Origin of the sequence: Vibrio sp. Hep-1b-8 (genome assembly GCF_006124995.1) — a bacterium.
Taxonomy (GTDB): Bacteria; Pseudomonadota; Gammaproteobacteria; order Enterobacterales; family Vibrionaceae; genus Vibrio.
In genome coordinates this window covers 1-57,671 of the sequence record NZ_QEWN01000100.1, presented here as the reverse complement: position 1 = coordinate 57,671, position 57,671 = coordinate 1, and the positions used below count along the sequence as shown (strand labels likewise).

Here is a 57,671-nt window from a genome sequence, read left to right as displayed (position 1 = left end):
GATGTGATGAAATTGGACAGGTAGTGGGAGGCCATAACAACCAGTAAGATTGCCGTTAACATTGCGAAAATAAACACAGTTTCAAGTTGATGAATGCGAGCAAAGGCAACACTTTCTGGTACTTCAACGACCAGTGCCCAGTCGATACCTTTAACCGAAATCGGGGCGTAGGCGGCAATGATGGCCTCTTTCTCTGAGTTAGAGTAGGTTCCAAAGCTGGTTAATCCAGACAAGGCGAGCTCCACCACTTGTCGACTTTTATCAATATCTTCCTGCTCGTATGCGAGAGTACGGGATTTATGATCGGCACCAACCAAAAGGGTCTTCATCGAAGGGATGTTTTTGGTATCAGCTATCAGCTTGGTTATGCCGTTATTCGGCAGACGAAACATGGCATAGCTGTGCAGATAACCTTGCTGCACAATGGGTGCGCCTAGCCATGCAACTGACTTGCCTTGCTCTTGGGCAAAATCTGAAATAATAACCGGCGTAAAGTCTTCGTTCGTTTTACGTTTTTCAATGACCAGATTTCTTAGTTTGGTAAAAGTGTGTCCTAAGTTGGCATCTTTATATTTGCCAGTTAGCAAGTTAGTGCCGAAATTGTCATATTTAAACGTCGAGTAAGTGACGTTTCCTTCTCGATCGACCAATAAGATATCATCGAAATCAGAGCGTTTGAGAAGTTCCAGATAAGCCCAGTGATAGCGTTTATGAAGCAAGCGGTAGCGTTCTGTACCATTAAAGAGGCTAGACTGAGGCAAAATAGAGGTTTTGATTTGATCGCCCGAACCTTGGATATAACGCTTTTGTGCGTACTCGCGTGCCTGCTCAATATCAAGGCCTAAGCTGCCAAATGCGTTGACCAAGCCGTAGAATCGACCACCACTCGCATACGCTAACTCTGAGCGTACAAACCCCATGACTTCCGACTCTTTCGCGTATAGGTAGTCAACGACTTGCTGCTGCTTGCTATCGCGAACAGAAACCAAATGCAATGTGCTCTGCTCTTGTAAGTCAGTGGTGTGTGACTGCAAAAAGAAGATAGCGATAACGGTAAGAGGTGTGATACTTAAGACCAGAAATGCCAGCATCAGAGTGCTTTGAAGACGCTTAAATTTCTGTTTCCGATACAACTTAAACATGATCTAACTAGAGTTTCCAAGAGTTCGGCTTAAAGATTGGGGCCTAAAAACCTGTAAGCGGGATAAAACGTTATTTTCCTATAGTGACAAAATTAACGAGTTTTTTTACTTTGACAAGTAAGTTGCAAGGAAAGCGTGGAGAAAAGCGCAGTTTTTACTTTGGCAGGGGAGATGTTGCCCAATCCTTGGCAAGAATTGGGCAAGTCGACTACTTCTTAGCGTGATAAATCGCGAATTTATTGGTCTTATTTAGCGTCTCGCAATTAATGAAGGCTTGCTCAATAATCGGCTGATATTTAAGAAAACTATTAGCAACGATAAATAGTTGTCCCTGTGGGTTTAGATATTGTGGTGCTTTTGCCAACAGCGTCTCCGTTGCGCTGTAGCTAGTATCGAGACCAGCATGGAAAGGAGGATTACTGATAATGAAGTTGTAATCCTTGCTGGTATCTGAATAAACATCAGAGGCAAATACACGACCAGTCAAACCGTTAGCTTCGAGTGTGGCTTGGCTAGACGCGACCGCGAGTGCGCTGATATCACACATTTCTAGCTCTATGTCTGGATTAAGGAGCGCCATCACGCTGCCGATGACGCCCGCTCCACAGCCAAAGTCTAAAACCTTGCCAGTCAGATCGGGTAGGGTATCGAGCAGCAGTTTACTGCCAATATCAAACTCTCCGTGACTGAACACGCCCGGTAAGCTTTTAATGGTCAGAGTGCGCTCTTTGTAGCTAACCTGATAGGTTTTATACCATTCATCTAGCTGGAAAGCTGCAGGTGTCTGAGTACATTGCCCCCAGTAGAAAGAACAACGGCGTGCGGAGTCGTATTTGGTAATCGGGCCATAGTCCTTAAACATTTTCTCAATGCTTTTAATACCAGAGCGATTCTCACCCACAACCACGATTTCAGTTCCGGTTCCTAGTTTGGACATCAACATGGCCAGCAGATACTCGGCTTCAGCTTTCGCTTTTGGCCAGTAGAGCAGGACCAAATCTGCCTGAGTTTGCTGTGTGAACTCTGCACCAAAGACACGGGTAATTTGCGAATAGGATTCAAGCTGACGATGATAACCATAGTTGGTGGTAAATACTGTTACAGACTGACAGTGTTTCACCAGTTCAACAGGAAATAGGTCTTCAGATTCACCAGCAACAAGAACGTGTTTACCTTCGAAGTAAGCAAGTTGTCGCTCGGCAATTTGACTTGGCGCGATATAGGCAGACATAGAGCACTCAGTAGAAAAAAATGAGGGGGGATTTTCGCACAATCCTCCCTCATCTTGAAGTATTAAACCGTTTTGCTGTTTAGCTGTGATCTTGTTGATCTAAGAAGCCTTGAAACTCCTCTTCATAGATATTGAACAATACCATGGTCACAGCAAAGATGATCGGGCCGTAGATTAGGCCAATTAAGCCAAATAAGTGTAGACCACCTAACAAAGAGAAGAAGATCATTAGCGTGTTCATTCCAGCGCTACCTTGCATTAGGAATGGACGGAGCAAGTTGTCTATCGAACCTACCACAGCTACGCTCCAAACGGTCAGGAAGATAGCCCACGTAGTATCCCCTATGAGGAAGAGGTAGATTGCTGCTGGGATCCAAATGAGCGCAGTACCAACAACCGGAATAAATGAAGCAAAGCCCATCATGGTTCCCCAGAATAGACCTGGGAATCCGGCGAGCCACATACCGAGTCCACCCGCGATACCTTGCGCAATAGCAGTCAGGAATGAACCCATGACGGCAGACTTCGCCACCTGCTCAACTTCATCTAGTAGTTTATCTTCTTGGCTGCGTGACAAAGGAAGGATATGGCGGATAGCACTGATGATCTTATCGTGATCTCGAAGTAAGAAAAATAGCACGAATAACATCAGGAAAAAGTCCATTAGGAAGTTAGTCGCATCACCTAAAATCTTCGCGCTGATACCGACCAGATTACTGCCAAAACTCGTGGCAAACTGAGCGACTTTCTGAGCAATCTCTTGAGGCTCTACCTTATCGAAAGGTAAGTAAGTGTTGGCTAAAGACAAACCTTTCACAACCCAAGGGTGTTCGAAGAGTGTTTGGATGCCCCCTTGAGTGACCCATTGATAAACGTTTTGAGAAAATGCAGAGCCTTGCTGAACGATAGCAGCAAAGACAAACAACAGTGGGACGACAATGATAAAGGTCAACACAATACAGGAGAGCAGAGAAACAACATTTTTATGATTTGGCAGTTTGCTCTCAATCCAATCATGAATAGGGAACATCAACAGCGAAATGATAAACGCCATTACGATCGAATTGATGTAAGGCTCTACCAATAAAAAACACGCGAACGCTGCAGCCAACAGGGCTATCACTAGTACCCAGTGACTGGAGGTGATTTTAATTTTATCTGACACAATCTTGTCCAATTGTTTGACGATGTATCAGTATAATGGCTTTAAAACAGGCAGTTATCAATCAAGAATCAGATTTGCATCAGAGGTGAGTCAAAACATGGGATGCTGTAATAATGACAAAGGCTGCAAGTCAGCATCAAAAAGCAAACCTTCTATACCTTGGTTTGCCTTGGTAATGGCAGGATTGGTTTTGTTAGTCTTGTTTAACTGGCAATAAAAAAAGGCTGCTCAATGCAGCCTTTTCCATATGCAGTAGAGGTTAAGCTTGTTGTGCGATGATAGCAAAACAGCGATCTGCCGCTTCCAGCGTTGCTTCAATTTCTTTGCTGCCGTGTGCCAGAGAAGTAAAGCTCGCTTCGAAAGCCGATGGCGCAAGATAAACGCCGTGATCCAGCATTAGGTGGAAGAAACGTTTGAAGCGCTCGATGTCGCACTTAGTCACGTCTTCGTAGCTGGTGATGCTTTCTTGATCGGTAAAGAAGAAACCGAACATTCCGCCAACTTGATTGACGACAAGAGGGATACCGTGGTTGTCTGCTAGTTGCTTAAAGCCATCTGCTAGCTGTTTAGTTTTAGAAGCAAGGCGCTTTTCGTTACCTTCTTGTTTGAGTAAGTTCAGACAAGCGAAACCTGCCGCCATCGCTACAGGGTTACCTGATAAAGTACCCGCTTGGTAAACAGGGCCTGTAGGTGCAATGTACTGCATCACTTCTTTGCGACCACCGAACGCACCCACTGGCATACCACCACCAATAACTTTACCTAATGTTGTTAGGTCTGGTTTGATGTTGTAGTAAGCCTGAGCACCACCTAGAGCCACGCGGAAACCTGTCATTACTTCATCAAAAATCAGCAGCGCGCCTTCTTCATCACAGATTTGGCGTAGCCCCTCATGGAAACCTTCCACTGGCGGAATACAGTTCATGTTGCCAGCAACAGGTTCAACGATAATACATGCGATTTCATCTTTGTTTGCCGCAAAGAGTTCGCGCACTGAGTCTAGATCGTTAAATGTTGCCGTTAGTGTGTGCTTGGCGAAATCCGCTGGAACACCTGGTGAACTTGGTTGACCAAGCGTCAGAGCACCCGACCCCGCTTTAACTAGCAGGCTGTCTGCATGACCATGGTAACAACCTTCAAATTTCATGATTTTGTCACGACCTGTGTAATCACGAGCAAGACGAATTGCGCTCATGGTTGCTTCAGTGCCTGAACTCACCATACGAATCTGTTCCATCGATGGGACAAGTTCTGAAACCAGTTCAGCCATCGCAATTTCCATTTCGGTTGGTGCGCCAAAGCTCAAGCCGCGCTGCGCTGCGTCAATAACCGCTTCACGAATTACCGCGTGGTTGTGACCAAGAATCATCGGACCCCAAGAACCCACATAATCAATGTACGCTTTGCCGTCAGCATCAAAAATCAACGGGCCGTCAGCTCGTTCAACGAAAATCGGTGCGCCACCAACGCCGTTAAATGCACGTACAGGAGAGTTCACACCACCAGGAATGGTTTGCTGTGCTTTCTCAAATAGATCTGCGGATTTGGTCATGGGATATCCTCTTTTGATTGCTCGGACCAATTTGGCACGCATTGTACCTGTCGATTCCCATACAATAAAACGCTTTGCTGCACATTCTGCGTACTTTCACAGCAAATAAAGAAGAATTGGTATAAAAAGTTGCTTCAAAAGTGGTGAATACTTGAACGCTTCACTCAGGTATTAGATAATCCCCCTAATATTAAAAGATGAAGTTCCAGAAAGTTCAGTCATTCTGGAGCCAAACGACTGAGAGAGATCATCGTGAGCGAAGTAAATATTCCACTAACATTTTCAGATGCAGCGGCTCAGCGAGTAGGTGCATTGATTGCTGAAGAAGAGAACCCGAACCTGAAACTGCGAGTTTACATTACTGGTGGTGGTTGCAGTGGTTTCCAATATGGTTTCACTTTTGACGAGAACGTGAATGAAGGAGACACAACCATTGTCAACAGTGGTGTGACTTTGGTGGTTGACCCTATGAGCCTTCAATATTTAGTGGGTGGCCAAGTGGATTACACTGAAGGGCTTGAGGGCTCGCGTTTCTTTGTGAATAACCCAAATGCGACCACAACATGTGGCTGCGGTGCTTCATTCAGCGTTTAAATATCTCTTTCTAGGCTGCGGTCCCTCTGCAGCCTATTGCCTATCTACTACTGGCTTTTCCTTCCTTATTTATCCAGAAACTGAGACCCCAGATAAATAGTTATCAATGTCATTTTATTTTTAGATGGTTAATTTATATCCTAATTGATACATTCGCAGTAGAACACTGTGAATTGCTATATCCACAACGTGTAGCCGTAAATCGCTGCTGTTGTTTGTTTTGGATGTGATATAGAAATAATAAGGATAGTTATGGCGAGTATTTCTCCTCTGCGTTTTCTTGCGGTTAGACCTTATCTTGTGTCACTGATATTGGTATTACTCCTCTCTCTTTGGTTAGGGGTAGGAATGTTGAAAGCACAAGACACCGCGCCTCACCAAGAGACGGAAGACATTCCACTAGCCAAAGTTCAGTTCACCTCCTTTGTCGCCGAATCCACACACAAAACCATTGAGCTTTACGGACGGACTGCGCCGAATAAAAAGGCCAGACTCGGGGCAGAAATTGCCGGCAAAATTGTCCAGTTAAAGGTAAACAAGGGTGAAAGTGTTAAGCAGGGGCAGGTGATTGCGCTGATTGATAAGGGCGATTTAGAGAGTCAGTTGCAGCGTGCCGAAGCCATGCTCAAAGTGAAAGAGAAGGAATATAAAGCCGCCCAGTCTCTCAAAAGTAAAGGCTTGCAAGGTGAGGTCGCATTTACTACTGCTCAGGCCGGTTTAGTCGAAGCGAAAGCGATGGTGAACAATGCTCAAATCGCTTTGCGTAATACCTCGGTAAAAGCCCCGTTTACAGGCGTAGTGGATCACCTGTTTATTGAAACGGGTGATTTTGTTGGAGTAGGTGATCCTGTCGCGACATTACTCGATTTAAGCAAGATAGTGATTGAAGCAGACGTGAGTGAGCGACACATTCAAGCGTTAGAGCTTAATCAGCAAGCGAGTGTTCGTTTTATTAATGGTGACCAAACCATGGGGGCGGTGCGTTACATATCACGAGTCTCCTCTCCTGCAACCAATACTTTCCCAATTGAAATTGAACTGGCAAACCCTGGGCAGAAAATCCCTGCGGGTGTCAGTGCTGAAGTGAAACTCAACCTTCAAGACCAGCTGGCAATTAAAATTACCCCTGCAATGCTGGCTTTGGATGAAATGGGCAACTTAGGTGTCAAAACACTGGTCGCTAATCAGGTTAAATTTGTGCCAATAAAGCTGGTTAAAGCGGAACAGGATGGGGTTTGGCTAACGGGACTCGGTGAGCAAGTCGATATCATCACTACCGGGCAGGGATTTGTGCGCGATGGTGATAGTGTCATTGCGATTGAGCAAAGCAGATAGGAGCCGACACTATGTATGCATTGATTGATGCGGCTCTATCTCGTACTAGAACCATGATGGTGCTTCTGGTTTTTATTCTATTCGCCGGTGCGGGAACGTATATCACCATTCCTAAAGAATCTAGCCCTGACATTACAATTCCGATTATTTATGTGTCGGTAGGCCATCAGGGTATATCGCCATCAGACGCCGAACGATTGCTTGTTCGCCCGATTGAGCAAGAATTGAGAACCATTGAAGGGGTCAAAGAGATGACCTCTACCGCTTCTGAAGGTCATGCCTCAGTCATGCTTGAGTTCAGTGTTGGTGTCGACCTGAACAAAGCGATGGCTGATGTGCGTGAAGCGGTTGATTTGGCAAAACCCAAATTACCCAGCGACAGCGATGAACCGACGGTCAATGAAGTGACTTTAGCGTCGGAGGAACCTGCGCTTTCAATCGTACTTTACGGTACGGTACCTGAGCGGACCATTGTGCAGATAGCGCGTCAGTTAAGAGATAAGCTGGAAAGTTACCGCCAAATCCTAGAAGTGGATATTGCAGGTGATCGCGAGGATATTGTTGAGATCATTGTTGATCCACTACTGATGGAAAGTTATGGCTTAGATCAGGGGGATATCTACAACCTGATCGCACTAAATAACAGAGTGGTTGCCGCAGGTTTCGTTGATACCGGGTATGGGCGCTTTTCGGTTAAGGTTCCTTCGGTCTTCGATTCGCTGAAAGATGTGCTTGAATTACCTGTAAAGGTTGATGGTAAGCAGGTCATTACCTTTGGTGATGTGGCAACCGTTAGACGGGCATTCCGAGATCCAGAAAGCTACGCACGGCTAGATGGAAAATCTGCCGTTGTACTGGATGCGAAAAAACGCGCTGGCGAGAATATCATCGAGACTGTTGCGTTAATAAAAGCGGTGTTGGCAGAAGCTCAAACGCGTCCAGATTGGCCGAATAACCTGATGGTCAAATACACTTGGGATCAGTCTAAAGATGTTGAGATGATGCTCAGCGATCTACAGAACAATATCTTGTCAGCGATCATTCTGGTTGTGATTGTCATCATTGCCATTCTTGGTGTTCGTACTGCCTTGTTGGTGGGCATTTCGATTCCAGGCTCATTCTTAACCGGTTTGCTGGTTCTGTCTGTTTTTGGTCTAACCATCAATATTGTCGTGCTCTTTTCACTGATTATGGCGGTAGGTATGTTGGTTGACGGCGCTATCGTTGTGACTGAATTTGCCGATCGACGTATGCAAGAAGGCACGCCAAGAAGGGAAGCTTATCGTGATGCCGCCAAGCGAATGGCATGGCCGATTACCGCCTCCACGGCGACCACACTAGCGGCTTTTGCTCCTTTGCTTTTCTGGCCAGATGTCACGGGCGAATTTATGAAGTATTTGCCGCTGACTCTCATTGCTACGTTGAGCGCATCTCTAGCGATGGCACTACTATTGGTGCCTGTTTTAGGCAGTTTAATAGGACGACCTCAGCATGTTACTAAGGCGCAACGAGAGAAAATGGTTGCGCTACATGATGGCGATTTTTCTAAGGCAACGGGGATCACTAAGCTCTACTTCCATACCTTAGACATTGCGATAAAGCACCCATTCAAAATCCTCATTAGCGCTATTTTGCTTGCGATTGGCGTTGGTTTTACCTACGCCAAAGCAGGTTTGGGGGCGGAGTTTTTCCCCGAGGTAGATCCACCATTTTTCACGGTTAAAGTTCGATCTTATGGTGATCTTTCCTTGGATGAGAAAGACGTGATTATTCGTGATATTGAAGCGGTAATGCTCAATCATGATGAGTTTGAGAGTGTTTACACTCGCACTGGTGGTGATGATGAAATTGGTCAGATTCAGATTACTCCTGTTGATTGGCAGTATCGCCGTAAGGTCAAAGAGATAATTGAGGAACTCAAGCTCCAAACGGATGGTTATGCGGGTGTCGAAATTGAGTATAAATTCCCTGATGCTGGTCCACCGGTTGAACATGATCTGGTGATAGAATTATCGGCTCGGATCCCTACTGAATTGGACGCGGCGGCTAAAAAAGTTAGGCAGTGGGCTGACAATTATCCGGCTTTTACCAATCTCAGTGATACGTCAAGTAAAGACGGCATAGATTGGCAGATCGACATTCGTCGTGATGACGCATCTCGTTTTGCTGCCGATGCGACTTTAGTTGGCAATACCGTCCAGTTTGTGACGAATGGTCTGAAAATCGGTGATTATCTGCCTGATGATGCCAATGAAGAAGTCGACATTTTAGTTCGTTATCCGCAGGACAAGCGCGACATAGGTCGTTTTGATCAGCTTCGAGTCAAAACTCAAGCTGGCTTAGTTCCTATCACTAACTTTGCGACTATCGTACCTGAGCACAAACAAGACACGATACGACGCATTGATGGGCATCGGGTCACCAATATTATGGCGGATATGAAAGAGGGTTATAACTTGGCTCTCGAGTTGCCCAAAATAAATCAAGCGGTCGCTGATCTTGGTTTACCTGATGGTGTTGAGTTTAAAATTCGTGGGCAGAATGAAGAGCAAGAAAACTCTTCTGCGTTTCTACAAAATGCCTTTCTTGTGGCATTGGTGGTGATGGCGCTTATTCTGATTACTCAGTTCAATAGTTTCTATCAGGCATTGTTAATTTTAAGTGCGGTACTATTTTCAACCGTTGGGGTGTTTGTTGGCTTGCTAATATTCCAGAAGCCATTCGGTATCATTATGTCTGGGATAGGGGTTATTGCGTTGGCTGGCATTGTGGTCAACAACAATATTGTTTTAATCGATACCTATAACCAACTGCGTCATCGTGGCTTAGATAAGCGAGAAGCAATACTGCGAACTGGAGTTCAACGTCTGCGACCGGTGATGCTGACGACGGTAACGACGATTCTTGGCTTACTGCCGATGGTACTCGAAATGAACATCGACCTGATCAACCAAAAAATTGAATTTGGTGCACCCAGTACCCAGTGGTGGTCGCAACTCGCCACGGCGGTTGCTGGTGGCCTAGCGTTTGCCACTGTGCTTACTCTAGTATTGACTCCGTGTCTATTAATGCTGGGCAAAGAGCATAAAGTGGAAGAGCAGGGTAATAGAGTTATTGAAGCCGATTAATGACAAAGGCCCGGATTATCCGAGCCTTTGACTTATGGTGTAGCAAGTAAATCACCGTAGCGATTCAGTTTATCTAATCTGATCTTGGCGTTGGCAATGAAGGTCGCCTTGTCTGAACCTGTGAGTGATTTAGACTGTGGCAATTTGACCGTTCTGGCGTTTTTGTGGACGCCATTAACTAGAAACTCATAGTGTAGGTGTGGACCAGTGACACGACCTGTGCCTCCAAGGGTGCCGATTGTCTGGCCTTGCTTAACCCTCTGGCCGGTTTTCACGGTACGTTTTGTTAAGTGGAGATACTTAGTGATGTAAGTATTGCTGTGCTTAATAAAGACGTAGTTGCCGTTGAACTGGTTGTAGCTAGATTTTTGCACAATACCGTCACCCGCAGCCCAAATAGGCGTTCCGACAGGTGCCGCATAGTCTGTTCCTCGGTGGGCAACGACTTTGCCCGTCACTGGATGGCGTCGAGTCGGGTTAAAGTTAGATGTCACACGACGGAAATCTAGGGGAGAGCGCAAGAATGCCTTCTTCATTGCGCGGCCATTTTCGTCATAGTAGTTGCCCGTTTTATCATCCAAAATGGCTTTGAATGTATCCCCTTGGTTGGTAAACACCGCTGCAATGATCTTTCCTCTTCCGACGACTTCTCCTTCAACCACCTTCTCTTGATAGAGAATCTTAAAGTTGTCACCACTACGAATATCCAACGCAAAGTCGATATCCCAGCCAAAAATACCGGCTAACTCCATAATTTGGTTTGCGGTTAAACCAGCATTGACGCCTGCATTCCAGAAGTTTGAGGTGATATTCGCTTCAGCGTAGTTGTATTGGTAAAACAGTTCTTTTTTGTCGAATGACGATCGATAACCTGCTTCGGATTTAGTCACTAGAAAGCTCTCATAAGGGCTGAGAGTTCGTTTAATCTGTATCAACTCATTGTCAGCGTCAAAGCCCAGCTCGAAGGTGTCTCCCGGTCTCACTCGAGTCAGTTGCGTCTCAATGTCCTTATTGGTCGAGGTCAGTTGATAAAGCAAACGAGATGATAGCCCAGCACGTTGAAACAGCAGAGCCATACTGTCACCAGATCCAATGGTGTGTTTTTCCCAACGTAAAACGGCAAGTGGGGAAATGGACTCTTGCTGAGTAAGTTGATCGATATTCAGCGTTAAAGGGTAAGCTTTACCCACTTGATAGTTGCTCTCTTCCTGGCGGAGATCGTTAGGGGTAGGCAGAAATAGCGCGATGACAATAAAGGCGCTGAAAAAGGCGATAAGGGCTCGATGAATCCAAGGTAGTCGAGCAAAAAGAGACAACATCGTATGTCCGTTCTAAAAAATTCAGTAAAAAAGCTCAGCTGTTTAGTCTAACTGGTTTCAAAAAGCATCGCTATTCAAGTAAGATGGCAAACTAACAAATTTTTGCCAAATCTGTGGGAGTGAACAAGAATGGCGAGCATTGAAGCTGCACTAGCGGAGATTAAGCGCGGTGTTGATGAACTGATTCCAGAAGAAGAACTGATTGCTAAGTTGAAAGAGGGGCGTCCTCTTCGCATCAAACTGGGTGCCGATCCAACGGCTCCTGATATCCACCTAGGCCACACAGTTATTTTGAACAAGCTACGTGCGTTCCAAGAACTTGGCCATGATGTGACGTTCTTAATCGGTGATTTCACTGGTATGGTTGGTGACCCAACAGGTAAGAACACAACTCGCCCACCTCTAACTCGCGAAGACGTACTGCGTAACGCAGAAACGTATAAAGAGCAGGTGTTTAAGATTCTTGATCCAGCGAAAACTAAGATTCAATTTAACTCTGAATGGCTTTCTGAGCTAGGTGCAGAGGGTATGATTCGCCTTGCTGCAAATCAAACGGTTGCTCGTATGCTGGAACGTGATGATTTTAAAAAGCGTTACACTGGTGGTCAGCCAATTGCTATTCATGAGTTTATGTATCCACTCCTACAAGGTTATGACTCAGTAGCAATGGAAACAGACGTTGAACTTGGTGGTACTGACCAGAAGTTCAACTTGCTGATGGGTCGTGAGCTGCAAAAAGCACACGGTCAGAAGCCGCAGGTTGTTTTAACTATGCCTCTTCTTGTTGGTCTAGACGGCGAGAAGAAAATGTCTAAGTCTGCGCACAACTACATCGGTATTAGCGAAGCACCAAGTGAGATGTTCGGTAAGATCATGTCGATTTCTGATGAATTGATGTGGAACTACTACGAGCTGCTCTCTTTCCGTCCGCTTGAAGAAATCAACGAACTGAAAGCGGGTGTTGAAGCGGGTAAAAACCCACGTGATGTGAAAGTTGCTCTGGCAAAAGAGATCATCGCTCGCTTCCATAGCCAAGAAGATGCAGATGCGGCTGAGCAAGAGTTCGTTAACCGTTTTGCGAAAAACCAAATTCCTGATGAGATGCCAGAGTTTGAGTTTGAAGCTGGCCTGCCAGTGAGCAACTTACTGAAAGAAGCTGCATTGTGCGCTTCAACTTCAGAAGCAATGCGTATGGTTAAGCAAGGTGCGGCTAAGATGGATGGCGAAAAAGTGGCAGACGCTAAGTTTACACCTGAAGCAGGAACTTACGTGTTCCAAGTTGGTAAGCGTAAGTTCGCTCGCGTGACAATTAAATAGTCACTGCCTGAAATTATCGTGAATTAAAGCGCCTTATTAGGCGCTTTTTTTATGTTTGTTATCAAACTTATAGCCTGCTCAAATGTTATGCGTTTTTGTTTAAAAATGACTGATTTTCTTTGATGACTCTGGTACTATGCGCACGCTGCCAGTATGGCAGCTTATTCGGAGACTTTTATGAACAATATCGACCATCCTCCTAGTATGAGAGGGGAAAAATAAACCGCTTCGGTATTGTCGTCTCACGCCTCTACCTAAGTGGTAGAGCATCCTTTCTATTGAACTGTATCCTCACGTTTTTCTCCTCTAAATTCTAGAATCAACACAGTATCTCTCTAGCTTCTTTGGGCTGGCGAGACGGCGTTTTGTGCTTGTACACCACTGTGTTTGATGGTCGTTACCTACTGCCAATCGGGAGATTCGCCATGACGGTAATGAGCAATACTTACATTGAAAATACACCGCACTTTTCTCGTGAAGAGATCGGTGCAGCTCGCAATGCATTTCTGCAATACGAGCAACAGCAGCAGGTGCGCCTATTGACGGTGATGCCTGTTGAAGAAGCGGTCGCTATCTTGCATCACTGTTCTATCGGTTATGTACAGGGATTGATATCGGCTTTAGAGGTTGGAGGACATGACAAGTTGGCACGTCATTATGCGCATCAACTTGGTTTTATCCATTCAGAAGTTGAAACATCAAGCAGTTACCTTGATACCTCCGTCGCTGGGCATGTAAAGCAGCGTATCGGTTGGATTATTGCTCTGGCTTTGCTAGGAATCGTTTCAGGGTTAATTATCGCCCAGTACGAAGATACCTTAAGTCAGTTGGTATTACTGGCTATTTATATGCCAGTCATAGCAGCGGCTGGAGGTAATACTGGGACACAGGCTGCAACGTTAGTGATTCGTGCGTTAGCCACGGGAGAACTAAGAAAGCGTCAGTGGTTAGCGGTGTTTTGGAAAGAAAGCCGAGTAGCACTCTGTTTAGCATTAGCGATCTCGCTGGTAATTGTCGGTCGAATTGTTCTTTTCAGTGACCCTATGAGTGCCGGTGGGTTCGAGATCAATACCATTGCGTTGGCGATTGCTGTCGCACTGTTTATTCAAGTGACACTATCAACGACTTTAGGTGGTTTATTACCGATCCTTGCCAGAGCATTTAAACTGGACCCAGCGGTCTTGGTGAGTCCAGTTCTTGCCTCAATTGTTGATATCTCGGGGATGTGGATCTACTTCACTGTCGTGAACTACTTTTTGGGCATTGCCTGACTAAATTTCACCACATCTTGATAGAACAATGTTTCAAACTTAGTGATAGGAGCGACGGTCGGTTGAGCGTCGCTCTTCGTTTTTGGTGGATGATAGTCAGCGACAAACTGAACAAACAAGGTGCTAGGTTTACCGTTATTATCTAAACCGTAACCCGCCATATTGTAGCTTCCGTAAAGGGAGCCACTCTTGGCAATCAACTCTCCTTTGATCGGTTCCTGGCGCATACTTCGGCGATATTTTAGCGTGCCGTTAGTTCCTGCCTTTGGCATTAAGTCGATCAGTCCCAGTTGATCATCATGTTTCCAGATATAACGTAAAACGGCGGCCATATTTTGGCTGGTAAAGCGATTGTTACGTGATAAGCCTGAGCCGTCTGCCATTGGCGTTTGTTGTAAGTCGATGCCGGTTTTAGCGAAGAGGATCTGTTTGATTGCTTCAGTCCCATTACCAAAACTGCCTGACTGAACAAAGAACTTGCTACCAAGAGTCTTCGTTAGGTTGTCGGCAATCAGGTTATCTGACTGTTTGAGCATTGTTTCGAGCAATTGAGGGAGTGGAGAAGATTGATGGCTTGCTAATGCTTGACCTTGTCGCTGAGGTACGCCCACTTTGATGTTGCCAATAAGTTCAATGTTTAGCTGACTGAGCAATGTATGGAGTATACGCTGCGTGTAAAGAGCAGGATCTTGAACGGCGAATTTGAGCGGTAGAGGTTGGCTACGGCTTTGTAGGCACCCTTGTAACTGATAGTGGTTGTCTGGTGATGAGAGCAGCTCTAAATTGCACTGAGTGCTCTCTTGTTCAGCTTTAGAAACGGTTTTTGCTTGTGTGGTGACATAAATAGGTTGATGCTCGGGTACATAGACGCGAGTTTTGCCGTCTTGCTGAGTGTATATAGAAGCCTGAACACAATTTCCGTCAAGTGAGATGGCGCTCGCTGGTGCGCTATAGCAAACGCCAAGAATGTCCCAGGGCCAGCCAACCGCACGTTCGTAACCTGTAAAAGCACTATTATCTAACCACAGGTCACCTTCGATTCGCTTTATGCCTTTGCTACGAGCCTGAGATAAGAGTTGTTTTAGATTATCTGTGGTAAAGGTTGGATCGCCACTAAAACGAATCACAACATCCTGACCCGCCTGTTCTATCGCGGTGTGGTAGCGAAACTGATCACCTAACTCTAGTTTTGCAGCAAGAGCGGTCACTATTTTTAATGTGCTGGCTGGTGGAAACAGTTGATCTTGGTTTGCTGAACCTTGGTAGCTCTCTTGACTCTGTAAGCTCTCGACACGCAATGCCGCTCGGCTACCTGAAGGTAATTCGTTTAATGGCGCATAAGCCGATACTTGCGAAGAAAATAGACCTAAACCCCATAGTAGGGATGAGAAAAAAATTGAGCGTTGCATAGTAATGGGTATCGCAAGTCGTGAGCCAGAAGAAGAGTATAGCGAGTAAAAAAAACGCCCGCTATAGAGCGAGCGTCTTAGATTCTTGACTTGAGGTCAGGAAATTAGAAGTCGTAACGTAGACCTAGAGCGATCTCGTCTTCAGCGTCTGCTTTAGTGATGTTTTTAGCAGCATCAACATCTAGCAGGTTGAAGTTGTACGATACGTAACCACGGAAGTTAGGCTTGAAGTAGTAAGTTGCATCAATTGCAACGTTGTCTGCTTCGTCAGCTTTAACTCCAGCGTCTTTAGACTCTAGGTAGTTGTATGTTGTTGTGAATACAGTTTGGCCCATAGTGTAAGCCGCCGCGAATTCATAACCAGTTAGGTCGGTTTTGTTGCCAGTTGCTTTGTCTTTGTCTTGACCGTCAACGAAAGTACCTGCGAAGTATAGGTCGTTGATCGCGTAAGATGCAGCAAGCATGTACTGGTTACGCTCAGTAAGTTGGTTGAACTGACCTTCCGTAACAGTGTCAAGGTACTGGTTACCGTCTGCGTAACCTGCACCTAGTTTAACGCCAGTTTCGCCGATTGCGTAGATTGCAGATAGAGAGTAGCCGTCAGCGTTGTTATCATCATAGCCATTTACACCGTTGTCTTTTGCGTCAGCAAAACGGTAGCTCGCTTTAACGCCTAGGTCAGCAAATTGGCCTTTGTAAGAGATCATATTGTCTGTACGGTCAGCGACAGCGATTTTGTATGCAGCTGAGTTACCGTGGTAAGCCATGATATCAGTAAAGTCTGTGATTACACCTAGTGCGCCCTCGTTTTTACCGTAAGCGATTTCACCAAATGCGCCACCTAGACCAGCGTATGCGTAACGGGTAGTTAGGTCACTATCACCTTTATCTGTAGTTTTGCCATTTTCTGCAGTAGTGAATTCACCTTCGTAGAAACCTACGCCGTATAGGCCGTCAGTGATTTGCGCTTTACCTAGGAAGCTTAGACGTACACGTGAGTTGTCTTCTGCTTTGCCATCTTTAAGAGCTAGACGCGCTTCAGCACGGCCGCCCATTTCAATAGAGTTACCGTCTTGGCTGTAGATTTCTGCCGCGTTTGCGCCAGTTGCCACTGCTGCAGCTGAAACTGCTAGAGCAATCAGAGTTTTGTTCATCTTATTAGTCCTAATTTACTGTCCATAAATAGTTGTTATGCGAGTGATGACTCACTTGAGTCAATCCTCTTACTATTACCGCAATGAATCAATGCTCATATGTAAGACTTCTGTCAGAAATACTTTGCACTTGGTATTCACCGAGCGAGTAATTGGTGAGCATTGTTGTACCGCTAAAGTTCCGTCTATTGGTAGTAAAACGATATAAAACAGATTTTTGAACACTGTTTTATTTTGGATTGAAAAATATCAAAATCATGATTATTAAGGTTTTTTTCTTGTTGTTGAATTTGTTGTCATTAAGAAAAATTTTAGTTTTTTTTATTAACTTGCGGGGTTTTTGAGTGTTTTTAGGTAACGAAAAATAATGAGTAAATCGCTGTGTAAGCACTGTTTTTTTTGAGCGATGGATTTAAGATGATTTAGTCCCCAAGTTTGTTTACACTAAGAGAAATTGATTAGTTAGCTCACTACCTAGTCCAGTGTGGATTAGGTAGTTTTGTTTTGTCCAAAGATTGCTTTGGAATGAGGTACATAATGGAAAAAGTCCCAATGACGTTGCGTGGCGAACAGAAGCTGCGTGAAGAATTAGAAAGACTATTGAAGCTTCGCCCAAAGATTTCTGAAGCGATTGCTGAAGCTCGTGAGCTTGGAGATCTTAAAGAAAACGCTGAGTACCATGCTGCACGTGAAGAGCAGGGTATCTGTGAGGCTCAGATTCGTGATATCGAATACAAACTGTCGGTCGCACAGGTAATCGATGTGACTAAGATGGACAATACTGGCAAGGTTATCTTCGGTTCGACGGTGACTTTGATCGATTGTGATACTGAAGCAGAGAAAACTTACCAAATCGTCGGTGAAGACGAAGCGGATATTAAAGCTGGTCGTATCTCTGTAAGTTCACCGATTGCACGCGGTTTGATTGGTAAGATGGAAGGTGACGAAGTCGTTATTTCTACACCAGGCGGCGACCGTGATTTCGAAATCGATAAAGTTGAATATATCTAAGTTCAGTGATGTGAGAGCATTTCTTTAGAACAGAGATAGCAAAAAGGTCGCAGTCGCGACCTTTTTTGATGTTGCTATTGGTTAGCCATTATTTACGTGGAAGCTCGATTTTGCGATCTTCAGTTTGACGGTACAGGATAAGAGTTTTACCAATTACTTGTACTTTTTCAGCGCCAGTTTCACGTACAATAGCATCTATGATAAGACCTTTAGTCTCACGGTCTTCAGAGGCTACTTTGATTTTGATTAGCTCATGATGATTTAGAGCAATTTCAATTTCCGCCAGAACAGCTTCAGTAAGTCCATTTGCGCCCATAAGCACAACAGGTTTTAGACTGTGCGCTAGGCCTTTGAGATGCTGCTTTTGTTTAGTGCTTAGGTTCATTACGCGGCCAATTTTCTTTACTATAAGGGTTGAAAAATACCATTTTAACGCCATCTAACCGTGAAGACTATAATTTATTGGGTTAGTTGCTCCCTCTATCTGTTAGGTATCGAATGAGTAAACAAAAACATTCGGCCAGCTCGGGTCGCTGGTTGAAAGAACATTTTGACGATAAGTACGCCAACGAAGCGCGAAAAAAAGGCTATCGTTCACGCGCTTATTTCAAAATGGAAGAGATCCAAACCAAAGATAAATTACTAAAACCTGGTATGACTGTGGTCGATTTAGGTGCAGCACCCGGTGGGTGGTCCCAATATGCTGCTAAGATTGTAGGTGAGGAGGGACAAATTATTGCTTGTGACCTGTTACCTATGGATCCTATTGCAGGGGTAAGCTTCCTCCAAGGTGACTTCCGTGAAGAAGCCGTACTAGAAGCTCTGCTGGACAGAATCCAACCATCAATGGTTGACGTTGTGATGTCTGACATGGCTCCGAATATTGCTGGTAATAACTCTGTGGACCAGCCAAGAGCAATGTATTTAGTTGAATTGGCTTTAGATATGTGTCGACAAGTTCTAGCCCCTAATGGTAGCTTTGTTGTAAAGGTTTTCCAGGGGGAAGGCTTCGATCAGTTTGTTAAAGAAGTCCGCGATACTTTTAAAGTCGTCAAAGTCAGAAAACCAGACTCATCGCGAGCTCGCTCACGAGAAGTCTTTGTTGTAGCCACTGGTTACAAAGGTTAACTATTTTGCCCCTTGCTGGGCAGGTTAACACTATAGCTACAGGTTATAAACTGTAGTACCCTACCTTTAATTACAATTAGTTATCGAGAGGCTTACACCTTGAGTGACATGGCAAAAAATTTAATTCTGTGGCTTGTTATCGCCGTCGTCTTGATGTCGGTTTTCCAGAGCTTTGGCCCTGGAGAAAGCAATGGCAGAGCGGTGGATTACACCACATTTGTACAGGAAGTTGGCCAAGGCCAGATTCAGGAAGCAACTTTTAAAGACGGTGAAATTTCTTTCACACGTCGTGGCGGCGGCGCGCGTTATGTTACTTACATGCCAGTCTACGACCAGAAGCTACTTGATGACCTAATTAATCAAAATGTGAAAGTACAAGGTACACCTCCAGAAGAGCAAAGCCTGCTAGGTACTATCTTCATTTCATGGTTCCCAATGATCTTACTGATTGGTGTATGGATTTTCTTCATGCGCCAGATGCAAGGCGGTGGCGGCAAAGGCGCGATGTCTTTCGGTAAGAGCAAAGCTCGAATGATGAGCGAAGAGCAAATCAAAACCACGTTTGGTGATGTTGCTGGCTGTGATGAAGCAAAAGAAGACGTCAAAGAACTGGTTGATTTCTTACGTGACCCAAGCCGCTTCCAAAAGCTGGGAGGTAAGATTCCAACGGGTGTCTTGATGGTAGGTCCTCCGGGGACCGGTAAAACGCTACTTGCTAAAGCGATTGCTGGTGAGGCGAAGGTTCCATTCTTTACCATTTCTGGTTCTGATTTCGTTGAAATGTTTGTTGGTGTTGGCGCATCTCGTGTACGTGATATGTTCGAACAAGCGAAGAAAGCTGCGCCGTGTATTATCTTTATCGATGAGATTGATGCGGTAGGCCGTCAACGTGGTGCCGGTGTTGGTGGTGGTCACGATGAGCGTGAACAGACACTAAACCAAATGCTGGTTGAAATGGATGGCTTTGAAGGCAACGAAGGTATTATCGTGATTGCGGCGACTAACCGTCCAGACGTACTAGACCCTGCACTTCTTCGTCCTGGTCGTTTTGACCGTCAGGTTGTCGTTGGTCTGCCAGATGTACGTGGTCGTGAGCAAATTTTGAAAGTTCACATGCGTAAAGTACCACTAGCAGCAGACGTCGAGCCATCACTTCTAGCTCGTGGTACACCGGGTTACTCTGGTGCAGACCTTGCTAACCTTGTTAACGAAGCGGCGCTATTTGCCGCTCGTGGTAACAAGCGTAATGTGTCTATGGTCGAGTTTGAACAAGCGAAAGACAAGATCAACATGGGTGCTGAGCGCAAGTCGATGGTTATGTCGGAAGAGATCAAGGAGTCGACGGCATACCACGAAGCGGGTCACGCGATTGTGGGTTATTTATCTCCTGAGCACGATCCTGTACACAAGGTAACGATTATTCCTCGTGGCCGTGCATTGGGTGTGACGTTCTTCTTGCCTGAGCAAGATGCAATCAGCTACAGCCGTCAGTTCCTTGAGAGTAAGATTGCGACACTTTACGGTGGTCGTATCGCTGAAGATCTGATCTACGGTGCTGATAAAGTATCAACGGGTGCGTCAAACGATATTAAAGTAGCGACAAACCTAGCGCGTAACATGGTGACGCAATGGGGTTACTCTGAAAAACTTGGTCCTCTTCTATACGCAGAGGAAGAAGGTGAAGTATTCCTAGGCCGTAGCGTAACGCAGACTAAACACGTGTCTGACGATACTGCTAAGCTGATAGACTCTGAAATTCGTGCCATTATCGACCGCAACTACGATCGTGCACTAAAACTTATCCAAGACAACATGGATATTATGCACGCAATGAAAGATGCGTTGATGAAGTATGAAACGATCGATGCAGGTCAAATTGAAGACCTAATGCAACGTAAAGAAGTCATTCGTGAGCCTGCTGGCTGGGGAAGTAACGCTAATAGCAAGCAAGAAGAAAAGTCTGAACCTGAAGAGAAAAGTGAAGCACAAGATTCTGAAGTAAAATCAGAAGAGCCGACGACTTCTCAAGAAACAACATCAGCAGAAGCAGCAGAGAAAAAAGACTCTGAGTAACTAAGCTTTTAAAAGAAACCCCGAGGCAACTCGGGGTTTTTGTATTTAAAGGTAAAGAGCCCAAGTATGATTCTGAAAGCAAACAATAAATCGCTGGACCTGTCACAACCACAGGTCATGGGAATTCTAAACGTCACCCCTGATTCCTTTTCTGACGGCGGTAGATACCACTCACTAGATAATGCGCTTGCTCAGGCGCAGCGAATGATTGAAGCTGGGGTAACTATCATCGATATCGGTGGTGAATCGACGCGCCCAGGTGCGCCTGATGTCGCGTTGGAAGAAGAGTTGCAACGTGTGATTCCGGTTATTCGAGCGATTAGAAAGCAACACGATGTCTGGATTTCTATCGATACCAGCAAAGCTGAAGTGATGCGCCAAGCGATTGAAGCTGGTGCGGATATTATTAATGATGTCCGTGCTTTACAAGAGCCAAGGGCACTAGATGTCGCGGCTCAATCTGGGTTGCCAATTTGTCTTATGCATATGCAAGGTCAGCCACGGACGATGCAGTCGAATCCTCACTACGAAGATTTATTAAAAGAAGTGGGTGAGTTTTTGCAAGAGCGTATAGAAGCGTGTGAAAAGGTCGGTATCCAGCGTAGTCAGCTTATTCTTGATCCAGGTTTTGGTTTTGGCAAAACTTTACAGCACAACTACCATATGTTGGCGCATTTAGAACAGTTCCATCAATTTGGTTTGCCGATTCTCGCGGGAATGTCGCGTAAATCTATGTTGTTTAAGTTGCTTGATAAAGCACCTGATGAGTGTATTGCAGCGAGTGTCAGTTGCGCTACAATCGCAGCCATGAAAGGCGCACAAATCATCCGTGTCCACGATTTTGAACAAACGCTTGATGCTATGAAGATTGTCTCAATGGTTAGTCAAAACCACTGAGCAGAAAAATGATTATAAAAAGGATTCACTATGTCTGATAAGAGACGCTATTTCGGTACCGATGGTGTACGTGGCAAAGTTGGCCAATACCCGATTACACCAGACTTTGTCCTTAAACTCGGATGGGCTGCGGGCCGTGTACTGGCTAAACAGGGGACGAAGAAGGTCATTATTGGCAAAGATACACGTATTTCTGGCTATATGCTTGAATCTGCTTTAGAGGCGGGTTTAGCAGCGGCGGGACTAAAAGCAACCTTTACGGGCCCAATGCCAACGCCTGCTGTCGCATACCTGACGCAAACTTTCCGCGCAGAAGCGGGGATTGTGATTTCTGCATCTCACAACCCGTATTATGACAACGGTATTAAGTTTTTCTCTTCTGAAGGTACTAAGTTACCTGATGATATCGAGTTAGCGATTGAAGCCGAACTTGATAAAGATATCGAATGTGTTGAGTCAGCCCTGCTAGGTAAAGCCTCTCGTTTAAACGATGCTGCGGGCCGTTACATCGAGTTTTGTAAAAGCACCTTCCCATCAGAGTTAAGTTTGGCGGGTCTTAAAATCGTTGTCGATTGTGCTCATGGTGCAACTTACCATATTGCACCAGCAGTATTTAGCGAATTAGGTGCTGATGCTGTGGCGATGGGCATCGAACCAAACGGTACGAACATTAACCATGAAGTTGGTGCGACGGATGTACGTGCTCTGCAAAAGCGAGTTGTAGAGGAAGGTGCAGCACTTGGTCTGGCTTTTGATGGTGATGGCGATCGTATCATCATGGTTGACCATTTAGGCAATAAAGTGGATGGTGACCAAATCGCGTATATCATCGCTCGTGATGCCATGCGTCGTGGTGAGTTAAAGGGGGGGGTTGTTGGTACGCTAATGACTAACCTTGGTATGGAAAATGGTCTGAAACAACTGGGTATTCCATTTGTCCGCGCGGCTGTTGGTGATCGTTATGTGATGGAGCAACTTCTTGCAAAAGGGTGGAAAATCGGTGCAGAAAACTCTGGTCACGTTATCTTGTTGGACAAGGTAACGACGGGAGACGCTATTGTTGCGGCACTACAGGTTTTAGCGTCAGTTGTGGGCAGCGATATGTCGCTACATGACTTATCTCAGGGAATGACATTGTACCCTCAGGTACTGGAAAATGTTCGATTCCAAGGAGATTCTAATCCACTAGATGCTGATGCCGTCAAGCAAGCGACGGCTGAAGTTGAAGCTGAGCTAGGCGAAAAAGGTCGAGTCTTATTGCGTAAATCAGGCACAGAGCCTTTGATTAGAGTGATGGTTGAAGGCGAGGATGCACAACTGGTTCAATCCTCGGCACTTAAAATTGCTGCGGCAGTGAAAGCGAGCTTCTAACGGCAAATCCAATACAAAAACGCCACCGATATCGGTGGCGTTTGTTTATCGCGGGACGTTATTCTTCATCTTCTTCGGTACGCTTTTTACCCCAAACTTCGATCTTTGCTTTCTTACTGAGGCCGACTGCACTTAGAGTTGTACTTCCCCAGCTATCGTATGTCATCTCAAGTTTCTTAAACTTGGCATCTTTGCCGCCAGGCAGAGTCCAGACTCTGGTTGACATACCTTTGGTTAACGTGCCCATCGATTGAAGTTCTTTGCGACTACCATCAGACATAGTCACCACGATACTCTTTAAGTTAACGGTACCTTGGACGACTTTAATCTTTAGTTTGCTAAAGTTGCGCTGGCTGACGTACGCAAGGGGTTCTACGGTATCAGTTTCAGATTTGTAGTTGACCACTTTATCGCTGATCATTACCCAGTCATCGCTGCTTTGCGCGAAAGTTTGTGGAGCGATAAGGATAATCAGTGAGGAAAGCAAAAGGGTGATGAAATGTTTCATAGTGCCTCTTTGTTTTATGTTACGATTGGCTCGTTCAAACCAGTGACGAATCCTTATGCCACAACACGAGCTAGAGTATTTACAAGAAATGGGTATTCAGTGCTATGAGCTGACCCATCCAGAACGATTGCAAGGCTATCAAGCCCCTCGCATCGTTTTGCAAGAGTCTTGTCAACTTGTGCTGATCTCACCCCAATATCCGAAAAATGAGACAGCAATTATGTTTGAAAGGGTATTGAAAAGCATCAATCTAAACTTGGAACAAGCACAACACATCTTTCCTCACCAAGTGAGTCAGTTACCTGATCACCAGTTAGAGTGGGCTTGGTTTGCGGGCTGTGAAGTACAGCCTGATGTGCAAGGGAAGGTATTATCTTCTCCTTTGCTCAGTGATATTGATGGTAATAACGATCAGCGTCGAGCGCTGTGGCAACAAATCTGTTCGTACAAATAGCCATGTTAAACATCTTCCCATTACTGCCAGAACATTTAGATCAAGTCTGGAACATTGAACGTCAGGCACACTCTCATCCATGGTCAGAAAACATGGTTCGAGATATCAATAGTCGTGGTGGTTGCCACCATGTGTTGTGCGATGATAATCAGGTTGTTGGCTATTTTTATGCGCAAAACATTGTAGGCGAAGTCACTTTGCTGAATATTGCCGTTTCTCCCGCTTATCAAGGGAAAGGATATGGCAAACAACTTATGCTAGCTTTTCTCGATATGTGCGAACAAGCACAGGCTGACAGTGCATGGTTAGAGGTAAGAGAAAGTAACCACAATGCTTTTGGTTTGTATGAGTCTATCGGGTTTAACGAAGTCGACCGTCGCCGGAACTACTACCCAACAGCATCAGGCAAAGAAGATGCAATTATCATGAGCTACATCTTCTTTTAGGCCCTGATTACTTTTGTACGGCTTTTGCCGGAGTCGGCTCGTCGATTTGATAGTGGTTTCTCTCGAAGCGCTCTGTCAGTTCTGCTACGGGGAGGGGTTTATCGAACAAATAGCCTTGAAACTGAGCGCAGCCCAACTGTTTGAGCGCTTGTAACTCGTAAGCGTCTTCGACACCTTCTGCAATGACTTCCAGTTTTAATCTTTGAGCCGTCATGATGATGGTATCAACTATCGCTTGATCACTCTCATCTAAGTGTAGTTGGGTGACGAATGAGCGATCTATTTTAAGGACGTCGACGGATAGGTGTTTCAGGTAGCGCAGAGATGAGTAACCCGTACCAAAATCATCGATCGATGTCTTTAAGTTGTGCTCTTTAAGCTCCGTCATTTTTTGAATCGCAGCATCGACATTTTCTAGCAGCAAATTCTCAGTGATTTCCAACTCAATATGCTCACCACTGATGCCAGCTTGTGTCAGAGAGTCGACGATGTGTTCTACAAAGGAGTTTTGTGAGAACTGCAAAGGGCTGATATTGATGGCTAATCGGCGGAATGTCTCAGGCAGAATATTCTGCTTTTTCCAAGAGGCATACTGATAGCAAGCCTGTTCGATAATCCAGTTACCGATCTGCAATATTTGGCCAGTTTCTTCCGCTATCGGCATAAACACCCCTGGGGGCAACAACCCTTTTTCTGGGTGGTTCCAGCGGATCAACGCTTCGACACCAACGATATGGTGCTTTTCATCAACCTGTGGTTGGTAATAGAGCTCCAGTTGTCCTTTATTGATTGCTTCATGCAATCCTTTTTCGATTTCCAGAAACGACTCGACCTGTGCTTGCATCTCTGGTTCGTAAAACATGTATTTGTTACGGCCTGCGACTTTGGCGCGGTAGAGTGCGGTATCGGCTTGACGCAAAACATCGATATTCGTGCTGCCCACCGAAGGGAAAACGGCGATACCAACACTAACGGTGCAGTAAAGTTGGTGATCATCAATAGAATAAGGATTAGAGACGAGTGCCAGTAATTGCTGAGCCAGTTCGTGAGCCTTTTCTGCATTTGTGTGAGGTAACAGTAGGGCAAACTCATCCCCGCCGATTCTCGCAGCCGTGAAGTCCGTCTTCAACCAAGCTTCAATACGTTTTGAGATGGCTTTGATAAGGTTATCACCTATGGTATGCCCCAAAGAGTCATTGATAGTCTTAAAGCGATCTAAGTCGAGGTAGAACAGTGTCCCAGCTTGCTTACTGCCATTGGCATCGTCGATGGCTTTACTCAAAAGCTGTAACAGCAGGCTGCGGTTAGCAAGGCCAGTCAATGAATCGTAATAAGCGAGTTGATTGAGTTTCACCTCGGCCGCTTCTCTGTCCTTCCAAAGTGTATGGAAGGTTTGAGCAAGTTGACCTAGTTCATCATCGCGATACTGAGTTGGAGGCGGGAGATCACTCTTATTGTCTTGCAGTGATCTGACCCATTCAATAAGTGTCACGAGAGGTTTAGACAACTTCTGATAGAAAAACATCAGCAAGATAGAGGTCAGCAAGATGTTACGGAACAGGTCAAACAGTAGAATTTGCGTTGTCTTTGCAATGAAATTTTTCGCGATGTAGGCGCCATTGACTGAGAAGCTTAATGAACCTACCACAACATGAGAGTTCGGTTGATGTAGGTCTGTAGTAAAAACGGGAGCAGTGGGTGTTAGGTAACTGGATAGTGCTTCTGTGAATTTGCTTTGCAGAGAAATATTGCGCTCTTTCTGAGTTAAGGTATCACCAAAGTCATCGACAATTTGCACTTTATATACGGCATTATCCATCATCAGGCTGGAAGCTACCTGTTCAGCAAGCAATTGATTCAAGTGATAAGCCGCTTGACTCGCATTGGAGTAATTTTGCAGTAACTTGAACTGATAATGCTCTTGAATTCGCTTCTGCTCCTGATGGAGATCCACCAAAATATGGTACAAGCTAAAACAGATCCCCAATATCACCGATACCAAGAAAACGGTTTTAGCTTGCCGAAAAGCTAATGAGTTAATTTTTTTGCTTTTAGCCATAGTTCAGATCAGTTCCCTCTACTCCTTTAGTTATAGCTCATATTTATTGATATTTTAATTTGTAACTAATTTGAAGTGCTTTTTTGCTCATTTTCATTGATGAAGTTGCTCCCCAGTTCAATATAAGCGAAAATACCGCGCAAAATTGAATCGAACCGCTAGGGCTAGAGTAATAGCCCTCTTTAGCTTATAGACAGAAGAAGACTCTCTCATGTCAGATACACCTTTTCTTGGCGAAGTTTCTAAGCGTAGAACTTTCGCAATCATCTCGCACCCAGATGCGGGTAAAACAACTATTACAGAAAAAGTACTATTGTTCGGACGCGCGATCCAAACAGCGGGTACAGTTAAAGGTCGCGGTTCTGCTCAACACGCTAAGTCCGACTGGATGGAAATGGAAAAAGAGCGTGGCATCTCGGTAACAACCTCTGTTATGCAGTTTCCTTACAATGAGTGCCTCGTTAACCTACTCGATACACCGGGACACGAAGACTTCTCGGAAGATACCTATCGCACGCTTACTGCTGTCGATTCATGTTTGATGGTAATCGACGCTGCGAAAGGTGTCGAGGACCGTACTCGCAAACTGATGGAGGTAACACGTTTACGTGATACACCTATCGTTACTTTCATGAATAAATTAGACCGTGATATCCGCGACCCAATGGATCTGCTAGACGAAGTTGAAAGTGAACTCAAGATGTCTTGTGCACCTATCTCATGGCCAATTGGTTGCGGTAAAGAGTTTAAAGGTGTTTACCATATCCATCGCGACGAAACCATTTTGTATAGCACGGGTCAGGGCCATACCATCCAAGAGTCTCGCATCATTAAAGGGTTGGAGAATCCAGAACTTGATGAAGCCGTTGGTAGCGATCTTGCAGAGCAGCTACGTGAAGAGCTCGAGTTGGTTATTGGCGCATGCCCTGAATTTGACAAAGAGCTGTTCTTGGCGGGTGAATTGACGCCAGTATATTTTGGTACCGCGCTAGGCAACTTTGGTGTTGACCACATGTTGGATGGCTTAACTGAATGGGCACCAGCTCCGATGTCACGTCAGGCTAATGAACGTGAAGTGAAAGCAAGTGAAGAGAACTTCACTGGCTTCGTATTTAAGATTCAGGCCAACATGGATCCTAAGCACCGCGACCGTATCGCGTTCATGCGTATTGTCTCTGGTACCTACAAGCAAGGTATGAAGATGAACCATGTACGTATTGGTAAGCAGGTGAATATTTCTGATGCGGTGACCTTTATGGCAGGTGACCGTTCACGTGCAGAAGATGCCTATGCGGGTGACATCATTGGTCTTCACAACCACGGTACTATCCAGATTGGTGATACCTTCACTCAAGGTGAAACACTTAAGTTCTCTGGTATTCCAAACTTTGCTCCAGAACTCTTCCGTCGTATCCGCTTGAAAGATCCTTTGAAGCAAAAGCAGTTGCTAAAGGGACTTGTTCAGCTTTCAGAAGAAGGGGCGGTACAGGTTTTCCGTCCACTACAAAACAACGATCTTATCGTTGGTGCGGTTGGTGTGCTGCAGTTTGATGTTGTTGTTGCTCGCTTAAAAGCAGAATACAACGTGGAAGCGATTTATGAAGGCGTTAACGTAGCAACAGCACGTTGGATTGAGTGTACAGACGGTAAGAAACTGGATGAATTTCAGCGTAAGAACCAGTCAAACTTAGCACTTGATGGTGGTGACAACCTGACTTACATCGCCCCAACTATGGTCAATCTGAATTTGGCGAAAGAGCGTTTCCCAGATGTGGAGTTCCGCGCAACACGCGAACACTAATCTTGGTCGTATTTGGGGTGATAACTGCGTTAACTTCGCAAATTCACCCCAATCACATAGTGGACTATGCTCATGGGGCCGGATTTGTTCATTGCCTTGCCAGAACTCCAACTATTTTTAGAGTCGAGATCGGGCTTCGCCCTGCGAGAACGCTTCGCTCCGAGAATTGAGTTAGTCGCTAGCTTTTAGTTCTTTTTTGAGCCTAATTATCTGACTTTAAAAGAAAAGGGTTGGCACTAAGTGCCAACCCTTCAAACTTTTCTCGACACTCGACACTCGACACTCGACACTCGAAACTATTTCTTTTTCTTAGCGACTTTCTTCTTACCTTTTGCCGCTACTTTTTTCTTGTCGTCTTTCTTTTTGTTCTTTTTCTTAAACACAGGTTTTTTATGTTTAGGACGCATCTCTTTAATGAAACGCTCTTTGATCTCTTCTTTAACGTAACGTGCTACACGATCCATCATTGGTTGGTCATGGGCTTCTACTAGTGAAACTGCGTTGCCTTTCTTACCGGCACGGGCAGTACGGCCAATACGGTGTAAGTAAACATCAGCACTGCGTGGCATGTCGAAGTTGATGACGTGACTCACATCTGGAAGGTCGATACCACGAGCGGCAACGTCAGTTGCTAATAATACGTTTACCGTTCCATCGCGGAAGCGACTGATGGCATTGTTGCGACGATCTTGTGGCATTTCACCTTGGATCCAAGCACAAGCAATTTGTGCTTTTTCCAGCTCGACACGCAGCTCGGCGAGACGTTCACGTGTTTTCAAGAAGACGATGGAGCGTTCTGCTTGCTCGGTAAGGATCTTCTTCAGGAGATCCAGTTTGTGCGACATATCGTCTGCGCGGTGGTACCACTGAGAAATTTTCTTGCGCTCGCGACGCGATGGCTCTGCATCAACTTCTGCTGGATCATTAAGCAGATCGGCTGTGAAGCCCTCAACACCTTTGCCTTCTAATGTGGCAGAGAAGAGTAGGGTCTGTTTACGCCAACGACATTCTGATGAGAGACGATCAACGGTTGGACCAAAGCCCATGTCTAACATGCGATCTGCTTCATCCAGAATTAGCCATTCGATCGCGCGACAATCAAAGCGCTCAGACTCGATGTATTCCATCAAACGACCTGGTGTTGCAACCACGATATCTTGAGTTGTTGCAAGAATATCTGCGTGTTCTTGGTATTGAACACCACCAGTAATGGTAAATATGTTGAGGCTTGTGTGCTTCGCTAGCGCACGTGCTTGATCGGCTACTTGCATTGCCAACTCACGGGTTGGGGTCAGGATAAGAACACGCGCTGGCCCTGGTTTACGACGCGGAAAATCTTGCAAAAACTGCAATGCAGGCAGCACAAATGCTGCTGTTTTTCCTGTACCAGTAGGTGCAGAAGCCAATACGTCACGGCCATCTAAAGCTTGTGGGATCGCTTCAGCCTGAATTTGTGTCGGGCGGTCATAACCCATTTCTTCAATTGCGAGGAGTAGATTAGGATCTAACTCTAATTCAGCAAAATTTCTGATCACTATGATGTCTCCACAAGCGAGTTGGTGTGAGCAATAATTTAAGGGGACGTATTATAGAGTGATCGGTGATAAGGATCACACCTTATTTTTTACATCTTGAGATAAAAGTCTTTGGTTAGGTCAATAAACTCACTGGAATAGCCAGCAGCTTGGTGAATTGTCAGGTTTTGATATTGGGTCGCAACGGATTGTTTACTCAGTTCAAATAATAATCGGCTCACCGGCTTGTTGGCGGTTGGTTTGATAGAGCAGCATCTTTTTATAGACCAACCGAGCGATAGCGCGATAGCGATAAAGTGTTCACCTTCAACAATAGGTAGAACAAAACTGGCACAACCTGTCGGGGTCAGCAGTGACCAACAGCGCTCAATGAGGTGAGTGTGATTTAAGCTGTCGGTGTGTCTCGCCAAGGCCCGAGCGCTATTTACTGCTTGTTCTCCATTATTAAAGTAAGGTGGATTACAGATGATGGCATCGAATTTACGATCAAATTGATGTTTGAGAACATCGTTATGATGGAGTGTTATTCGATCAGACCAAGGCGAAGATAAGAAGTTAAAATTCGCGGCTGCAATGGCATTTTCTTCTATGTCGATCGCTTCGATAGACAATGTCGGTTTACGTTGAGCGCACATCAAACTTAGTAGACCTGTTCCCGTGCCCACATCGAGTAGTGATGCGCACTCGCTAAGATCCATCCACGCACCAAGTAAGACTCCATCAGTACTTACTGGCATGCCAGAATAGCCGCCATCAATTTTAAATTGTTTGAACTCAAAGCTTTTAGTTTTATTCATTAATTTTATCTTTATCGTCAATTGATTGTTTTTTGAGTTAATTGATCTGTTGTTAATAATTTGTATGGTTTATTGTGCTGTTTGTTCTCGGTGTGTAATGGTTTTTGGCTAGTTTATACGACTGTTCAATCTGCTTTGTGTAGTGATATATGCTGCTTTTTGCTTGTGATTATAAATTTATATGGTGTTTTTCGCCTTTGGGTTGCGAGCTGATGAGGTTTTCGTCATTATGCGCGCCTTAATTTAAAGAGTGGACGGCAATTATTGACCATCCAACAAACACAACATTCATTAGATTATAAGTAAAGGGTCGACAGTGAATCAGACTTTAAAATTAACAGATATTCTTGCGGTAGGCTTTATGCTATTCGCTTTCTTTTTGGGTGCAGGTAACATCATCTTTCCACCTCTAGCTGGTCAATTGGCTGGTGAAAACGTTATTCCTGCAATGTCAGGCTTTCTTCTAACTGCAGTAGGTCTACCTCTTATTACTATCGTTGCTATTGCAGTTGCCGGAGGCTCGTGGGAGCATCTGACCAAGGATCTTCCGCAACGCGGCGCCATGATTATGGCTGTGTTGATTTTTATCATCATTGGCCCAGCATTCGCGGCACCACGTACAGGCTTGGTTGCATACGAAATGGCGGTGAAACCTTTCTTTGCTGACGCGGCGCAGTCTCATCTGACTCTATTTTCAATCCTTTTCTTTGCTGTTGCTATGTTCTTTGCATGGTCACAAGGCAAGCTGATTGATGTGATTGGTAAAGTTCTAACACCTGTCTTGTTCCTAGGTCTGATCGTATTGGCTGTTGCGGTATTCATTGATCCACAAGGTCAGTTAATCGCGGCTCAGGGCGAATATCTTACTCATCCGTTGCAAAAAGGTTTCCTTGAAGGTTACAACACCATGGATACCTTCGGCTCATTAATGTTCGGTGTATTGATTGTTGATGCACTTCGCCAGAAAGGCATTACAGAGCAAAAAGCAACGTCTAAGTACTTGATCAGTGCAGCTTGTATTGCTGCGGCTGGCCTGACATTTGTGTACGTATCTCTGTTCTATCTTGGTGCAACAAGTGCAACGGTTGCGTCAGGTGCAGATAACGGTGGCGTGATCTTGAGCCTCTATGTGCAGTCTCTGTTTGGTCCTTACGGTCAGCTTGTGCTTTCTGTGATTGTATTGTTAGCGTGTTTGACAACGGCTATTGGTCTTGTGTCAGCGTGTTCAGATTACTTTAGTTCACTGACGCCAATTTCATACAAGACTTGGGTTATTATCAACGGTGTAGCTTGTGCGGTTGTTGCTAATGTGGGTCTTTCACAACTGATCGCTCTGTCGGTACCAGTTCTATTCGCACTATACCCAGTTGCTATTGCGTTGGTTGCACTGACTTTCCTTCGCAAGAAATTACCAAACCCTAAAGCGGCATACCGTGTGGTGATCCTTGTTTCTTTACTGTTTGCATTGATCGACGCTGCGAAGGTTGCGGGTGTTGATGTGTCAGCACTAAACATGTTGCCGTTATTTGATATCGGTATGGGTTGGTTACTACCAACGGTTGTGGCTATGGTTGCAATGCTATTTGTTGGCAAAGTTGAACAGCCAGTATTGGCGGAAGAGAACGCATAATTTCTCATCTTATCTAGTTAACAATCCCCTGTCGCGTAAGGCGTGACAGGGGATTTTTTTTGCATTTGAGTTTTTATGCAGCGATAAAAAATTCCTGTATCTTCATCACACTTTTGAGTACAATTCCTCGGTTAAATTCTACTCATAAATGTTGAGCAAACATGTTTGAAATCAATCCTATTAAAAACCGCCTAAAGGATGTGTCTGAGCGCACGAATATCCTGAGGGGGTATCTTTGACTATGATGCAAAACAAGAGCGTCTAGAAGAAGTCAACGCAGAATTAGAACAGCCAGATGTATGGAACGAACCTGAACGTGCTCAAGCACTAGGTAAAGAGCGTTCATCATTGGAAGCGGTTGTAGAAACTATCGACCTTCTCATTCAAGGTGTGGAAGATGTTGAAGGGCTACTTGAGCTGGCTGTAGAAGAAGAAGATCAAGAAACGTTTGATGAGATCGAGCCTGAACTTGCTGAGCTTGAATCTAAGTTAGAAAAGCTAGAATTCCGTCGCATGTTCTCTGGAGACCATGACGCTTCGGATTGCTACATTGATTTGCAATCAGGCTCTGGTGGTACAGAAGCGCAAGATTGGACTTCAATGATGCTGCGCATGTACTTGCGTTGGGCTGAAGCAAAAGGCTTTAAAACTGAGGTTATTGAAGTATCAGAAGGCGAAGTTGCAGGTCTAAAAGGCGCGACGGTTAAGATTTCTGGTGAGTACGCTTATGGTTGGTTACGTACCGAGACCGGTGTTCACCGTTTAGTTCGTAAATCGCCATTTGATTCAAGTGGCCGCCGTCATACTTCGTTTGCTTCTGCGTTTATTTATCCTGAGATTGATGACAACATCCAGATCGACATTAACCCTGCTGATCTGCGTATTGATGTTTACCGTGCATCTGGTGCTGGTGGTCAGCACGTCAACACGACAGAATCTGCGGTACGTATTACTCACGTACCAACCAATACGGTTGTGCAGTGTCAGAATGACCGTTCTCAACATAAGAACAAAGACCAAGCAATGAAGCAGCTTCGCGCCAAGCTTTTTGAACTAGAGATTCAGAAGCAAAATGCGGAAAAACAAGCGAACGAAGACGCTAAATCTGACATTGGTTGGGGGAGTCAAATCCGTTCTTACGTATTGGATGATTCTCGCATTAAAGATTTACGTACTGGCGTTGAAAACCGTAATACTCAAGCGGTTCTTGACGGCGATTTAGATAAATTTATTGAAGCTAGCCTGAAATCAGGTCTTTAAGCTTTTCACCGACACTTACGAAACAGGATACATCGAAAATGACTGATGCTGTTCAAAACGACAACGTACAAGAAGAAAACAAGCTGATTGCAGAACGCCGCTCTAAATTGGACGAGATCCGTAAGAGCTGTAAAGCAAACGGCCACCCAAACGACTTCCGTCGTGACGCGCTAGCGGGCGACCTTCAAAAAGAGTTCGGTGAAAAGACCAAGGAAGAGCTAGAAGAGCTAAACCATGTCGTCGCGGTTGCAGGCCGTATCATGGCTAAGCGTGGTCCGTTCCTAGTGATTCAAGAAACGTCTGGCCGTATCCAAGCATACGCAGATAAAGACGTTCAAAAAGTTCTAAAAGACAAATACCAAGGTCTTGATATTGGCGATATCGTTGGTGTTAAAGGTGCGCTACATAAATCTGGTAAAGGCGATCTTTACGTGAACATGGAAGAATACGAATTGCTAACTAAGGCACTTCGTCCACTTCCAGAGAAGTTCCACGGTCTGACTGACCAAGAGATGCGTTACCGTCAGCGTTATGTTGATCTTATTGTTAACCAAGATTCTCGTGAAGCATTCATCATTCGTTCTAAACTGGTTTCAGCGATTCGTAACTTTATGAGCTCAAAAGGCTACTTAGAAGTTGAAACACCAATGATGCATGTTATTCCTGGTGGTGCGACGGCTCGTCCATTCGTTACTCACCATAATGCACTCGACATCGACATGTACTTGCGTGTTGCGCCTGAGCTATATCTAAAGCGTTTAGTTGTTGGTGGTTTTGATCGCGTATTCGAGATCAACCGTAACTTCCGTAACGAAGGTCTATCTCCACGTCATAACCCTGAATTTACTATGATGGAATTCTACCAAGCATACTCTGATTACAAAGATCTGATGGATCTGACTGAAGAGATGTTAAGTACGGTTGCGATGGACGTGCTAGGTTCGACATCAATGCCTTACGGTGATGAAACGGTTGAGTTTGGTGGTAAATACGCTCGTATGAGCATGTTTGAAGCGATCAAACATTACAACCCTGAGCATGCAGAAATTCAAGCTCTAACGGAAGCGGATCTTCAAGATCGCGACAAGATGGTTGCGATTGCCAAGTCTGTTCATGTTGAAGTGGAAACTTTCTGGACGTGTGGTCAGTTACTTGAAGAGATCTTTGGTGAAACAGCAGAACCTCAGCTAATTCAACCTACCTTCATTACGGGTTACCCAGCGGACATTTCTCCGTTGGCTCGTCGTAGTGATGATAACCCGTTCTTTACTGACCGTTTTGAGTTCTTCATTGGTGGTCGTGAAGTAGCAAACGGCTTCTCTGAGCTTAACGATGCACAAGACCAAGATGAGCGTTTTAAAGCTCAGGTAAATGCAAAAGATGCTGGTGACGATGAAGCTATGTACTACGATGCAGACTACATCACCGCTCTTGAGCACGGCCTACCACCAACAGCTGGTCAAGGTATTGGTATCGACCGTCTAGCGATGCTATTTACCAATACTCATACAATCCGTGACGTAATCTTATTCCCTGCGATGCGTCCTCAAGCGTAAGTACCAATTAGTTTAAAAGCCACCTTCGGGTGGTTTTTTTATTTCTATCGCCAGTTTGGTGATTTTCTGTCGCTAAGTGATTCAGTGATAAAGAAAGGATACCATTCGGTAAGATAATGAAATTTTATTTATGGCGGTAAAATAGTTTGAATCTACTCTCACAATGTATGGAAAAAAGGCGATTCAACCTATAGTCTTATTATTGAGACAGATTCTCTGCCAGAGTCTCTATAATGTAACCAAATAGATTTATATGTGCCTAAGTACACATTGTATTCATATTATCAATAATAAGGAATATGCTTCATGGGTAGTCAATTCCGAATGGATTCCATTCCGGGTTCTTTGGTCGTAGTAGGAGGGTCCTACGAACCGTGGCTTTCAGTGTTAGAGCAGGTAGGTTGGAGATGTACTCAGTGTGGAGATTTACGAAAGGCCGATGCGTTGTTTACTGAAACAGGCCCTTGTATTGGCATCGTCGATCTAAGCCATGATGAGTTTAGTCTTAACGGTATAGCAAACCTAGTTAGCAAACATAAGCAAGTTCGCTGGTTAGCGTTTATCAGAGAGTCTCAATTGAGTTCAGATACTATCTGTCAGTTCATTGTTAACTTCTGTATCGACTTTTTTACTGCACCAATTCCAGATGCGCAGCTTCTTAGTACAATCGGACACCAGCTTGGAATGCTCAAGCTAGAGAAGAAAGTATGGCCTCATTATGGCAATCAAAGTGACATGGGAATGATTGGTGATTCTATCCCAGTAAAACGTCTCCGTGATCAGATTAAACGTATTGGTCCAACTGACGTCAGCATTCTTATATATGGTGAGAGTGGTACAGGAAAAGAGACGGTGGCTCGAGCTGTTCATCGAACGTCTGCCCGAGCAAACAAAGAATTCATCTCTGTTAACTGTCGAGCGATGTCAGAGCACCGTATTGAGAGCGATCTATTTGGTATCAATCGTGATGATTTAAGTGAACCCTCGATTCTTGAAAAAGCGCACGGAGGAACGATCCTCCTTAATGATATTTTGACTTTACCGAAATCTCAGCAGTTCAATCTGCTCAGATTCCTTCAAGAAGGTATGGTTGATACAGCATCAGGCCGTAAAGAGGTTGATGTGCGTGTTTTAGCTGCTAACTCAGCCGATATCGAAAAAGCATTGATTGATGGTGACTTCAACGAAGAGCTTTATCACTATATCAATGTATTGCGCATTAATGTCCCTAGCCTGAAAGAGCGTGCAGGAGACGTTGCAATTTTGGCTCGCCATTTCTTGCAGGAGTACTCGAAAGAGTACAATGCTCAGGCCCGCAGCTTTACTGAAGAAGCGACCCGTGCATTAACTCGCTACCATTGGCCTGGTAACGTTCGTGAACTCATGAACCAGATTAAACGAGTGGTGCTAATGTCGGATACCGTGATGTTAGATGAAATTCACCTCGATTTACCAAAGCGCAGCGATAGCCGCCGTAGCCTCAAGAGCATTCGTGAGCGCAGCGAGCGAGATGCACTACTTTTGGTTCTTGAATCGCATGCAGGGCAAGTGTCTATGGCAGCCAAAGAGCTCGGTGTATCACGTGCAACAATGTATCGTTTGTTGAACAAACATAACCTGATCTCTGATATTACTGTCTAATTGTTTGTTTTGTAAATAAAAAGCCACGTTCTTCCCGAGTGTGGCTTTTTTATTTGGCACGGATAATGCTCTGTCATACAGATATAACTAAGTTGAATGTATTATATCTAACCATCCATTTTGGTTATTTTTGGGTTAAAAAATTGTTTTAATCTTATCGACAAAAAAGGGTTGAATTTATAACCTTCATGGTTAGAATTTAACCATGAGCTAGAGCTCATACCCATCAAACTTTGGATTATTACATTAGCTAGGAGGCACACAATGAAACATATCACTGTTAAATCATTTATTTGTGTCTCTATCGATCTAACCATCTCTAAGATGGCTGACTTCAAATGCAGTGCGTTTGGCGCCGATCGAAAACTAACTGACCTAATGTAATTAGTCCGTATCCACATTTTTTAATTGGCTGCGGGAAAGCAGCGAATTAAAACACCCTATTGATCTTTATCGATTCGTTGATCTTTTCCCAGCTACCAAACTCAACTGGAGAAAACTCATGAGTCATTCTGTATATCTAAAACTAGCCACGCTATTGGTAAAAGCTGATCTACGTCGTGAAGAGAAGCAATGGAAACGCAAATTACGTCGCAGTGCGTTCGATATTCCATGGAATAATGAGCATTTGTTACGTGATATTGGTCTTGAGCTAGATGGACGCCCAATCGGCTTTTCTGAGCCAGACAGCGTTAAGGCCGAACGCCGCATTCGTCATCTTCGTCGTGTGCTAAGCGCGCGAATACCGACGTAATCAAAAGGGCAGGTGGCTTCGCCTGCCCGACTCAATTGAATACTGGAGGTGAAGAATGCAAAAAACTCAATTACATAAGTGGATTCATGGTGAACACAAAGAAAGTTACCAACCACCTAAGGTGTTTGTTATAAGCTGTTCAGACCTATCTCAATACTTGCTCGCAGTTGAATACAAGCACAAACTCGAACCAATAAGAATCGACGATGACCCCGTTCACTTTGACTCACTAGAACAAGTCAAAGATGAACTCAATCGTTTGGGAGTGGAGAGGGCATATCTTCGTTTACACAATGCTTATGATGAATGTGGTTTAGGTGATGGCCCTTCGTATCATGATCAAGAGATATTAATCACAACCCACTAAATGAAGTTGTTCTCCAAAATCTTTGCCGTAAATTGGGTTCTTAAATAAAAACCTCGCGGCAGGGTTTTTATTGGCTTTCCACTGGCACCATAGGCCTCTGTTAGAACACGACTGTTTGCTGCTTTCGGACGAAGTTGTAGTACTTCTCCGTGGCGTGCGGTGATCTGTTCAACACGACCGAGCACGATCATTTCCATTAATTCTTCCCAGTCAGTGCGCAGTTGCTGTTCTTCTTCCTCCGTTGGGGACCAGATAAGAGGAGAGCCCACTCGCCTTTCTGAAAGGGGGATCTCTCGTTCTCCTTCAACTGGAACCCAAAGCACGCGTGACAGTTTATTACGCACGTGGCTGGTTTCCCAAGTCAGGCCGTGAACACCGATCAGCGGAGCGACACAAACAAAAGTCGTTTCGAGTGGTTTTCCGATATAGCTGATCGGGATTGTCTTTAGTTCAATTCCCAGCTGTTCAAAATCTTGTTGTGGCTTGCTGCCCGCGGTTGCTCCTAGGTGCCACTCCAATAGTTGTCCAACCCATCCTTTATCTCGGCGTAGATCGGGTGGCACATCAATGTCGGCTTCTGCCGCTAACTCTTGAAAGGACATCCCCGCAATATCGCAGGCTCTGGAGAGTAACTCTTGCTCGGACTTAGGCTCTGATTTCATATCGGTTGGTGTCGATTGGTTTAATGTGCTTATTGTAGCGAATTACTTTCAAATTACGACCAACAAGCAAAGATCGAACAGTTCTAAAAATTGGTGAAAAGATCAACGTTCAACTAGTTATCCACAGGTGATGACGAAAAAAAGTGATTTTTTTGCAAGTATGTATGAATTAACAGGGGTTTAGGCAGACAAAATAGCTTGAGTTTTGGCTCGGATGATGACTCTTGATGATCGTGGTGTGGATAAATGCACTGCTGGTGGATCTTTGACCGATCTGATCATGAAGATGAATTGCTCTAACGATAGGCCTTTATGATATTTGGCTTGAATATTTAAGTTATTGTTTTTTATTTTATTTGTTTCTATTGTTTTCATGTTTTTTATGTGTTTCCTTCTCAAGCTGTATGCTTATTGATCACTTTCTCATTGATTCTTCACATACTTATACACAGAAAAGGTGAATAAATGTGGGCTATGTCTCACAACTGTGTGAGTAACCTTTGGTTTGATTAAAAGTTATCCATTTTGGGTGTCCAAAGTAATATTTTCTGTGTTAGTCACACTAGTAAGTTTGCTCATATTGGGGATATGTGGAAAAATCACTGTAATTAAGAATTTAATAGAGGTTGGCCAGTGATAGATGGCGATGGTTACCGCTTAAATGTGGGTATTGTAATCTGTAACAGCCATGGTCAGGTCTTCTGGGCAAAACGATACGGACAACACTCTTGGCAATTCCCTCAGGGAGGGATTGATGAAGGTGAAACCCCTGAACAAGCAATGTACAGGGAGTTATATGAAGAGGTTGGTCTTAGCAAAAAAGACGTAAAAATCGTAGCGACGAGTCGTCATTGGCTGAGGTACAAGTTACCTAAGCGGCTAGTTCGTTGGGATTCTAAGCCTGTTTGTATCGGCCAAAAACAGAAATGGTTTCTACTGCGTTTAGATTGTGATGAATCAAGGATCAACATGCAACGTGGTAGTTCCCCTGAATTTGATGGTTGGCGTTGGGTAAGTTATTGGTATCCAGTCAGACAAGTGGTTTCTTTTAAGCGCGATGTTTATCGTCGGGCAATGAAAGAGTTTGCATCAATGGCAATGCCATTTAAAGAACGCAGAGTGAAAGGCAAACGTAAACACAAAAGAGGATAGACATGCTTTCTCAACTAAGGGAAATAGTTGAACAAGTTTCTAAAGTCGATGAAGTTCATCAGGCTTTAGATATCTTGGTTAAACAGACATGCAGTGCGATGAGCACTGAGTGTTGCACTGTCTATCTCGCCAATGAAGAGATGCAGCGCTTAGAGTTAATGGCGACTCAAGGCCTGCGTTTCAAAGGCGATAAAATCCACATTCGCTTTAGTGAAGGTCTCGTTGGTTTGGTTAAGCGTAGTGCCGAACCTCTTAACATTGCTGAAGCCTCAAAACACCCCGATTTCAAGTATTTTTCTGAGCTTGGTGAAGAGATTTATCAAAGCTTCCTTGGCACGCCAATTATCTATCGTAAGCAAGTTCTCGGTGTATTGGTGGTTCAGCAAAAAACGCCTCGCTTATTTAATGAGATGGAGGAGTCATTCCTAGTCACGCTGGCTGCTCAGCTTGCGGTTATCATTGCACATGCCCAAACTCAGGGACATTGGCGTCTTGAGAAAAAACAGCAAGCAATACGTGGCGTACCCGCTTCATCAGGGGTAGCGATAGGTGATTTTTGGTGGGATGACACCCAGCCTGATCTGACGAATGTTTATCCTGCATCGACGCTGGATATTGAACGCGAACAAGAGTGGTTACTGTTGGCGATCGAAGAGGCGTTGAATGATTTTCGCCGAATGCGTAAGCGACTTGATAACGAGATCAATAAAGATGCGCTAGCGATTTTCGATCTGTTTACCCACCTGCTTAATGATCCTATGCTGCGTAAAGATTTAAAGGCGCAGATTCACAAGGGAGACCGAGCAGACTGGGCATTGCGTCAAGTGGTCGAATCCTACTCTAACCGTTTTGCTCGTATGTCGGATGTTTATCTCAGAGAACGAGCTCAGGACATCCGCGAATTGGGGCAACGGTTATTGTTCTTCTTGTACAACACGGATCAAGATAGAACGGTCATTGATAAACCCGTTATTTTAGTCGTTAGGGAGTTGACAGCAAGCTTGCTCGCTTCGATTCCCAAAGATAAGTTACTCGCGGTTATCTCACTGGAAGGAGCGGCCAATTCTCACGCTGCGATTCTTTCCCGTGCATTAGGCATTCCCGCGGTAATGGGGGCTAACCTTAACCCTAAAGCGATAAAAGGCAAGTTGGGTATCGTCGATGGTTACAGCGGAAAAATACTGATTTCACCAAACAAACAGTTACTACGCGAGTACCGTGCTTTAGCTAATGAAGAGCGTGAATTGGCTAACAAGGTTAATCAACGCATCGAAGACCCCGCTTTTACCAAAGACGGTGAGCGAATTGAGGTGATGTTGAACGCGGGTTTGAGTGCTGATGCCAATATTGCGATTAACCAAGGTGTCGACGGCGTAGGGCTTTATCGAACCGAGATTTCTTTCTTACTTCAACACAGGTTTCCGTCAGAAGAAGAGCAGACTCAGCAGTATCAAGCTGTGTTAGACACCTATCCAGATAAACGTGTGGTGATGCGTACCTTGGATGTGGGTGGTGATAAGGCATTGCCATATCTACCCATTGAGGAAGACAACCCATTTTTAGGCTGGCGTGGGATTCGTTTTACATTGGATCATCCAGATATTTTCTTGATGCAGATCCGCGCTATGATGCGTGCGAGTGCCACTCATCAGAATTTAAGTATCTTGTTACCTATGGTTTCTGGGGCTCAAGAGCTTGATGATGCGATTGCTCTAATAGAACGCGCTCACCAAGAAGTGGTGCTGTTAGATCAACGCATTCGTATGCCACAAATCGGAGTGATGATCGAAGTTCCATCGATGATCTATCTGCTGCCGTTGATTGCCAATAAAGTCGATTTTGTTTCTATCGGGACTAATGACTTAACTCAGTATCTACTAGCGGTTGATCGTAACAACTCACGTGTAGCGGATGTTTATGAGTCAATGCACCCTTCGGTGATCATGGCCCTTAAGCATATTCATTCGACCTGTCAGGAATTAAATATTCCAGTCTGTATCTGTGGAGAGCTCGCCGGTGACCCAATTGGCGCTTTATTGATGGTCGGTTTAGGTTACCGAAGTCTAAGTATGAATACCTCAAACGTTGCTAAGGTGAAGTACTTGTTGCGTCATACCGAAACTGGAGAATTGCAACAACTGGCTGACAAAGCTTTGATGCAACCTTATGGTCATAACATTTATACTATGATGCAGTCATTTTTTGAGGATAAGGGCTTCGCAGGCTTTATTCGAGCAGGTAACAAATAGGGTTCAATGTGTCGATAGAATTACTTTTGTCTTTTATGGCTCTCGGTGCCGTGGTCGGCGTCATGGCTGGTTTGTTGGGGATTGGTGGTGGGCTCATTGTTGTTCCAGCCTTATTGTTTATGCTCCCTGCGGCCGGTATCGATGCAAATATTAGTATGCACATTGCTCTGGCTACGTCATTAGCGAGTATTATTGCGACCTCTGGTTCATCTGCACTCAATCATTTTAGACTTGGTAATGTCGATATGTTCGTGGTCAAGTGGTTGATGCCAGGCGTGGTTGTTGGCGGGTTTTTAGGCGCGAATGTCGCCGAATGGATTCCGTCTCAACACTTACCGAGAGTCTTCGGGGTTATCGTATTGTTACTGGCTATTCAGATGTTGTTTTCTATTCATGGCAAAGCATCTAAGAGCATGCCAGGCAGCACTGTCACTATGTTTTATGGAACGGGTATTGGTGTTATTTCGAGTCTCGCTGGTATTGGTGGCGGTTCTCTATCGGTTCCGTTCTTAAACCGCCATGGTATCGAAATGCGCAAAGCAGTGGGTTCGTCGTCAGTGTGTGGTTGCCTTATCGCCATTTCAGGAATGGTCGGCTTTATTCTCCATGGTTACAAGATTGAGGATTTGCCAGCGTATAGCATTGGTTACGTTTATCTACCTGCTTTAATCGCAATTGCTTTCACCTCTATGCTCACCACGCGCATTGGTGCTAAGCTTGCTACCTCATTACCTACACCTACATTGAAAAAAATCTTTGCACTATTTTTAATGTTTGTTGCCGGAACTATGTTGCTATAACGCGCTCTCATCTTATACGTTTCGAAATAATCTGAACTTTATAAAGAGTATTAATCCTATGTCTCAGGGATATCTAACTTTTCCAAATATTGATCCAGTGCTTGTCTCCATTGGACCGCTATCTATCCGTTGGTATGGATTGATGTATTTAGTCGGCTTTGCTTTCGCGCTCTGGCTTGCCAATAGACGAGCTGATAAAGCCGATAGTGGCTGGACGCGAGAGCAGGTATCTGACTTGCTATTTGCCGGTTTCTTAGGGGTTGTGATCGGTGGCCGTGTTGGCTATGTAATTTTCTATAACTTTGACCTTTTCCTTCAAGACCCACTTTATTTATTTAAGGTCTGGACGGGGGGAATGTCGTTCCACGGTGGTCTCCTTGGTGTGATTAGCGCCATGTTCTGGTACGCAAAGAAAAATGGCCGAACCTTTTTTGGTGTCGCTGACTTTATCGCGCCGTTAGTGCCATTTGGTTTAGGTATGGGACGTTTGGGTAACTTTATGAATAGCGAACTGTGGGGACGTGTAACAGATGTGCCATGGGCGTTTGTCTTCCCTAATGGTGGTCCTTTGCCTCGCCATCCGTCTCAGCTTTATGAGATGGCGTTGGAAGGTGTGGTACTGTTCTTTATCTTAAACTGGTTTATTAAAAAAACTCGCCCGCTCGGTTCGGTGTCTGGATTGTTTCTCGCGGGTTACGGAACCTTCCGTTTCCTTGTAGAATACGTGCGCGAACCGGATGCCCACTTAGGTCTATTTGGTGGATTTATCTCAATGGGACAAATCCTCTCACTACCTATGGTGATTATCGGGATTCTGATGATGGTTTGGGCGTATAAACGTGGCCATTACAAAGATGAATTACCACAACAAGCGAAGTAAGGAATTGGTGTGAAACAGTATTTAGATCTCTGTCAGCGAATCGTTGACCAAGGTGAGTGGATTGAAAACGAACGTACTGGCAAACGTTGCCTGACCGTTATCAATGCGGATCTAACGTACAACGTGGCAAATAACCAGTTTCCATTGGTGACAACGCGAAAAAGCTTCTGGAAGGCCGCCGTTGCTGAGTTGCTTGGCTATATTCGTGGTTACGATAACGCTGAGGACTTTCGCAAACTAGGTACGAAAACGTGGGATGCAAATGCGAATCTGAATGAAGCTTGGCTAAATAACCCTTACCGTAAAGGTGACGATGATATGGGGCGCGTTTACGGCGTTCAGGGGCGAGCATGGGCCAAACCTGATGGTGGTCATATCGACCAACTGCGTAAAATTGTAGATGATCTGACTCGTGGTGTTGATGATCGCGGTGAAATTCTAAACTTCTACAACCCTGGTGAGTTCCATATGGGTTGCTTGCGTCCTTGTATGTACAGTCATCACTTCTCGTTACTGGGTGATACGCTTTATTTAAACAGTACTCAACGCTCCTGTGATGTTCCTCTTGGGCTTAATTTCAATATGGTTCAGGTCTACGTCTTTTTGGCCATTATGGCGCAAATTACCGGTAAGAAGCCGGGTCAGGCGTATCATAAGATTGTTAACGCACATATCTATGAAGACCAATTGGAGTTGATGCGTGATGTACAGTTAAAGCGTGAGCCACTAAAAGCGCCGAGCTTCCATATTAACCCTGAGATTAAGAGTCTAGAAGATTTAGAAACTTGGGTGACACTGGATGATTTTTGGGTTGAAGGTTATGAGTACCATGATCCGATTCAATATCCGTTTTCGGTGTAACACGGTTTAATTTTGAATAATGAGAAAAGGGCTCCAAGAGCCCTTTTTTTGTTTTTCAGATGGTTATTTCAGCGCGTTGGCGACAAACTTGTAGATAGGATCCGTAAGCGCAGGATTAGCGATAGCCGGACTAATAAACTTAGGAGGAATAAGGATACCGTCCTCGACCAAAGATTTTATGGTCGAGAAATAGCGTATCTCCGTTTTACCTGCCAGCAGCAAATTAAAATCCTCACCGAGTTGCTCATAGGCGTTGAGAATCTCTCTAAACCCTCCGAGATAGAGGTAATCTTTGGTATAGCCTCCGCCACGGTATACACGGCTTGTAATCGTAAATGCCGTCATATCGTCCGCTTTATACTGCTCTTTAAGTAGCATAAAGGTATTTCTAAAATCGCGGTCAACGATCATGGATTCTACTGCGACAACACGAAGTGCCAATGTTCTGAGGCGTTGCAGACTAAAGTGACCAGAAAGAAACTCACATAAGATAGCCAGCTCTTCTTGAGTAGTCGTATTGACAGGACAACCTAGACTCAGCAACTTCAGTGGTTGTGCTTGACCATTCAAAGTGGTTAACAGATGGACACCTAATTCATGGTGGGTGAGGGCGCGAAGTTCATTCGCAGAGATGCTTGCCGAAGCATTAATTTTTACTTTGGTGACTTGGCTCACCAAAATAGCGTAGCGAGTTATACAAGAAGTCCGCACAACCAATAGAACTGAGCTGATCAAGCTTATCGGCATAGGATTGAATTACTTCAGCATAGAGTGAACGGAGTTTTTCATTATCGATATTTTCGATAGGAAGAGAGTAAAGATCACGCTTGGTTTGATGAACATCAAACGTCTGCTCTTTATAGACAAAGTTAGGCTCGACAGAAAATCGATTATCGAAAAAACGCTGCCTCTCTTCGGCATAATTTTGTGGCGTTACGCTGCTTAAGATATCGATATCTTCAACGAGTGATGACAGTTGTTGATCTATTTGCCCTGCCACGGCGAGTAGTTGTTCGTTTTCTTTATGGTCCATCATAGTGTACGTCGCTGTTTTTCTTCAGTGTGTATCAGCTGATGATTTTTTACCAATGAAAACCGATCCATAAATAACAAAAAAGGAGAGCATGGGCTCTCCTTTCAGAAATCGTATTGGCTGATTATGCAGTTATTGCCAGAATCACACCAGGTAGCAAGATAAATACGGATAGTAAGTAACCTATAACGACCGTTTTATTCTTAACTGCCATATCAGAAATGAAGTCAGCACCTTTGAGAGGAATTTCACGTAGGAATGGAATTCCGTAGATTAATACTGTTGCCATGATGTTGAATACTAAGTGAACCAGAGCAATTTGAAGAGCGAATACTGCGAACTCGCCAGATACTGCTGTTGCTGCTAGTAGAGCGGTAATACAAGTACCGATGTTAGCACCTAGTGTAAATGGGTATACATCACGAACTTTTAGTACACCAGTACCAACCAGTGGAACCATCAGGCTTGTTGTTGTCGATGAAGACTGAACCAGCACAGTAACAATTGAACCAGACGTGATGCCGTGAATTGGACCACGACCAATCGCATTTTTTAGGATCTCACGCGCACGGCCAACCATTAGACTCTTCATCAACTTACCCATTACAGTAATTGCGACGAAGATAGTTGCGATACCCAGTGCGATAAGCAGGACACCACCAATCGTGTCACCAAATGTGCTTAGTGGTTCTTTCACTGCGCTAACAACGGGTTTAGTGATTGGTTTGATGAAGTTAAGACCTTTGATGCTCATATCACCCGTTGCTAGGAACGGAGAAACTAACCAATGAGAAATCTTATCTAAAATACCAAACATCATTTCAAGAGGTAGGAAGATCGCAACCGCAAGAAGGTTAAAGAAGTCGTGAATAGTTGCACTGGCAAAAGCGCGCTTAAACTCTTCTTTGCAACGAACGTGTCCTAATGAAACAAGCGTATTTGTCACTGTTGTGCCGATATTCGCACCCATCACCATAGGGATAGCTGTTTCTACCGGAAGACCGCCGGCAACGAGGCCCACGATAATTGAAGTTACTGTACTTGAAGACTGGATCAGTGCTGTTGCGACTAAGCCGATCATCAAACCTGCTACAGGGTGAGAGGCAAATTCAAATAGAACTTTAGCTTGATCGCCAGTCGCCCATTTAAAACCACTGCCAACCATCGATACCGCTAGAAGTAGCAGATACAACATGAATGCCAAGTTAGCCCAGCGCAACCAGCGAGTAGTGCTCGAAATTGGCGCCGCTGTAGTAGTAGCTTGGTTCATAATCATTTTCTCCGTGGACCGTTAATGTCTTTGTTTTGGTCTGTTGTTGAAACTGAGGCTGATGGTAGAGATGAAATATTTCAGTAATATTACAGTTCCGTGTAACCGCTTTGTTTTTCATCATTACAAACGAATATAGGTGTATTTTGAACTTTACAATTTATGTAAGATTCTGATTTTAAAGTTATTTTCGCTTAGAACGTTAGTGGTTGTTCAATGTGAGAAAAATCAAAAAAAAGGAGAAAAATCCTTTTGGTGAATCATTTATTACATTGGTTTGTAATAATTGAATTTAAAAGTTCGGTAAAACATACGGTAATCTGTAAATGTGTAAGTTTTTCCGAGTTATTGTTGTCATGCTCAGCATTTGTTATAACCTTATCCATTCGAACCAAAAGAGTCATCGCGATGTCGCATTTAAATTACAACCACCTCTATTACTTCTGGATGGTCTGCAAGCAAGGTTCTGTAACAAAAGCGGCCGATGCTCTGTTTTTGACCCCGCAGACGGTTACTGGCCAAATTAAAGCGCTTGAAGATCGAATGGACGGTAAGTTAACGAAACGCAATGGTCGCAGTATTGAACCTACAGAGCTTGGCCAATTGGTATTTAAGTATGCCGATAGAATGTTTGGCCTAAGTTATGAAATGCTCGACATCGTTAATTATAGCCAACGAGCTAACATACTCTTTGATGTTGGTGTGGCTGATGCGCTTTCTAAACGTTTGGTGAGCAAAATTTTGTTAACCACTGTGCCTGATGACAATAGCATCCATTTACGGTGTTTTGAGTCGACTCATGAAATGCTACTTGAACAGCTTTCCCAGCATAAGCTGGATATGATTTTATCTGATTGTCCGGTTGACTCGAGCCAAAGCCCTGGCCTCTATAGTAAGAAACTTGGTGAGTGCAATATGAGTTTCTTCTGTTCAGGTAATGTGGATAGTGTCAGTTTTCCTGCTGTATTAGAGCAGCGTAAATTGCTTATTCCTGGTAGTCGTACCGCAATGGGCCGCAAAGTATTACAGTGGTTTGATCGACAGGGTCTTCAAGCGAATATCCTTGGTGAGTTTGATGATGTGGCATTAATGAAAGCATTTGCCCGTTACCATCATGATGTCATCTTCTTAGCGCCGTCTATTTACGTTAAAGAAGTAGAAAGTGATCTCCCATTGCAGTTGATAGGCCATATTGATGAACTGAAAGAAGAGTATTATGTGATATTCGCTGAAAGGATGATTCAACACCCTGCTGTAAAGAATGTTTGTGATGTAGATTTTACGAGTTTATTTAATTAAACCAGATGGTTAATTAAACTGAATAGATTATTTTTCTCAGTTGAATTAATAATTTAATGATTCGCTTAAACATAATTATTAATCGTGCGAATCTGGTTAGTACAGAAGGTTAGTTATTTCTGTAAGGCTGAAAATTTTTGTCAAAGTTATGCTTGTATCAAGAGGTCATTGGTGATGGATTTACAAGAGATGGAAAAAAACTCTGCAAAGGCAGTGGTGCTACTCAAGGCGATGGCGAATGAACGACGTCTTCAGATTTTGTGCCTGCTCCATAACCAAGAGTTATCCGTTGGAGAGTTGTGCTGCAAACTGGAATTGAGCCAGTCAGCGTTGTCGCAACATTTGGCTTGGTTAAGAAGAGATGGACTGGTTCATACTCGAAAAGAAGCTCAAACGGTTTATTACACATTAAGCAGTGAAGAAGTGAAGTCTATGATTCAGTTACTACACGAGCTTTACTGTGATAATTAAGAACAGCTGATGAGCAATTAATTGCTCATTTACAAATAGCAGATATAAAAAAACCGGCCAAGGCCGGTTTTTTCTTTCACTGTATAATCAGAGTTCTATTAAAGAGCTTTGATTGCAGCAGAGAAACGAGACTTATGACGTGCAGCTTTATTCTTGTGAATAAGGCCTTTAGTAGCCATGCGGTCTAGGATTGGTGTAACTGCAGCAAAAGCTTCAGTTGCAGCAGCTTTGTCGCCTGCTTCGATAGCAGCAACAGTTTTCTTCATGTAAGTACGCATCATTGAGCGACGGCTAGCGTTGTGCTGACGACGTTTCTCAGCCTGGATAGCGCGCTTCTTAGCAGATTTACTATTTGCCAAGGGTCTAACTCCCAAAAACTTAGTTCAGTGACAATTTAAGGGCGAGGAATATCCCCTATTTGCTCTTAAATGTCAAATAATTTGTGCAAAAACCAATCGAGCCAAACAAATTTTGGATTGAAAGGTCTTCACGGTTAAGATGGCGGGGATTCTAACAGTATTTTTTTTTCAATGCTAATACTAATCTGCTCTGGTTATGACATTCCTAGTGTAAAGTAGAGCGAAATTTTTGATTCCCGAGGTAATTGTGAGTAAACGCCTACTCAAGTCTGGCATGATAGTGAGTGCCATGACCCTGATTTCTCGCGTACTTGGCCTAGTGCGAGATGTTGTTGTTGCCAACCTGATGGGGGCGGGTGCAAGCGCTGATGTTTTCTTCTTTGCCAATAAAATTCCCAACTTCCTCAGGCGTTTATTTGCTGAAGGTGCATTCTCTCAGGCATTTGTTCCTGTTCTAACGGAGTATCATGCTGCGGGAGATATGGATAAAACTCGCCAACTTATTGCGAGGGCCGCAGGTACCTTAGGGGTTCTTGTCTCGATAGTGACATTGCTTGGTGTCTTAGGTTCGGGAATCGTGACGGCTCTATTTGGTTTTGGCTGGTTTTTAGATTGGATGCATGGCGGCCCGTCGGCAGAAAAGTTTGTTCTGGCCAGCCTGATGCTCAAAATTACCTTTCCATATTTATGGTTCATCACGTTTGTCGCTCTTTCTGGGGCAATACTTAACACCATGGGGAAATTTGCCATTTCTTCATTTACCCCAGTGTTCCTCAATGTGATGATCATTTTATCGGCCTGGTTTATTGCTCCTCAGCTAGCTCAACCAGAAATTGGTTTGGCGATTGGTGTGTTCCTCGGTGGTTTAGTCCAGTTCCTTTTTCAAATCCCATTTTTGATAAAAGCAGGAGTGATGGTTAAACCTCAGTGGGGATGGCGAGATCCTGGTGTGGTCAAAATTCGCACGTTAATGATTCCAGCGTTATTTGGCGTATCAGTGAGTCAGATAAACTTGCTGTTTGACACTTTTATCGCCAGCTTCCTTCAAACGGGATCGATCAGTTGGCTTTATTACTCAGACCGCCTGCTTGAATTTCCTCTTGGCTTATTTGGTATAGCCATTGCGACAGTCATCCTACCCGCGCTGTCACGCAAACACGTCGATGCTCACAACGAAGGTTTTGCCCAGACAATGGACTGGGGCGTACGCATGGTGACACTACTGGGTATTCCCGCGATGTTGGGCTTGATGGTGCTAGCAAAACCTATGTTGATGGTACTGTTCATGCGTGGGGAATTTACGCCACAAGATGTCGAGTTTGCTTCGATGTCATTGATGGCTTATGCGTCTGGTTTACTCAACTTTATGCTGATTAAAGTTCTCGCCCCTGGTTATTATTCTCGCCAAGATACAAAAACGCCAGTGAAGTACGGCATTATCGCAATGGTAACGAACATGGTCTTCAATGCTATCTTCGCTTATTTTTATGGCTATGTCGGTCTGGCTATTGCGACGGCACTATCGGCTTTGGTCAACATGACTCTACTATATAGAGGTTTGCATATCGCAGGTGTTTACCAGTTAACACGCAAAACACTCATCTTTGTTGGCAAGCTAATTATTGCGGGTGGCTTAATGGTCACAGCGATCATGTGGCAGTTGGAAGAGATGAGTATTTGGCTGAGCTGGAGTTTAGCTCATCGCGTGATGTGGTTGTCTATGCTGATTGGTTTAGGTGCAGGCGTTTATTTGGTGGCACTTCTGGTTATGGGTATACGTTTAAAAGACTTAAAAGCAGCGACAGAGCGAACCTGATTAGTATATAATCCGTCAGTTTCACGCAATGTTAACTCTTTTAGACAGTATTTATAGCCAATAGATAGGTTTTTAGCAGTCCCCAATGGAATTGATTCGAGGTATTCACAATATCAAACCCCACCATCAAGGGTGTGTATTGACGATCGGAAACTTCGATGGTGTTCATCTTGGACATCAGGAAGTATTACGACAAGTGTCTGAACAGGCTAAGGAATTAGGTCTGCCCTCGACGGTAATGACATTCGACCCTCAGCCATTGGAACTGTTTGCTAAAGATAAAGCACCAGCGAGGCTGACACGCCTCAGAGATAAGTTTGTTCAACTGAGTAAATTGAATATTGAAAGGTTGCTTTGTGTAAACTTTAACCTTAAGTTCGCCAATCAAACCCCTGAGGCATTTATTAGTGACTTGTTGGTAGCGCGTTTGGGTGTTAAGTTTCTCGTCGTAGGCGATGATTTCTGCTTTGGTCATGGTCGTAAGGGGAACTTTGCGATGCTGCAAGAAGCAGGAAAAAAATACGGCTTTGAAGTGGTCAGCACACAAAGCTTTCGCTTAGCTGAGTTGCGGGTTAGCAGCACAGCAATACGTCGGGCATTAGCGCAAGATAAGCTTGATGAAGCTGCGCAAATGTTAGGACGTCATTATAGTATTAGTGGTCGAGTCTCTCATGGTCGTAAATTGGGTAGAACCATTGGTTTCCCTACGGCAAATATCCCACTAAAGCGTTGCGTATCTCCAGTGTCAGGTGTTTATACCGTTGAGGCATTAGGTCTTGATGATGGGCCTATCGGAGGTGTGGCGAACATTGGTAACCGACCGACGGTTAACGGTGTACGTCAGCAACTAGAAGTACATTTATTCGACTTTAAAGCCAATTTATATGGCAAACAGTTGGAAATCGTACTTTTAGATAAGATTCGAGATGAGCATAAATTTGAGTCATTCGAAGCTTTGAAACAACAAATTGAATTGGATGCTGAAGCAGCAAGGGTGTGGCTGCGTCAGCGTAAAGACCAAGCGGTTTAGTTCGCTGCTTGGCATAATGTCTAACTGTCACCCAACACAACGGAATTAAGAATCGATGAGTGAGTATAAAGATACCCTGAACCTTCCTGAAACAGGGTTTCCGATGCGCGGCAATCTGGCCAATCGTGAGCCAGAGATGCTTGAGCGTTGGAACAAAGAAGACCTTTACGGTGAAATCCGTAAAGCGAAGAAAGGCAAAAAATCTTTCGTTCTACACGATGGTCCTCCATACGCGAATGGTGACATTCACATTGGCCACGCACTAAACAAGATTCTTAAAGACATTATTATTAAATCCAAAACACTTTCTGGTTTTGATGCACCGTACATTCCAGGTTGGGACTGTCACGGCCTACCAATTGAACTAATGGTAGAGAAGAAGAAAGGCAAACCAGGCCAAAAGATCTCTGCGGCAGAGTTCCGTGAAGAGTGTCGTAAATACGCTCAAGGTCAGGTTGAAGGTCAAAAAGAGAGCTTCAAGCGTCTAGGTATCATGGGAGAGTGGGATAAGCCTTACCGCACGATGGATTTTGCTACCGAAGCAAATATCATCCGCGCGTTAGGTAAAATCGCTGACAATGGTCATCTACTGAAAGGCTTCAAGCCAGTTCATTGGTGTACGGACTGTGGTTCGGCACTTGCTGAGGCTGAAGTAGAGTACAAAGACAAAGTTTCTCCTTCGATTGATGTTCGCTTCAAAGCGACAGATGCTGCGGCTCTACTATCGAAGTTTAATCTTATTGAAGGTCATGAAGGTCATGAAGGCGAAGGCGATATCTCAATTGTTATCTGGACGACGACACCGTGGACACTGCCAGCAAACCGCGCAGTATGTTTACGCGGTGATCTAGAGTATGTACTTGTCCAAATTGAAGGTGAGTCTAAAGAGCGCATCATCGTTGCGTCTGAATTAGCGAAAGATGTCATGGACCGTGCTGGTATTGAGCACTTCCACAACCTAGGTTTTGCTAAGGGTAGCGATCTTGAATTGCTTCAGTTCAATCACCCATTCTATGACTTTACCGTGCCAGCGATCTTAGGTGATCACGTTACGACTGATTCTGGTACCGGTGTTGTTCACACAGCTCCAGGCCACGGTCAGGAAGACTTTGCAGTAGGTAACCAATACAACCTAGAAGTGGCTAACCCAGTAGGTTCAAACGGTGTTTACCTTCCTGATACAGAGCTATTTGCTGGTCAGCACGTATTTAAAGCGAACGATGCGGTCGTTGAAACGCTGAAAGAGAAAGGCGCTCTGCTACATCACCACGCTTATGAGCACAGCTACCCACACTGTTGGCGCCATAAGACTCCAATCATCTTCCGTGCAACACCTCAGTGGTTTGTATCGATGGACCAAGCAGGTCTACGTGCTAAAGCACTAGAGTCAATCAAAGGTGTGGAGTGGATGCCTGAGTGGGGTCAAAGTCGTATCGAAGGTATGATTGAAGGTCGTCCTGAGTGGTGTATCTCACGCCAACGTACTTGGGGTGTGCCGATCGCTCTATTCGTTCACAAAGAAACTGCAGAGCTTCATCCAAACACAATTGAACTGGTTGAGAAAGTTGCTCAACTTGTTGAAGAAAAAGGTATCCAAGCTTGGTGGGATCTAGAAATTTCAGAACTACTTGGTGATGACGCTGATAAATACGAGAAAGTACTTGATACTCTAGACGTATGGTTCGATTCAGGTGTTACTCACTATTCAGTAGTTGACGCTCGTGAAGAGTACAACGGCAACAGCGCAGATCTTTACCTGGAAGGTTCTGACCAACACCGTGGTTGGTTCCAGTCGTCATTGATTTCATCTATCGCGATGAAAGGTGAAGCGCCATACAAGCAAGTGTTAACGCACGGCTTCGTTGTAGATGGTCACGGTCGTAAGATGTCGAAATCGATTGGTAACGTAGTTGCACCGAAAGATGTCACGAACAAGCTAGGTGCAGATATTCTGCGTCTATGGGTTGCATCAACAGACTACACTGGCGAAGTCGCGGTATCTGATGAAATTCTTAAGCGCTCTGCTGATGCGTACCGTCGTATCCGTAACACAGCACGTTTCTTCCTGGCGAACCTAAGTGGTTTCAACCCTGCAACGGATATTGTTCCTGCAGAAGAAATGGTTGCACTTGATCGTTGGGCTGTTGGTCGCGCACTTGCCGCTCAAGAAGAGATTGTTAAAGCGTACGGCGAGTACAACACTCACGCAGTGACTCAGCGCTTGATGCACTTCTGTTCGATTGAGATGGGTTCATTCTACCTAGACGTGATCAAAGACCGTCAGTACACAGCAAAACGTGGCGGACACGCTCAACGTAGCTGTCAGACGGCGCTTTACTACATCGTAGAAGCGTTGGTACGTTGGATGGCTCCTATCATGTCGTTTACAGCGGATGAAATCTGGAATGAAATGCCAGGTGAGCGCGATAAGTTTGTTTTCACTGGTGAATGGTTCGATGGCCTGTTCGGATTGACTGAAGGTGAAGAGCTGAACAACGAGTTCTGGGCTGAGATTCAGGTGATTCGTGGTAGCGTGAACAAGCTGCTAGAAGACGCTCGTAAAGACAAGACAATCGGTGGCTCTCTACAAGCTGAAGTCACGCTATATGCCGACGATGCACTACTGGCTAAGCTAGGTAAGCTAGAAGACGAACTGCGTTTTGCACTACTGACATCAACCGCCGTGGTTAAGTCTCTAGGTGAAAAATCTCAAGCAGCACAAGCGACCGATGTTGAAGGTCTGTTTGTTGAAGTTAAAGCGACTGAAAACGAGAAGTGTGACCGCTGCTGGCACCATACTCCAGACGTTGGTACGATCGAAGGCCATGAGAAGATCTGTGGTCGTTGTGTATCGAACGTAGATGGTGAAGGCGAAGTACGTAAGTTTGCGTAACTCGCGTTAGCTTTTTGAACTTTTTTGTAATTCGATAGCCCCAGTATCTACTGGGGTTATTTTTAGGATAAAAGATGTCAAATATTCCATTAAAGCAATCAGGTGTACGTTGGCTGTGGCTAGCGGTGGTTATCTTCCTTGCGGATATCGGTATTAAGCTATTCGTGATGGATAACATGGGTTATGGCTGGGCGAATCGAATTGAGGTATTACCTTTCTTCAATTTTCTTTATGTTCATAACTATGGAGCAGCATTTAGTTTCTTAAGTGATCAAGCTGGCTGGCAACGCTGGTTATTTACCGGTATTGCATTTGCCGTAACGGGTATGCTGACTTATTGGATGAGTAAACTTCCAGCTGCAGAAAAGTGGAATAACATTGCGTATGCAATGATCATTGGTGGTGCGGTTGGTAACGTTTTCGACCGTGTTGTCCATGGTTATGTGGTTGATTACCTCGACTTCTACTGGGGCAACTATCATTGGCCAGCATTCAATCTGGCTGATACTACTATCTGTATTGGTGCTGCGATGATTATCTTAGATGGCTTTCGTAAAAAAGACGACGCCAAAGCTTAATTCGTGATGAATTGAATAACCCTAAGCGCTGTCGGTTGATTACGATGGCGCTTTTTAGTATACCCGTCTAGTTTGAATCCGAGCGCCAATTTGACGGCGACACATCTATTAAAACAATAACGACACCAAGGAAGCAGTAACGTGACTACAATCGCCCAAGATTCAGCAGTAACTTTGCACTTTACGATCAAAATGAAAGACGGGTCTGTTGCCGACAGTACCCATAACATGGGCAAACCAGCCAAACTAGTGATTGGTGATGGTAGCCTTAGTGAAAACTTTGAACAGTGTTTGCTGGGTCTTAACTCAGGTGACCAAAAGGCCATTGAACTTAAAGCTCAAGATGCGTTTGGTTTGCCAAATCCAGACAATATTCATCATATGGACCGTGCTAAGTTTGTGGGTGACGCGGAAGTGGAAGTGGGCACCATCATGGCTTTTTCTGGTCCAGACGGAATGGAAATTCCTGGCATTATTACCGAAATAGCTGGCGACTCTGTGACCGTAGATTTCAACCATCCGCTAGCAGGACAGGATGTGACTTTTGAAGTTGAGATTTTGTCAGTAGAATAACCGCCCAAAGAAGAAAACAACGCCATGAGCAATGAAATGAAAATTCTATTAGCCAACCCTCGCGGTTTTTGTGCCGGTGTTGATCGTGCGATCAGCATTGTTGAACGTGCATTAGAAATGTACCAACCACCAATCTACGTACGCCATGAGGTGGTTCACAACCGTTTTGTCGTGGAAGGCCTCAAGCAGCGTGGTGCGATCTTTGTTGAAGAGTTGCATGAAGTTCCAGATGACAATATCGTTATTTTTTCTGCTCATGGTGTGTCTCAAGCAGTACGCAAAGAGGCCAAAGAGCGTGCTCTCACCGTTTTTGACGCAACTTGTCCCTTAGTGACTAAAGTGCACATGGAAGTAGCTCGTGCGAGTCGTAAGCATATGGAGGTCGTGTTGATTGGTCATGCTGGACATCCTGAAGTTGAAGGTACAATGGGGCAATACGCCAGTGATAAAGGTGGTATGTACTTGGTGGAAACGCCAGCGGATGTAATCGCTCTTAAAGATAAGGTGCGTGATCCAAGCCACCTGCACTATGTGAGCCAAACAACGCTATCAGTGGATGAGACTGCAGATGTCATTGACGAGCTGCGTCGTGTCTTCCCTGACATTCAGGGTCCGCGCAAGGATGACATCTGTTATGCAACGCAAAATCGCCAGGACGCGGTGCGCGAAATGGCAGAGGATGTGGATGTTATGATTGTCGTCGGGTCTAAAAACTCTTCAAATTCTACTCGCCTTAAAGAACTGGCAGAAAAGCTGGGAACGCCGGGCTACCTCACTGACTGCACGGAAGACATCAAGTCGGAATGGTTTGAAGGCAAAACGAAAGTAGGGGTGACCGCGGGTGCTTCTGCTCCAGAGGAGTTGGTCAACCAAATCCTAGACCGAATAAAAGAGTTGGTCGGTGCTCGCTCGGTAGAAGAGATTCAAGGGCGTGAAGAGAATATGTTCTTTGAAGTACCGAAAGAGCTACAGATTAAGCAAATCGATTAATGTTCACAACAACAATAAGCCTGCGTTAAAGCTTAACTCCTATCACTTAACGTGTTCGCAACACACTGGATAGCAAACCGTACTGTTGCGAACAACCCCTCTGTAGCAGTGGGGTATTTTCTGATTTTTCATCATTTGTGATGGTTCACAGTCTCCTCGGTGCATTTTTTGCTTCCGGGCAACTTTTTGCTCGATCTGGGCAAGATCTTGCTCGATTCGAGCAAAAAGTTGCTCAGCTTGTATATTAACAAATGCTTAAATTATTGAAATATATACATTTTCATTTTGGCACGCTTTTTGATTAAGAGTGAGTGTTATTACACACAACCTCTAAGGATTTTACTATGCCAACTCCATGTTATATTTCTATCGACGGTGAAACTCAGGGTCTGATCACGGCGGGCGCCTGTACGGCTGACTCTATCGGTGACTCTTATGTAGAAGGTCACGAAGACGAGATGCTGGTTCAGAAGTTTGACCACGTTATTTCGGTTCCGACCGATCCTCAATCTGGTCAACCTTCTGGTCAACGCGTCCATAAACCTTTCAAGTTTACTGTCACTCTCAACAAAGCCGTACCACTGCTGTACAACGCGCTTTCTTCTGGTGAGAAGATGAAGACTGTTGAACTGAAATGGTACCGCACCTCTATCGAAGGCAAACAAGAGAACTTCTTCACCACTAAGCTAGAAAACGCGTCTATCGTCGATATCCAGTGTGAGATGCCACACTGTCAAGATCCGTCGATGTCCGACTTCACGCAAAATCTCACGGTCTCAATGTCGTACCGTAAGATCACTTGGGATCACGTCAACGCAGGTACGTCTGGTTCAGACGATTGGCGTAAACC

The 57,671-nt window shown here is 44.6% G+C and carries 48 protein-coding genes and 1 pseudogene (1 of these 49 running past the window's edge); 33 read left to right on the top strand and 16 right to left on the bottom strand.

From position 1 onward, the window contains the following. From DA100_RS10875 to hemL, 4 genes are all read right to left on the bottom strand, one after another. Positions 1-1,142: the 5' portion of a response regulator gene (locus tag DA100_RS10875; RefSeq protein WP_138972151.1), read on the bottom strand. It extends 2,245 nt beyond the left edge of the window; 1,142 of the gene's 3,387 nt are visible here — the first part of the coding sequence; its start codon is at positions 1,140-1,142; the stop codon falls past the left edge of the window. A 208-nt stretch (positions 1,143-1,350) separates the two neighbouring features. Continuing rightward, positions 1,351-2,373, bottom strand: coding sequence for a 16S rRNA (guanine(1207)-N(2))-methyltransferase RsmC (gene rsmC / locus DA100_RS10870; protein ID WP_138972150.1), 1,023 nt, complete (start codon positions 2,371-2,373; stop codon positions 1,351-1,353). A 79-nt stretch (positions 2,374-2,452) separates the two neighbouring features. Next, the gene (locus DA100_RS10865; protein WP_138972149.1) at positions 2,453-3,538 is read right to left on the bottom strand and encodes an AI-2E family transporter; all 1,086 of its coding nucleotides are present in this window, start codon (positions 3,536-3,538) and stop codon (positions 2,453-2,455) included. Between the two features lie 259 nt (positions 3,539-3,797). Then, positions 3,798-5,090, bottom strand: a complete 1,293-nt coding sequence (gene hemL, locus DA100_RS10855) for a glutamate-1-semialdehyde 2,1-aminomutase (RefSeq protein WP_138972147.1) — start codon at positions 5,088-5,090, stop codon at positions 3,798-3,800. A 252-nt stretch (positions 5,091-5,342) separates the two neighbouring features. Here hemL and erpA point away from each other — a divergent pair, with 252 nt between their 5' ends. The 3 genes from erpA to DA100_RS10840 all read left to right on the top strand — a co-directional run bounded on the left by erpA (position 5,343) and on the right by DA100_RS10840 (position 10,147). After that, a complete protein-coding gene (gene erpA / locus DA100_RS10850; RefSeq protein ID WP_006878298.1) occupies positions 5,343-5,684 on the top strand; it encodes an iron-sulfur cluster insertion protein ErpA in 342 nt (113 codons plus the stop codon). 252 nt (positions 5,685-5,936) lie between these two features. Next, positions 5,937-7,019 (top strand): efflux RND transporter periplasmic adaptor subunit, encoded by a 1,083-nt coding sequence (locus DA100_RS10845; RefSeq protein WP_138972146.1) that lies wholly within the window; start codon positions 5,937-5,939, stop codon positions 7,017-7,019. Positions 7,020-7,030: 11 nt separating this feature from the next. Beyond that, positions 7,031-10,147, top strand: a complete 3,117-nt coding sequence (locus DA100_RS10840; protein WP_138972145.1) for an efflux RND transporter permease subunit — start codon at positions 7,031-7,033, stop codon at positions 10,145-10,147. Between the two features lie 32 nt (positions 10,148-10,179). Here DA100_RS10840 and DA100_RS10835 read toward each other — a convergent pair whose 3' ends face one another. Further along, positions 10,180-11,466, bottom strand: coding sequence for a peptidoglycan DD-metalloendopeptidase family protein (locus DA100_RS10835; RefSeq protein WP_138972144.1), 1,287 nt, complete (start codon positions 11,464-11,466; stop codon positions 10,180-10,182). A 129-nt stretch (positions 11,467-11,595) separates the two neighbouring features. Here DA100_RS10835 and tyrS point away from each other — a divergent pair, with 129 nt between their 5' ends. Both tyrS and DA100_RS10825 read left to right on the top strand, forming a co-directional pair. Next, entirely contained in the window at positions 11,596-12,783 is a 1,188-nt protein-coding gene (gene tyrS, locus DA100_RS10830; RefSeq protein ID WP_138972143.1) for a tyrosine--tRNA ligase, read from the top strand. 425 nt (positions 12,784-13,208) lie between these two features. Beyond that, positions 13,209-14,054, top strand: a complete 846-nt coding sequence (locus DA100_RS10825; RefSeq protein WP_138972142.1) for a magnesium transporter — start codon at positions 13,209-13,211, stop codon at positions 14,052-14,054. On the opposite strand, the gene dacB is transcribed toward DA100_RS10825, so the two are convergent. Together dacB and DA100_RS10815 are read right to left on the bottom strand one after the other, a co-directional pair. After that, positions 14,033-15,463 (bottom strand): serine-type D-Ala-D-Ala carboxypeptidase, encoded by a 1,431-nt coding sequence (dacB, locus tag DA100_RS10820; RefSeq protein ID WP_138972141.1) that lies wholly within the window; start codon positions 15,461-15,463, stop codon positions 14,033-14,035. The genes DA100_RS10825 and dacB overlap by 22 nt on opposite strands. A gap of 104 nt (positions 15,464-15,567) precedes the next feature. Next, a complete protein-coding gene (locus DA100_RS10815; RefSeq protein ID WP_138972140.1) occupies positions 15,568-16,617 on the bottom strand; it encodes a porin in 1,050 nt (349 codons plus the stop codon). A 537-nt stretch (positions 16,618-17,154) separates the two neighbouring features. Between DA100_RS10815 and greA the strand changes: the two genes are divergently transcribed. Then, positions 17,155-17,628 (top strand): transcription elongation factor GreA, encoded by a 474-nt coding sequence (gene greA, locus DA100_RS10810; RefSeq protein ID WP_138972139.1) that lies wholly within the window; start codon positions 17,155-17,157, stop codon positions 17,626-17,628. An 88-nt stretch (positions 17,629-17,716) separates the two neighbouring features. On the opposite strand, the gene yhbY is transcribed toward greA, so the two are convergent. Continuing rightward, positions 17,717-18,013 (bottom strand): ribosome assembly RNA-binding protein YhbY, encoded by a 297-nt coding sequence (gene yhbY, locus DA100_RS10805; protein WP_138972138.1) that lies wholly within the window; start codon positions 18,011-18,013, stop codon positions 17,717-17,719. A gap of 113 nt (positions 18,014-18,126) precedes the next feature. On the opposite strand from yhbY, the gene rlmE reads away from it, so the two are divergent. The 4 genes from rlmE (at position 18,127) to glmM (ending at position 23,097) form a co-directional block, all read left to right on the top strand. Next, positions 18,127-18,756 carry a 23S rRNA (uridine(2552)-2'-O)-methyltransferase RlmE gene (gene rlmE / locus DA100_RS10800; protein WP_138972137.1) on the top strand — a complete coding sequence of 210 codons (630 nt, stop codon included), beginning with the start codon at positions 18,127-18,129 and terminating at the stop codon, positions 18,754-18,756. A 108-nt stretch (positions 18,757-18,864) separates the two neighbouring features. Further along, a complete protein-coding gene (gene ftsH, locus DA100_RS10795; protein ID WP_138972136.1) occupies positions 18,865-20,829 on the top strand; it encodes an ATP-dependent zinc metalloprotease FtsH in 1,965 nt (654 codons plus the stop codon). A gap of 66 nt (positions 20,830-20,895) precedes the next feature. Beyond that, on the top strand, positions 20,896-21,726 hold the full coding sequence (gene folP, locus DA100_RS10790) for a dihydropteroate synthase (protein WP_138972135.1): 831 nt from the start codon (positions 20,896-20,898) through the stop codon (positions 21,724-21,726). Between the two features lie 30 nt (positions 21,727-21,756). Further along, positions 21,757-23,097, top strand: coding sequence for a phosphoglucosamine mutase (glmM, locus tag DA100_RS10785; RefSeq protein ID WP_138972134.1), 1,341 nt, complete (start codon positions 21,757-21,759; stop codon positions 23,095-23,097). 58 nt (positions 23,098-23,155) lie between these two features. Here the strand turns inward: glmM and DA100_RS10780 are convergent, their stop codons facing one another. Beyond that, a complete protein-coding gene (locus tag DA100_RS10780) occupies positions 23,156-23,605 on the bottom strand; it encodes a hypothetical protein (protein ID WP_138972133.1) in 450 nt (149 codons plus the stop codon). A 55-nt stretch (positions 23,606-23,660) separates the two neighbouring features. On the opposite strand from DA100_RS10780, the gene DA100_RS10775 reads away from it, so the two are divergent. Then, positions 23,661-24,059, top strand: a complete 399-nt coding sequence (locus DA100_RS10775) for a DNA polymerase III subunit psi (protein ID WP_138972132.1) — start codon at positions 23,661-23,663, stop codon at positions 24,057-24,059. Between the two features lie 2 nt (positions 24,060-24,061). Further along, on the top strand, positions 24,062-24,505 hold the full coding sequence (rimI, locus tag DA100_RS10770) for a ribosomal protein S18-alanine N-acetyltransferase (RefSeq protein ID WP_138972162.1): 444 nt from the start codon (positions 24,062-24,064) through the stop codon (positions 24,503-24,505). Between the two features lie 7 nt (positions 24,506-24,512). On the opposite strand, the gene DA100_RS10765 is transcribed toward rimI, so the two are convergent. After that, on the bottom strand, positions 24,513-26,564 hold the full coding sequence (locus tag DA100_RS10765) for an EAL domain-containing protein (protein WP_138972131.1): 2,052 nt from the start codon (positions 26,562-26,564) through the stop codon (positions 24,513-24,515). A gap of 211 nt (positions 26,565-26,775) precedes the next feature. On the opposite strand from DA100_RS10765, the gene prfC reads away from it, so the two are divergent. After that, a complete protein-coding gene (gene prfC / locus DA100_RS10760) occupies positions 26,776-28,365 on the top strand; it encodes a peptide chain release factor 3 (protein ID WP_138972130.1) in 1,590 nt (529 codons plus the stop codon). Between the two features lie 296 nt (positions 28,366-28,661). Here prfC and srmB read toward each other — a convergent pair whose 3' ends face one another. Continuing rightward, the gene (gene srmB, locus DA100_RS10755; protein WP_138972129.1) at positions 28,662-29,900 is read right to left on the bottom strand and encodes an ATP-dependent RNA helicase SrmB; all 1,239 of its coding nucleotides are present in this window, start codon (positions 29,898-29,900) and stop codon (positions 28,662-28,664) included. Between the two features lie 89 nt (positions 29,901-29,989). Beyond that, on the bottom strand, positions 29,990-30,697 hold the full coding sequence (locus DA100_RS10750) for a methyltransferase (RefSeq protein ID WP_138972128.1): 708 nt from the start codon (positions 30,695-30,697) through the stop codon (positions 29,990-29,992). Positions 30,698-31,013: 316 nt separating this feature from the next. Between DA100_RS10750 and brnQ the strand changes: the two genes are divergently transcribed. The 6 genes from brnQ (at position 31,014) to DA100_RS10720 (ending at position 37,905) form a co-directional block, all read left to right on the top strand. Continuing rightward, positions 31,014-32,327 (top strand): branched-chain amino acid transport system II carrier protein, encoded by a 1,314-nt coding sequence (gene brnQ / locus DA100_RS10745; protein WP_138972127.1) that lies wholly within the window; start codon positions 31,014-31,016, stop codon positions 32,325-32,327. Positions 32,328-32,488: 161 nt separating this feature from the next. Beyond that, positions 32,489-33,587, top strand: a protein-coding gene (gene prfB / locus DA100_RS10740; protein ID WP_138972126.1) for a peptide chain release factor 2 whose coding sequence is annotated in 2 segments (ribosomal slippage) — positions 32,489-32,563 and positions 32,565-33,587 — 1,098 coding nt in all. Because the reading frame shifts where the segments join, the coding sequence is not laid out codon by codon here. 38 nt (positions 33,588-33,625) lie between these two features. Continuing rightward, positions 33,626-35,143, top strand: a complete 1,518-nt coding sequence (lysS, locus tag DA100_RS10735) for a lysine--tRNA ligase (protein WP_138972125.1) — start codon at positions 33,626-33,628, stop codon at positions 35,141-35,143. A gap of 306 nt (positions 35,144-35,449) precedes the next feature. Further along, the gene (vpsR, locus tag DA100_RS10730; protein ID WP_138972124.1) at positions 35,450-36,784 is read left to right on the top strand and encodes a cyclic-di-GMP-binding transcriptional regulator VpsR; all 1,335 of its coding nucleotides are present in this window, start codon (positions 35,450-35,452) and stop codon (positions 36,782-36,784) included. Positions 36,785-37,286: 502 nt separating this feature from the next. Beyond that, positions 37,287-37,538: a DUF1127 domain-containing protein gene (locus DA100_RS10725; protein WP_138972123.1), complete on the top strand. Its 252-nt coding sequence runs from the start codon at positions 37,287-37,289 to the stop codon at positions 37,536-37,538. Positions 37,539-37,593: 55 nt separating this feature from the next. Further along, entirely contained in the window at positions 37,594-37,905 is a 312-nt protein-coding gene (locus DA100_RS10720) for a DUF6482 family protein (protein WP_138972122.1), read from the top strand. On the opposite strand, the gene mutH is transcribed toward DA100_RS10720, so the two are convergent. Next, positions 37,902-38,567: a DNA mismatch repair endonuclease MutH gene (gene mutH / locus DA100_RS10715; RefSeq protein ID WP_138972121.1), complete on the bottom strand. Its 666-nt coding sequence runs from the start codon at positions 38,565-38,567 to the stop codon at positions 37,902-37,904. The two genes, DA100_RS10720 and mutH, sit on opposite strands and share 4 nt — an antisense overlap. 633 nt (positions 38,568-39,200) lie before the next feature. On the opposite strand from mutH, the gene rppH reads away from it, so the two are divergent. Genes rppH through DA100_RS10690 form a run of 5 tightly spaced genes read left to right on the top strand, consistent with a single transcriptional unit; the run spans position 39,201 to position 44,509 of the window. After that, positions 39,201-39,719: an RNA pyrophosphohydrolase gene (rppH, locus tag DA100_RS10710; RefSeq protein WP_138972120.1), complete on the top strand. Its 519-nt coding sequence runs from the start codon at positions 39,201-39,203 to the stop codon at positions 39,717-39,719. 2 nt (positions 39,720-39,721) lie between these two features. Beyond that, on the top strand, positions 39,722-41,968 hold the full coding sequence (gene ptsP / locus DA100_RS10705) for a phosphoenolpyruvate--protein phosphotransferase (protein ID WP_138972119.1): 2,247 nt from the start codon (positions 39,722-39,724) through the stop codon (positions 41,966-41,968). A gap of 8 nt (positions 41,969-41,976) precedes the next feature. Beyond that, positions 41,977-42,768, top strand: coding sequence for a sulfite exporter TauE/SafE family protein (locus DA100_RS10700; RefSeq protein ID WP_138972118.1), 792 nt, complete (start codon positions 41,977-41,979; stop codon positions 42,766-42,768). A 58-nt stretch (positions 42,769-42,826) separates the two neighbouring features. Next, the gene (gene lgt, locus DA100_RS10695; protein ID WP_138972117.1) at positions 42,827-43,648 is read left to right on the top strand and encodes a prolipoprotein diacylglyceryl transferase; all 822 of its coding nucleotides are present in this window, start codon (positions 42,827-42,829) and stop codon (positions 43,646-43,648) included. Between the two features lie 9 nt (positions 43,649-43,657). Then, the gene (locus DA100_RS10690) at positions 43,658-44,509 is read left to right on the top strand and encodes a thymidylate synthase (protein ID WP_138972116.1); all 852 of its coding nucleotides are present in this window, start codon (positions 43,658-43,660) and stop codon (positions 44,507-44,509) included. 63 nt (positions 44,510-44,572) lie between these two features. Here DA100_RS10690 and DA100_RS21615 read toward each other — a convergent pair. Together DA100_RS21615 and DA100_RS10680 are read right to left on the bottom strand one after the other, a co-directional pair. Continuing rightward, positions 44,573-45,545, bottom strand: a pseudogene (locus tag DA100_RS21615) (tyrosine/phenylalanine carboxypeptidase domain-containing protein). 121 nt (positions 45,546-45,666) lie between these two features. Continuing rightward, the gene (locus DA100_RS10680) at positions 45,667-46,812 is read right to left on the bottom strand and encodes a Na/Pi symporter (RefSeq protein WP_138972115.1); all 1,146 of its coding nucleotides are present in this window, start codon (positions 46,810-46,812) and stop codon (positions 45,667-45,669) included. 408 nt (positions 46,813-47,220) lie between these two features. On the opposite strand from DA100_RS10680, the gene nhaR reads away from it, so the two are divergent. Beyond that, positions 47,221-48,111 carry a transcriptional activator NhaR gene (gene nhaR, locus DA100_RS10675; RefSeq protein ID WP_138972114.1) on the top strand — a complete coding sequence of 297 codons (891 nt, stop codon included), beginning with the start codon at positions 47,221-47,223 and terminating at the stop codon, positions 48,109-48,111. A 174-nt stretch (positions 48,112-48,285) separates the two neighbouring features. Then, positions 48,286-48,582, top strand: coding sequence for a metalloregulator ArsR/SmtB family transcription factor (locus DA100_RS10670; RefSeq protein ID WP_138972113.1), 297 nt, complete (start codon positions 48,286-48,288; stop codon positions 48,580-48,582). A gap of 98 nt (positions 48,583-48,680) precedes the next feature. Here DA100_RS10670 and rpsT read toward each other — a convergent pair whose 3' ends face one another. Continuing rightward, positions 48,681-48,941, bottom strand: a complete 261-nt coding sequence (gene rpsT / locus DA100_RS10665) for a 30S ribosomal protein S20 (protein ID WP_021705632.1) — start codon at positions 48,939-48,941, stop codon at positions 48,681-48,683. Between the two features lie 247 nt (positions 48,942-49,188). Between rpsT and murJ the strand changes: the two genes are divergently transcribed. The 7 genes from murJ to DA100_RS10630 form a co-directional block, all read left to right on the top strand. Then, the gene (gene murJ, locus DA100_RS10660; protein WP_138972112.1) at positions 49,189-50,757 is read left to right on the top strand and encodes a murein biosynthesis integral membrane protein MurJ; all 1,569 of its coding nucleotides are present in this window, start codon (positions 49,189-49,191) and stop codon (positions 50,755-50,757) included. A gap of 85 nt (positions 50,758-50,842) precedes the next feature. Further along, the gene (gene ribF / locus DA100_RS10655; RefSeq protein WP_138972111.1) at positions 50,843-51,787 is read left to right on the top strand and encodes a bifunctional riboflavin kinase/FAD synthetase; all 945 of its coding nucleotides are present in this window, start codon (positions 50,843-50,845) and stop codon (positions 51,785-51,787) included. Between the two features lie 55 nt (positions 51,788-51,842). Next, a complete protein-coding gene (gene ileS, locus DA100_RS10650; protein ID WP_138972110.1) occupies positions 51,843-54,680 on the top strand; it encodes an isoleucine--tRNA ligase in 2,838 nt (945 codons plus the stop codon). 74 nt (positions 54,681-54,754) lie between these two features. After that, positions 54,755-55,258 (top strand): signal peptidase II, encoded by a 504-nt coding sequence (gene lspA, locus DA100_RS10645; protein WP_138972109.1) that lies wholly within the window; start codon positions 54,755-54,757, stop codon positions 55,256-55,258. Positions 55,259-55,399: 141 nt separating this feature from the next. Next, positions 55,400-55,831 carry an FKBP-type peptidyl-prolyl cis-trans isomerase gene (gene fkpB / locus DA100_RS10640; protein WP_138972108.1) on the top strand — a complete coding sequence of 144 codons (432 nt, stop codon included), beginning with the start codon at positions 55,400-55,402 and terminating at the stop codon, positions 55,829-55,831. Positions 55,832-55,855: 24 nt separating this feature from the next. Beyond that, a complete protein-coding gene (ispH, locus tag DA100_RS10635) occupies positions 55,856-56,821 on the top strand; it encodes a 4-hydroxy-3-methylbut-2-enyl diphosphate reductase (protein ID WP_171052205.1) in 966 nt (321 codons plus the stop codon). A 344-nt stretch (positions 56,822-57,165) separates the two neighbouring features. Then, a partial coding sequence (locus tag DA100_RS10630; RefSeq protein ID WP_138972106.1) for an Hcp family type VI secretion system effector occupies positions 57,166-57,671 on the top strand: 506 nt, incomplete at its 3' end.

Coding starts and splice junctions, on each gene's coding strand:
- rsmC (WP_138972150.1), bottom strand. CDS start 2,373: ATGTCTGCCTATATCGCGCCAAGTCAAATTGCCGAGCGACAACTTGCT.
- hemL (WP_138972147.1), bottom strand. CDS start 5,090: ATGACCAAATCCGCAGATCTATTTGAGAAAGCACAGCAAACCATTCCT.
- DA100_RS10845 (WP_138972146.1), top strand. CDS start 5,937: ATGGCGAGTATTTCTCCTCTGCGTTTTCTTGCGGTTAGACCTTATCTT.
- DA100_RS10840 (WP_138972145.1), top strand. CDS start 7,031: ATGTATGCATTGATTGATGCGGCTCTATCTCGTACTAGAACCATGATG.
- DA100_RS10835 (WP_138972144.1), bottom strand. CDS start 11,466: ATGTTGTCTCTTTTTGCTCGACTACCTTGGATTCATCGAGCCCTTATC.
- tyrS (WP_138972143.1), top strand. CDS start 11,596: ATGGCGAGCATTGAAGCTGCACTAGCGGAGATTAAGCGCGGTGTTGAT.
- DA100_RS10825 (WP_138972142.1), top strand. CDS start 13,209: ATGACGGTAATGAGCAATACTTACATTGAAAATACACCGCACTTTTCT.
- dacB (WP_138972141.1), bottom strand. CDS start 15,463: ATGCAACGCTCAATTTTTTTCTCATCCCTACTATGGGGTTTAGGTCTA.
- DA100_RS10815 (WP_138972140.1), bottom strand. CDS start 16,617: ATGAACAAAACTCTGATTGCTCTAGCAGTTTCAGCTGCAGCAGTGGCA.
- greA (WP_138972139.1), top strand. CDS start 17,155: ATGGAAAAAGTCCCAATGACGTTGCGTGGCGAACAGAAGCTGCGTGAA.
- yhbY (WP_138972138.1), bottom strand. CDS start 18,013: ATGAACCTAAGCACTAAACAAAAGCAGCATCTCAAAGGCCTAGCGCAC.
- rlmE (WP_138972137.1), top strand. CDS start 18,127: ATGAGTAAACAAAAACATTCGGCCAGCTCGGGTCGCTGGTTGAAAGAA.
- ftsH (WP_138972136.1), top strand. CDS start 18,865: ATGGCAAAAAATTTAATTCTGTGGCTTGTTATCGCCGTCGTCTTGATG.
- folP (WP_138972135.1), top strand. CDS start 20,896: ATGATTCTGAAAGCAAACAATAAATCGCTGGACCTGTCACAACCACAG.
- glmM (WP_138972134.1), top strand. CDS start 21,757: ATGTCTGATAAGAGACGCTATTTCGGTACCGATGGTGTACGTGGCAAA.
- DA100_RS10780 (WP_138972133.1), bottom strand. CDS start 23,605: ATGAAACATTTCATCACCCTTTTGCTTTCCTCACTGATTATCCTTATC.
- DA100_RS10775 (WP_138972132.1), top strand. CDS start 23,661: ATGCCACAACACGAGCTAGAGTATTTACAAGAAATGGGTATTCAGTGC.
- rimI (WP_138972162.1), top strand. CDS start 24,062: ATGTTAAACATCTTCCCATTACTGCCAGAACATTTAGATCAAGTCTGG.
- DA100_RS10765 (WP_138972131.1), bottom strand. CDS start 26,564: ATGGCTAAAAGCAAAAAAATTAACTCATTAGCTTTTCGGCAAGCTAAA.
- prfC (WP_138972130.1), top strand. CDS start 26,776: ATGTCAGATACACCTTTTCTTGGCGAAGTTTCTAAGCGTAGAACTTTC.
- DA100_RS10750 (WP_138972128.1), bottom strand. CDS start 30,697: ATGAATAAAACTAAAAGCTTTGAGTTCAAACAATTTAAAATTGATGGC.
- lysS (WP_138972125.1), top strand. CDS start 33,626: ATGACTGATGCTGTTCAAAACGACAACGTACAAGAAGAAAACAAGCTG.
- vpsR (WP_138972124.1), top strand. CDS start 35,450: ATGGGTAGTCAATTCCGAATGGATTCCATTCCGGGTTCTTTGGTCGTA.
- DA100_RS10725 (WP_138972123.1), top strand. CDS start 37,287: ATGAGTCATTCTGTATATCTAAAACTAGCCACGCTATTGGTAAAAGCT.
- DA100_RS10720 (WP_138972122.1), top strand. CDS start 37,594: ATGCAAAAAACTCAATTACATAAGTGGATTCATGGTGAACACAAAGAA.
- mutH (WP_138972121.1), bottom strand. CDS start 38,567: ATGAAATCAGAGCCTAAGTCCGAGCAAGAGTTACTCTCCAGAGCCTGC.
- ptsP (WP_138972119.1), top strand. CDS start 39,722: ATGCTTTCTCAACTAAGGGAAATAGTTGAACAAGTTTCTAAAGTCGAT.
- lgt (WP_138972117.1), top strand. CDS start 42,827: ATGTCTCAGGGATATCTAACTTTTCCAAATATTGATCCAGTGCTTGTC.
- DA100_RS10680 (WP_138972115.1), bottom strand. CDS start 46,812: ATGAACCAAGCTACTACTACAGCGGCGCCAATTTCGAGCACTACTCGC.
- nhaR (WP_138972114.1), top strand. CDS start 47,221: ATGTCGCATTTAAATTACAACCACCTCTATTACTTCTGGATGGTCTGC.
- DA100_RS10670 (WP_138972113.1), top strand. CDS start 48,286: ATGGATTTACAAGAGATGGAAAAAAACTCTGCAAAGGCAGTGGTGCTA.
- ribF (WP_138972111.1), top strand. CDS start 50,843: ATGGAATTGATTCGAGGTATTCACAATATCAAACCCCACCATCAAGGG.
- ileS (WP_138972110.1), top strand. CDS start 51,843: ATGAGTGAGTATAAAGATACCCTGAACCTTCCTGAAACAGGGTTTCCG.
- lspA (WP_138972109.1), top strand. CDS start 54,755: ATGTCAAATATTCCATTAAAGCAATCAGGTGTACGTTGGCTGTGGCTA.
- ispH (WP_171052205.1), top strand. CDS start 55,856: ATGAGCAATGAAATGAAAATTCTATTAGCCAACCCTCGCGGTTTTTGT.